The organism is Acholeplasma laidlawii, from assembly GCF_015709225.1.
Taxonomy (GTDB): Bacteria; Bacillota_I; Bacilli_A; order Acholeplasmatales; family Acholeplasmataceae; genus Acholeplasma; species Acholeplasma laidlawii_A.
Genome location: NZ_JADNRS010000053.1, coordinates 57,672 through 115,342, shown reverse-complemented (window position 1 = coordinate 115,342; position 57,671 = coordinate 57,672). Strand labels below are relative to the sequence as shown.

Genomic DNA, 57,671 nt, shown 5'->3' with positions numbered 1-57,671 from the left:
ATCACGACAGATACTTTTATTTAAATGATTATAATACATATATACCAGCTTACTTAACAGTAACAAAGATTAAAATGTGGGGCTATGTAGAATATAATAGTTTTGAAGAATTAATGACTTTTGCAGAAGCTAACCACTACAACGTCATCTATTTAAGTTTAGAATATGAAATATCAGATATCTCATTATTTATAGATACCTCGCCACAAACATATGTTATGTTTGAAACCTATGCAGAAGATGCGATTTATTATGATTTTACAACTCAAACCATTTATTCAAATAACTTTACCTTTACATTTAATGAAGTGTTTGTAGAATATAAGTCAGCTGAATTTAGTTTCCATGTACCAAGCGAACGTATCAATCAAATGGGTTTAGAAAGTTACTTAGATTATGAAACCTATAAGATCATTGCAGATATTATGATGTATGAAAGTATGATCTTTAATGAATTTGGGTTAGATGTTGTTAAAAATAACGGCTACTACCTAACATTTGAATTATCAGAAGGTGACTATAAAGTCTATATAGAAAGTGACTATAGATTATATACCAGCCCAGGTGGAGACTATAAAGTATTTCCAGTAGATGAAATCCCAACTATAGAAATAGAAACTACTGGTTACACCTACACAGTCACCAACAATCTAAACAGTTTAACTTACACAATTCAATCAACACATCCAAATATTAACCTTTATTCCCATCCTAATTATTACATTAAGACAATGACTATAAATGGTGCAACAGTAGAAGAACTACCAGAGGGTGATGCTGCCATTTATGTAGAATATGCATTAATAGATCCTGTAAATGTATGGGTATTTATCAATTTAACACTGTATGATGAGACCAATATACTTGATTACTTATACATCCAATATCTGTATATCCATGAAGTGAGTGGGTATGATGAAACAAAAAGCTTTTATATCAATGATTTAGGTATAGAAAACTTTGTTGTTACAACTGAGATTATTACATCTGAATTTGGTAGAGATGTTAGTGTCACGATTAGTGATATAGAAAATACTTGGACTGCAGAAAACACATTCATTTTCAATGAAAGATATTACTGAAAAGTTATTAAAATGTGATATACAAAGAATAATTAAATAACAAAAGAAGAAAAGACAGCCTATTATAAAGGTTGTCTTTTCTATTTGTGGTAACGGGTTTACACTACAATCACATTAAAATTAATAAGTAACCTAAAATAACTATTTTTTCAATATATTTTACTTATAAACGATTTCATCATGTGATATATGTAAGTCGTATAATGAAACTGAGCCATTAATTGTTAAATAAACGTTGTGAAAGTGAGCCACTAAAAACCAAGTCATATATGATATCTCAGGTTAAAAATAAAGCATGAGGTGGAAGAATTTATTGATTATTTTGAAGAAGGTGAATGGTTAGGACTACAAGAGAAATAATATATAGAATTGAACACTTAAATAGAATGTTATACTCAGATAAAGTGTTGTTTACAAGACAGTTATTCATGAATGCTATTAAGATCTTAAGGGAGAATAATATAGAATCAAATGATGAAAATGCATTAGCTTTAATTTAATTAGTTAAAGATAATGGTGAGGCTAGGGAGATAGAAAGGGCACTTAATTTATTAAAAAACAAACATTTTGATGAGAATGTTTCCTTATAATAGGTTTAATTATAATGATACTATTAAGATTCAGTATGTTATACTTTATGAATAACTGTAAAATGATTATGATATTGCTCTACTCATAAAAGATAGAATAACTATCGTATTTTTGTGTTTTTCGATTATTTGTAAACAATAAAGGATTAATTGGACGGCTCGTCATAACAACAAGAAATAGCATTAATACACTAGGTAAGACTTGAGGACACTAATTAACAAAACACTTTTGAATTATATATTGATTGTTTACTTAGACGTATTAAGGTAAAATATAATTATTCACATACTGAACAATTATTATGAATGGAGAAACATATAAATGAAAGTATTAGTATCAGGTGGTACAGGTTATATAGGATCACATACAGTAGTAGAACTCATAGCATTAGGACATGAGGTGATTATTGTAGATAATCTATATAATAGTCAAATAGATGTATTAGATAAAATTAAAACCATAACAAAAATTAATAACTTAAAGTTTTATGAAGCAGATTGTTCAAATATGGATGTCATGGATGACATATTTAATAAAGAAAAAGTAGATGCAGTGATCCACTTTGCAGGTTATAAAGCTGTAGGTGAATCTGTTTTGAAACCATTGATGTATTATCAAAATAATTTAAATACTACCATGACACTCGCATCACTATCAGAAAAGTATAAAGTGAAACACTTTATCTTTTCATCATCTGCTACTGTATATGGTGATCAAGTATCACCATTACATGAACTAATGGAGTTAAAGGAAACTACTAATCCATATGGTGAAACAAAGAAGATGAGTGAACGCATCTTAAAAGATTTTTCTCGTAATAACAAAGATATGAACATAACCTTACTTAGATACTTTAATCCTATTGGAGCACATAAGTCTGGTTTAATTGGTGAAAAGCCACAAGGCATACCAAATAACCTTATGCCTTATGTTACTCAAGTAGCAAAAGGTATAAGAGAAAAGTTATTTGTTTTTGGTAATGACTATGACACAGTTGATGGTACTGGTGTTAGAGACTATATCCATGTAGTTGATTTAGCTAAAGGACATATTGCTGCACTAATGAATGCTAAAAGTAATTTTAATATATATAATTTAGGTTCAGGTGTTGGTACAAGTGTTTTAGAACTGATTCATACCTTTGAAAGAATAAATGGTATTAAAATACCTTATGATATAGTAGAAAGAAGACCAGGGGATCTTGCTACTGTTTATGCAGATGCATCTAAAGCGAAAAGAGAACTTCATTGGGAAACTAAGTTAACTCTTGAAGATATGGTTAAAGATGCATGGGCATTTGAAAAGAATTTAAGATAAATCTAATTTACAATGGATACAAAAAATCATATGGGGATGTGATTAATTGATTAAATGGATAAGTATGAAAAACGAAATATTATTGAAATTAGACAACCTTTTGTAGGTTGTCTTTTTGATTGAGTCTATAAAATGGTCTAAAGGTGTTTATAAAGAACGGAATAATCTTAATAGTTGGTGAAAATATTTTAATAATGAAGTGCTTGTTAAAGGGTGATTTATAATATAAAATGTGATGAGGGTATATTTGAAATTATTGTAATGTTAAAAGATTTAGAAAATTAATTTTTTTCGGGTGAAAATAAAGTTATCTCTTGAATAATCATCTTACATGTGGAAATACTAGTTATAAATTTAGATTGCAATAATATTAAAATCTTTACCATCCTAAGATATTGTTCTAAAGTGCTTGAATAATTCATACAAATAGTATATAATAAAATTATTCAATAAACGAACAATAAGGGGAGATATTGTAGTGCACACCAAAAACTTTTTTAAACCCACGATACTTTATAAAGAGTACATGATTCTAAACTTAATTGAAAAAGATTCCAATATTACTCAAAGAGAAATCTCAACAGCAATTAACATTGCTGTTTCTATGGTTAATACATACATTGATATGTATGAAAAACAAGGTTTATTAGAAAAAGAACACATCTCAACTAAAACAGTAAGGTACCATATTACAAAAAAAGGTATTGAAAGAAGAAAACTTCTTAATATTTGGTATTTGGAATCATCCAATAAACTATATAATGAAGCAAAAGATAATATCAGTGTATTCTTGAATAAAATTATCGAAAAAAAGTGTAGTAGGCTGCTATTATATGGAGCTGGTGAAGTAGCAGAGATTATCCTAAAAAGTATGAATGATGATAATAAAATACCACTCAAGGTACTTGCAGTGGTAGATGATAATAAAAATAAAAGAAATCAGTTAATTATAAATACTCCAATCATAGATATAGAGGATATAGTTCGTTATGATCATGATGGCATATTAATATCAAGCTACACGCATAATGATGCTATATATCATAAGTTAATTAAATCTGGGTACCCAGAACACAAAATATTTCATTTTTTTGACAACAACTAATCTAAGGAAAAAACATATATGATATTTAGACTATTTAAAAGAATTTCAGATTTTGTATTATCATTATTAGGATTAATTATCCTCTCCCCTCTATTTTTATTATTAGTCATCATGATAAAACTAGATTCTAAAGGACCTATTTTGTTTAAACAAAAACGTGTAGGTAGACATAAAAAACACTTTAATATCTTAAAGTTTAGAACTATGCGCATAGATACACCTAAGGATACTCCTACACATTTACTGAAGAATCCAGAACAATGGATTACTAAAATGGGTAAATTCCTAAGAAAAACCAGCTTAGATGAATTACCACAAATCATAAATATCCTAAAAGGAGATATGTCCATTGTAGGACCAAGACCAGCTTTATGGAATCAATATGATCTCATTGAAGAAAGAGATAAGTATGGGGCAAATGATATTTATCCAGGTCTAACAGGTTATGCACAAATTAAAGGTAGAGATGAACTACCAATTGATCAAAAAGCAAAACTTGACGGATTTTACACTAAGAACATGGGTTTATGGTTAGACATCAAAGTCTTTTTTGGCACCATCGTTAGCGTTTTTAAATCAGATGGTGTTGTAGAAGGCGGCACAGGTTCAATTGATAAAAATAAGGATCAGAAATAAGGGGTAAAATGAAAAAAATACTTATTACAGGATCTAACAGCTATATAGGAACAAACGTTGAAAAATGGCTGTTAAGAGAACCGGAAAAATATATAGTAGAAACATTAGATATGAAAGATGAAAATTGGAATCAATTTGATTTTTCAGGTTTTGACGTTGTTTTTCATGTAGCAGGAATTGCTCATATAAAAGAAACCAAAAGGAATAAAGACTTATATTATAAAGTGAATCGGGACTTAGCCTATCAAGCAGCATTAAAAGCAAAAGAGTCTGGTGTAAAGCAGTTTATTTTTTTAAGTAGTATGAGCGTATATGGCATGGAAACAGGAATTATTACCAAAGATACAACAACCAATCCTAAAACAGCATACGGAAGATCAAAATTAGATGCTGAAAAACTTATTCAGGAAATAGAAACAAGTGAATTTAAGGTTGCTATTTTAAGACCACCAATGGTTTATGGTCCTGATTCACCTGGTAACTATCAAAGATTGTCTAAACTAGCATTAAAACTTCCGTTTTATCCAAAAATTAATAATCAAAGAAGCATGTTATACATAGATAATCTGTCTATTTATATAAAGCGCTATATAGATAGCAACGCACATGGAATTTTCTTTCCACAAAATAAAGAATATGTAAATACAACCGAATTGATAAGTTTAATAAGGAAATCTCACGGTAAAAAATGTAGAGAGACCAAACTATTCAATTGGATGATTTATCTATTAAAACCGATTGTCTTACAAATAAGTAAAATATTTGGAACATTGTATTATCAATATGATGAAGATAGTATTTGTCTAATAAACTTTCCAGATAGTATAGAAATGATTGAGAAGGAGAAATAATTTAATGCAATACTCAATTTTGATGTCTGTATATTATAAGGACGTACCAAGGTATTTCGATGAAAGTATACAAAGCATGCTTGATCAAACTTATAAAACAAATGATTTTGTGATAGTTTGTGATGGAGAACTCACTCCGGGACTAGAAGAAGTATTAGTTAAATATCAAGAAATACCCTATATTAATATTGTTAGATTAGAAGAAAACATTGGTCTAGGTAAAGCATTGAATCATGGTTTGAATTTTTGTAAAAATGATTTAGTTGCTAGAATGGATAGTGATGATATTTCAGTTCCAGATAGATGTGAAAGACAGCTAGCTATAATGAAGAATAAACCGGAAATATCTATTGTAGGAAGTCATGTTGAAGAATTTGTTGGAGAACCCTCAAAAGTGATTGCAATAAAAAAAGTTCCCCTTGGTCATGACGAAATAATGAAAATGGTAAAAAAAAGAAACCCATTCAATCATCCCACTGTAATGTTTAGGAAAAAAAACATTATAGAGGCTGGTAATTATTTGGATTGCAAATTAAATGAAGATTATTACCTTTGGATAAGAGTTTTGAAAAAAGGATATCTTACTGAAAATATTGATGCTAACCTCGTGAAAATGAGAGTTAATGACGACACATATATGCGTCGTGGGGGCTGGAAATATTTTAAAGAACAAAAAAAGATTTTCAAATATATGTATAAAGAAAAAATGATCAATTTTTTTCAATATGCATATCAAACCGGCGTAAGATTTATCATAAGAGTGATTGTACCAAATAAGATTAGAAAGAAAATTTATCTTAAATATTTAAGAGAAGAGGTTTAAGGATGAAGATACTTTATATCGTTTCGACACTGCAAAGATCGGGACCAATTAACGTTTTGTACAATATCACTAGAGATTTAGATGTAAATGACTATGTAATACTTACTCTATCTCCAGAAGAAAGTGAAAAAAGTATGAAAAGTGATTTTGAAAAGTTGGGTAGCCAAATTATAGCGTTAAATCTAACTAGAATGGTCAGAAAAAAGCAAGTTTTGAACAATATAAAAGAAGTTATTTCTAGTAATAATATAGAGATCATCCATTCACACGGTCTACGAGCGGATTATTATGCGAGTAAGATAAAAGAAGTGGCTCATTTTTCTACGATACATAACTATCCATATGAAGATTATCCTAAAATTTATGGTAAAGTTTTGGGAACTTTCATAGCACAAGCACACATGAAAATTATAAAGAGAATAAATTATCCAATAGCTTGTTCATACGCTATTCAAAAAAAATTCAAAAGAAAAAAAATTGAATTAGAAGTTGTTCAAAATGGTGTAGATACAAAGCGATTCTTTAGGGTCACGCCGGATATGAAAAGGCAAATTAGAGAAAAACTTAATTTACCAACAAATCATATAATTTTAATTAGCACAGGAATGCTTATAAAGAGAAAAAGGCCGATTGAACTTGTAAGAGGGTTTAATAAATTTTTACTAGAAAATCAAATAAATGACTGTACACTTATGGTCTTAGGTAGTGGAAACCTAGAAGAACAGGTTCAAAAAGAAATCAAAGAAAATGTTATTTTGCTTGGAAACAAAAAGGAAGTAGAGACATATTTGCAAGCCTCAGATATATTCATATCGAACTCCTCTTCTGAGGGATTACCAATGGCCGCTTTAGAGGCCTTAGTAACAGGATTATCTACTGTTTTAAGTGACATTGATTCACATAGAGAATTAAAACTAAAAAGTGATGAAATTTCGCTTTTTAAGAATGATATAGAAGACATGATGGAAAAAATTAAAATAGAATATTTTAAAATCAAAAATAATAAGCAATCTAGAGAGATTAATATGGATTTTAGCTCACAGATAATGAGTTCAAGTTATCTTCAAAAATACAAAATTAGTCAAAGGAGAGATAACTAATATGGATTTATTAGTCATTCTATTTGTATCGATTGTCCTTATAGCAACAGTTGTAAAGTATAGAATAAAAGGAGTATTATATCTGTCGGGTTTTATGTTACCTTTTAGAATGGTTCTCTTTAGTGTAAGTGATGTAGATTTTAGATTAAATGATATTTTTTATATTATCTTAATACTAACCTTTACGATAACTAGCATTAAAAATATAGATAAGATAAAAGTAAAGGGTATAAGTGTCATATTTGGGTTTTATTGTATCATGTTACTTAGTATTATATTTAATGTACATAGAATACAAATAAGCAGCGCTTTGATTAGCCTGTTTAGAACTTCTTTAGCTGTTTTTTCTGGATATTTTGTAGCTAAAAATTTAGATAAGGAAGAGAAAAAAAAATTTATTAAATATTGGGTTTTTTCATCAGTCGTCGTAGGAATTATAACAGTCGGAAGTTTTATGTTAAATCCGGAAAATCTAAAAAATATTTTTCAGATTTTCTCATTAAACGTTGCAGATTTTTATGCATTGAAGTTTACTAATAGTCTTTTCTTTGAAGACCCTAATAACTTTGCTGGGTACTTATTAATAAGTATATTCTTATTAATATATTATTTACAGGTTGTTAAGAAAAGAAAAAAAATTATTAGTATTTTACTAATAAGTTTGCTGTTGTTTACATTATTTTTAAGTTTATCTAGAAGCGCCTATATAGGTTTCTTAGTAGGTGCAATGGGCATATACATATTTATGACTAAGAAGGGTAAAATAGTTTCTCAAATAGCATTAATTAGTATCCCGTTTTTTGTATCAATAGCGGCAATTATCGTCTATGATAGACTGATACAAGATGTTTCCGCCTATAGTAGATTGGAGTTATGGGCTGTTGGAATCAAAATGAGTTTTAATAATCCAGTTTTTGGAGTCGGACTTTCTAACTCAACCAATCTATTTTATCAATATGCCCAAAATAATTTGATTATAAATAACCCTCACTTTCACAATTTATTTTTAAAAATAAGTGCTGAACTAGGAATTGTGGGATTATTTTGTTTTATGATCATGTTATGGAAAATATTTAAGCAAGTATTTATAAATTCTAAAAATCCTAAAAATATAATGATATTTGGAATGGCAGCCTTTTTGACACAATCTATTTTTGTAGAGTATTTTGAATCAAGACATTTCTGGTTGTTGTTAGTATTCTTGTACTATGAATTTAACACAAGGGGGGCAAGAAAATGAAGTTAATATCAATCTTAATGCCGGTATATAATGTTAAAGAATATATTGGCGAAGCAATAGAATCAATTCTAAATCAAACATATAAAAATTTTGAATTAATTATCATAGATGACGCCTCCAGTGATGGAACCACTTTAATGATAGAATCGTATGCAAAAAAAGATAGTAGAATTATTCATCTTAAAAATCAAAAAAACGAGAAAATAGTTAGTTCGTTAAATAAAGGATTAGATAGGGCCAAGGGGGATTATATTTGCCGGATGGATGGGGATGATATAAGTGAATTGGATAGACTTGAGAAAAAAATAGACTATATGGAAAGAAACCCAGAAATAGATATTTTGGGTTGTAGTGTGTATACAATCAATCAAAATGGGAAAGAACTTGGAAAAAACACATTATTAGAAGATTTTAAAACGATTAAAAAAACTATTAAATACTCTTCTCCAATCTTACACATATGGATGGCCAAGAAAGAAGTTTATGACACTGTTGGAAAATATAGAAACATTTCTTATGTTGAAGACTATGATTTTTTATTAAGATCAATTAAACATGGTTTCATCTTATCAAATCTTGAAGATTACTATGGGTATAGAGTTAGAATAAGAGAAGGCAATACACAATCAACGGCAGGTATTTATCAGAGAAAAGCCCATAGATACTGTTATGATTTATACTTGAAGGAAAAGACAGGTGAAGACTTGTTTTCAGAGTCTAAATTCAAAAAAGCGATAGAGTCTACAGAAAAAGAGATTAAAAAATACATGACCTCATCTGATTTTTTATTAAGAGCTATTGCAGAGAAAAATAAAATCAAGAAAATGTATTTACTTACAAGAGCCTACTGTAGTTCTTCAGAACAAAGAAAATATTTGAACAGAAGAATTTTGTATAGATTAAAAACGTAAAAGTTAGGAGAAAAAACGTGGAAGATATTAAAGTTTATGTTACAACTCACAAAGAAACAGACATAATTAATAAAAAAATAACCTCAATATATCAAAAATTATTTGTAGGTGCAGAAAATAAAATAATACCAGAAGGGTACTTATCAGATTCATTTCCGGGTGGAATTTCACATAAAAATAAGAATTATAGTGAACTAACAGGGCAATATTATATTTGGAAAAACGCTAATGCAAAAATTGTAGGGTTGATACACTATAGAAGAATTCTATCGAAGAGTAAAAGCAATTTTTTTTATAAGGCTCTTAATGAAAAGCAAATTAAAAAAGCGCTAAGCAAAGCAGATGTAATTGTACCTAAAAGAGAGAAAATGTTGAGACATACTGTAGAATCCTACTATTCTAAGGCTCACTACAAAAAAGATTATGAAATTATAAGAGAAATTATTTCAGAAAAACACCCAGACTATGTAGAAGCTTTTGAGAAGGTCTCTAATCAAAAACACTTGTTTTTAGCGAATATTTTAATTACAAAGAAAGAATATTTTGATCAATATAGTGAATGGTTATTTTCGGTTCTTTTTGAATTGGAAAAAAGAAGTGACATAACTTCATATGATTCTTATCAAGCAAGAATATACGGTTTTATCTCAGAAAGATTAATTAATGTTTGGATAGAAAAAAATAATCTTAAGGTCAAAGAATATAGAATGATCAATCTTGATCAAAATCAGTTGTTATTTAAGTTAAAAAAAGTTAGATATAAGATAATGGAGTTTTTTGAAAAATGAAAAAATATGATTATATAATAGTAGGTTCTGGTTTATATGGGGCTATATTTGCCTACGAGGCAAAAAAAAGAGGAAAGAACGTTTTAGTTCTTGAAAAAAGATCTCATATTGGTGGAAATCTATATACTAAAGAAGTTGAGGGCATCAATGTCCACGTATATGGAGCACATATTTTTCATACCTCGAATAAAAAGGTTTGGGATTATGTGAATCAGTTTACTGAGTTTAATAACTACATAAATTCTCCAATAGCTAATTATAAAGGCGAAATTTATAATTTACCTTTCAATATGAATACATTTAGTAAATTATGGGGAGTCATAACGCCTGAAGAAGCATATAAAAAGATTGAAGAACAAAGAAGCGGTATGTTCACAAAAGAACCCAAAAACCTTGAAGAACAAGCAATCAACTTGGTAGGAATTGATATTTATGAAAAACTTATAAAAGGTTATACTGAGAAACAATGGGGAAGAAAATGCACTGAATTACCGCCTTTTATTATAAAAAGATTACCGGTGAGATTTACCTATAATAATAATTACTTCAATGATAGATATCAAGGGATTCCAATTGGTGGATATACTCAAATATTTGATAAATTGCTAGATGGGATTGAAGTGAAATTAAATGTCGATTACTTTAGTCAAAAGGAATACTATGATGAAATGGCTGATAAGATTTTATACACAGGTCCATTAGATCAATTCTATAATTATAGTGAGGGAGTTTTAGAATATAGAAGTCTAAGATTTGAGCACGAGATAAAAGATATGAGTAATTTCCAAGGTAATGCCGTTGTAAATTATACAGATGCAGAAACACCTTACACAAGAATTTTAGAACATAAACACTTTGAAATGGTTGATACTAATAAGACAGTAGTTACTAAGGAATATTCTATAGATTGGACGCTGGGAATAGAACCATATTATCCAATCAATGATGAAGTAAATCAAATAATTTATGATAAGTATAAACAATTATCAGACAAAGAACCTAAGCACATCTTTGGTGGTAGACTAGCAGAATATAAATATTATGATATGCATATCATTGTAGAGCGAGTTTTAGAACTAGTGAGCAAAGAGTTTCCAAATGAGTAAGAGTATAACTAAAAATTACTTATATAATTTTTTATATCAATTACTTATTATAATTATTCCGGTAATACTCATTCCATATTTATCAAGAATACTGCTTCCAGAAGGATTAGGAGAGTATTCATATCATTATTCCATTGTTACCTACTTTTCTTATGCAGCGGTTTTAGGTGTTCAGTTGTATGCTACTAAGCTAATTTCTGAAAAAAGGGAAAGTGCCGAAGAAACCAAACAAGCTTTTGTTGAAGTTTTTCTTATTAAAGCAATAACGAGTTTAATATCAATTGCAGTATTTATAGCGATGTATCTTACCAAACTCATCCCCAACACTAATTTGATTTTAATTCAAAGTTTGGTGTTAATAGCTAACTTATTAGATATCACTTGGTATTTTACTGGAAGAGAAAACTTTAAGGCAATCGTAGTTAGAAACTTATTAATTAGAACTACCTCTTTTGCTATGATACTTATTTTTGTAAACAAACCGCAAGATATCTACATATATGCATTCATTATGATTGGAACTGAAATACTATCTCAAGTAATTATGTGGGCAGGTCTCATTAAGGAGAAAGTTTTATTTGTAAAAATAGAAAAAATAACACTCTTGAATATACAAAAACACTTCAAAGGGCTTGTGATATTATTTATTCCACAATTGATAACACTTTTCTATAATAATGCAACCATTACTATTTTAGGTATGGTATCAACAAAAACAGAAGTAGGATATTTTGATGTTGCCGCAAAAATAACTAATACATTACTTGTTTTAATAACAACTTTAGGATTGGTGGTTATGCCACAAATAAGTTATTTGATCGCCAATGATGAGAATGGAAAGGTAAATGAAATATTAACCAAATCTGTAAAAGCTATGTTATTTTTGGCTTATCCAATCACTCTTGGTTTTTTTGTTTTGACACCAATCACAATTCCATGGTTTTTGGGCGAGGCGTACGCTTCAGCGGTTTGGGTTTGTGGGATATATTCATTAAAAATCATATTTATAGCAGTAAGTAATATTATTGGGATACAATACTTGATCCCCAAAGGAAATAATGGGAAGTATATTTTGTCTGTCGCAGCAGGAGCAATTATCAATTTAGGTTTATTGTTTTTGACAGCACCTTACATTGGTGCTCTAGGGGCTGCTATTGCACTTGTGGTTGCAGAGTTTTTTGTTACAACGGTTCAAATCTTTGTAACAAGAAAAGAAATAAATTTTATTAATAAAATAAGAAGTACATATAAATCTTTTATTTCATCAGTTGTGATGAGTATTACTCTTTTCTTAATAATTAGTTTCTTTCCATTTGAATCTATACTATCTAGATTTAATAGTGCAAGTGAAGTATTTGTAGTGAATGGCCTGATTAACTTAGGAATAGTTTTTATTGGAGGTTGCATCTATCTTATAACCAATAAAATTCTTAAAAATGATATACAAAAATTAATTATTGAAAAAGGAAAAGATTTATTTGTAAGAAGTAGACATAAATAATGAACGAATAATGCTTACTTTTTTAGGTTTGATATTAGCACTAACACTTGTTGCATGTTCAGGCACAAACTCAAACGATGGAAGACAATACGATTATTTTTCAAAAGTATTGGAAGAATATGATAAAAAAATAGAAGCAATAGAAAAAGAAAATGTTACCAGTTCAAAACATTACTCACAAATTTAATGTAACAAATTATAATGCACCATAAGATAGAAATAGTTATCTTATCAGCAAATGATTTTATGGAATTGATATAATGTTGTTTAATTGTATTATAATAGGTTGAATGAAATATATTTTTAAATTACTGTATTAACTTAAGGTTGAAGTTATAAATAAATAAATAAAAGAAAGGTAAGCATACTCAATTTTTGATTTTTTGAGTGTGTAAGTATAGAAATGAAAAAAATTTTATCGACCTTTATGTCGATATTATTAGCACTTGTATTGATTTCTTGTGCAAATGCTGAAGAAATTGATTCATCTTTCGACGATATTAATGATCGAATTGATCTAATCGAAGAAAGTCTTGAAGAACAAAAGGAAGAATATGAGCAACAAATTAGTGAACTTTAAAATGAAATAAATGATTTAGAAACACTGGTTTTGGAATTGCGTGTTATCATCGATGCTCAAAAATCGAAATTCGAAGTTGATTTAGAACATCTTAAAGAAGAATATGATGCTAAACTTGTGGACCAAGAAGCACTATACGATGAATCTTTAGTAACTTTAGAATCATTATTCAATGCTAGTTTAGATGCGCAAAAAGAATTATACGACCAACTTATATCAAATCAAAAAGCTGAATATGAACAAGCACTAGCGGATGCTATAAGTCAATTTAATGAAGAACTAGCAATACAGACACACGATTTTGAAGTGGCATTAAGTAGACTTGAACAAAAACTTGCAGATTTAAATTCTAAACTTTACATATATGAATACTCAACATTTGTATTTAATCAAGTTGAAGATTCATTGATTGGTACATTAAGTTATGAACTCTCACTACCTAATTCAACAACATTAACAGTTGAAGGTATTAAATTTACATTAAGACATCCTTTGACAGGAAAAATAAGTACTGTTAATCCAATCATATCAGTAAACCAGTTTGAAGATATATCTGGTGAATTTGAATTAGAAGTTGAATTCCATGGATATTTTGAGATGACTATTGAATTAACTTACATTGATTCAATCGGAGATCAAGGAATTCTTACGTTTAAATTACCTGTAATGTATAAGGTGGATCAAGTTAATTTTGCATGGCTACATGCAACAATGCCTGTATTATTATTTGCATCAGACTTATTAAACAATAAATATCCAGGATATACTTATGTTGAAATTGAACGTGCTGCAACTTATGACTTTAATAAACTTCCTGAAAAGGCACTTAAATATCCATTAGCTGTATCAGCTTCTGGTGGCAATTATACACAAACACAAATCCCAAATTTTTACACTAATGTCACTCATGGTCAAAGCAATAAAATGATTGAATGGATGAAAGAATTATATTCAATTAATCCAAACACGAATTTCAAAATTTTAGGAGTAGATAATGATTTAACTGTTATTACTAGTTCAATTTTATCTGGTATTCCTTTTGAAAGATTATCATTTGTAATTTATACAGATGGTTCATTTACTACGTCAATGATTAATTCAAGTTTCTCTACACTAAGTCAATTTAATAGTCTATATACATTATTTGAAAACTGGTTAAATGGAAATGTAAGTGGTTCAAACATTTTAGCACATATGCAAAGTTATTATGTTTTAACTTCAACAAAACTTGATAATTTTGAATATGTTGTTAACTCAATATCTGGTTGGAATCTAGAACATGATCTAATGGAATTGATTAATGATGAATTAAATGTCCGCGTATTGTCAGTATCTGATGCGTTTGGTTCTTTAGAAACAATTGGTAAACTTGATGAATTAGAATACTTATTAAAGACACGTTGGGGTTCAGAACCTAATGAAAGTATGATGGCATACTTTACTGGTAATCCAGTAAAAAATTTATTAATTTTAGGTACATCACCTACAGGTGAAGTGAATGCTCAATTCGCTTCATTTGATAAACACCTAGAAAAGATCGTTGAACTTTATGGTGATGAATATAAGATTTTCTATAAGGGGCATCCACGTTATCCATCGGAACCTCAAAGAGTTCAATTGTTTGAAAATAACAATGTTATTGAATTACCAAACAGTATTCCTGTAGAGACATTGATGCTTTTATATGAAAATGTATATGTTGGAGGATACAATGGAACATCATTCCAATCATCATTAAAAGATCAAACAGTATTCTTGTTTGGTACTCAAGCATTAATTAAAGGTAATGCAACAATGAAGAATTTAATTGAAACTACAGATATATTTAGTAATACCGTCTATTTAACTGTTGATAGTAACGGTGAAGTTGTAGTTCAATAAAATATAGAATTTACTCAGGCCCTTTAAAATAGTTGGTGTAAAATCCAAATAAGGCTTTCCAAAAGCTAGTGTAAAAATACCTTCAATTAGTTGGTGTACACCCAAAAGGCGCTATTTTAGCGCCTTTTTTGTTATCGTAACCTAGTTTTGAATTGGGGACAAATTAAGAACATAAAGCCTCAAAAACACCTTAAAGAAATTCTTTTATTATCAATACCAATAATTTCTGTTCAAATGTATACACAATTTGATAGAACTATGGTTATGTTGTTATCTGATAATACAAATTCAGGATTATATGATCAATCATTAAAAATGGCTAAAATAATAAATCCATTTATAAGTAGTTTGTCAATTGCCATTCTACCTAGAATTGCAAATCTCTACTATAGTAATAACTCTCTTGAGATTAAACGGTTATTGAATAAATCATTAAGTTTTACAATAATCACTGGATTATTTTTATATGGGATGGTTATTCTTATATCTCCACAATTTGTATTATTGTTCTTTGGTGAATCATTTCCAAGTATAATTATAATGGTTCAACTGGCATCAATTCTCATAGTTTTAATCCCTATAGGTGGGGTATTTTCCAATCAGATTGCTTTACCTTTAAATAGAACAAGAGCATTTGTTTTACCTACAATAATAGGTGCATTATTAAATATTTTACTTGGGGTATTACTTATTCCGAAAAATGGTGCAATTGGTGCAATCTACTCTATAATAATGACTGAGTTTGTAGTTTGTAGTATTAGAATCTATATGGTAAAAGATTTTATAAGTATTAAAAAACACTTAATAGAGCATATTTATTTCATTACAATATATATAATTTTAGTTTTTGTAGGTAGTATTCTTAATGGAATATTAATATTTAGCACAATTGTGAATACAATTATATTGATAACTATGTATATATTCATGTATTTTATATTTATCATCTTTAATAAAAATCATAGAAATAAATTATTTAATTTTATTAGTAGGAGATAGGACAATATTAATAGTGAAAAATCAGAATTAATTAAAAACTTAGGAGGATTTACAAGTGAAAAGGGTAATGACATATGGTACTTTTGATTTGCTGCATTATGGGCATATAAATATTTTGCAAAGAGCTAAGAGTTTGGGTGACTACCTAATTGTTGGACTTTCTACAGGTGATTTTAATAATCTAAAGGGGAAAAAGTCATATTTTAATTATGAAAACAGAAAAAACTACTTGAATCTATAAGATACGTTGATCTTGTAATTCCTGAAGAAAATTGGGAACAAAAAATTGAAGATATTAAAAGGTATTCAATTGATATTTTTGTTATTGGTGATGACTGGAAAGGTAAGTTTGATTTTTTAAAGGATTATTGCGAAGTTGTATATTTGACAAGAACTCCAGAAATTTCAACTACTCAAATTAAGAAAGACCTAGATAATAAAAAGGGTGAATAATTTTTTCAATAATTGAAAATATGCTATAATAAACACTGACTAAACATCAGTGTTTTTCTTTAGGAGGAATCAATCATGTGTGGAATTGTAGGTTATATAGGATCATCAAATGCTAGAAATATCATCATTGAAGGATTGAAGAAATTAGAGTACCGTGGATATGATTCTGCAGGAATCACATTATATAATTTATCCTCAAATCTTTTTAACATTTATAAGGATATCGGTAGGGTTTCAACACTATCTAAAACAACGCACAACATACTTTCTAACATTGGTATAGGACATACAAGATGGGCAACCCATGGAAAAGTAAATGCAGTTAATGCACACCCTCACCAGTCCAGTTCAGGTCGTTTTATTATTGTCCACAATGGAGTAATTGAAAATTTTAAACAATTAAAAAATCAATACTTAAAAAATCACATCTTTATCAGTGAAACAGATACAGAAGTTATTGCTCACTTGATTGATAGTTTTTCAACCATCATGGATGTTGAAAAATCTATTGTTTCTACATTAAATTTACTTCAAGGGTCTTACGCTTTACTTAGTATTGATAACAAAGATCCAAATACTATCTATGCTGCTAAGAATAAACCACCTTTGATTATAGGGAAAGATGAAGAAGGAGTTACTATTACATCAGACATATTAGCACTCGCTGGATATGCTAAAACATATCATGTTTTAGCTGATAAAACATTTGTTGTTAGTAAGAAAGATTCCGTCAAATTATACGATTATGATTTAAATGAACTTCAAGTTCAATTCGATGAATTCAACTTTGATATTAAATCTTCTGAAAAAGGAATCTTTGAACATTTTATGTTGAAAGAAATTCATGAACAACCTACTGTGATTAGAAGAATCATGAAGAAATATATTCATGACTCTTCAATAAATATCAATCAATCTCTTTTAAATGATTTAAAGAAATCCAGTCGTATTTATATACTAGCAGCTGGAACATCCATGCATGCAGGTATTGTTGGCAAGAAAATAATTGAAGACTTAATTAAAAAACCAGTTGAGGCACATATTGCATCTGAGTTTGCTTATAACACACCACTTATTGATCCAAATGCTTTTTTCATACTGATATCACAAAGTGGTGAAATAGCTGATTTAAGAACATGCTTAACAAAACTAAAAAACAAGATTATAAAACATTAACCATAACTAACGTTATTACATCTACACTTGCAAGAGAGTCTCTTTATGCCTTAGAGATTTTTGCTGGTCCTGAGATTGCTGTTGCATCCACAAAAGCATATGTTGCTCAAATTGCGATGTTATTTATACTTGCATATGCTTTATCAGATAAAACAATTGATATACAATATGAACTATCAAAAACCGCACAAGCAATGGAAAATTTCCTATTAAGTGATAGCCATATCAGGGATTTAGTGGTAAAATATATAAACACGAAACATGCCCTCTACATTGGTAGAGGCATGGATTATGCAACATCATTAGAGGCTGCATTAAAACTGAAAGAGATATCATATATCCATACAGAAGGTTTAGCTGCAGGTGAACTAAAACATGGAACAATCGCATTAATAGAGGATAAAACCCCTGTTATTGCTATAATATCTCATGAATCGATTATTTTGAATACAAGAAGTAATTTAGAAGAAACAGTGTCTAGAGGCGCTATACCTATCGTTATTACATTAGAATCTCTCAAAAGTAAAGGGGATGATATTATCTTAGAAGATGTACATCCACTTTTAACACCGATTCTAACCATATTACCCGCACAACTTATAGCATATTATGCAGCTTATGAATTAGGATATGATATTGATAAACCAAGAAATCTCGCAAAGAGTGTTACTATAGAATAGGGGAATTTATATGAACAAAAAATATTTTGGAACCGATGGCATTAGAGGTACAGCATTTGAAAAATTAAATTCAAAACTAGCATTTAAATTAGGTCAAGCCATCGCTAAAAAGTTTAGTCCTAGTGAAATCATCATTGGTCAAGATACTAGACTATCTTCAAACATGCTTGCATATGGTGTTGCATATGGTGCAGCACTAGCTGGAGTAAATGTAAAAATAGCAGGTGTTGTTTCAACACCTATGGTTGCTTATTACTCTAAAGTGAAAGACATCATAGGAGTTATGATCACTGCATCTCATAATCCATATACTGATAATGGGATTAAGGTCATCAAATCAGGATATAAGATGCTTGATGAAGAAGAACTTAATTTAGAGACCTATATTGATGATAATGAGGTTTTATCTTCATCTAAACTGGGTGCAATTGAAATTACTCATGATGTAGAAGACATCTACTTGAAGGTTTATGAGGACTTACAAGTACCTAAAACATCCTTGAAAATTACTTATGATTCTGCAAATGGTGCTAACTATCTTATTTCTAAAAAAGTAATAGAATCTTTTGCATCACACACCTATCAAATAGGCAATACACCAGATGGCTTAAATATTAACCTAAATGTTGGATCAACTCATTTAGATGCTATTACAAATGCTGTTAAAAATAATGGGTCAGATATTGGACTATCTTTTGATGGTGATGGAGATCGTATACTAGTCATAGATAAAGATGGAATTACCTATGATGGAGACTATATAGTCTACATCATAGCTAAGTATTTAAAATCTAAAGGAAAACTAAAAAAAGATACAGTAGTCTTAACTCAAATGAGTAATCCTGGTATGCTTAAAGCATTTAAGTCTCTAGGTATCAAAGTACTTCAAACTCCAGTAGGAGATAAATATGTATCTGAAGAAATTATGAATCACGATTTAAGCATAGGTGGAGAAAATTCAGGACATATCATTATAAATGACCTGCTACCTTCAGGTGATGGGTTATTCGCAGGTGTTTATATCCTAAAGATTTTAGAAGAACATAAAACATCACTAAAAGATTATACAAAAGAAGTAGAAATGTATCCTCAAAAAATGGTCAACATCAAAAATGTTAACAAAGAAGTACTTAAACATCCCGAAATGATTAAATTAGTAGAAGAAGTTAGAAGAAATCTACCAGAAGATTCTTTATTATTAGTACGTCCTAGTGGCACAGAACCCTTAGTTCGTGTTACAATAAGTTGTCAAGATATCTTAGAACTTGATAAGTACATGGAACTACTTGTTACTAAGATACAAAATCTGGGGAGTTTAAATAAATGAAAAATTATGCTTTAGTACTTGCTGCCGGTAAAGGCACTCGTATGAAATCGGATATACCTAAAGTTGCTTTTCCAATACTAAGAAAACCAATGATTGAGTATATTGTAGAAAATATCGAAAAATCAAGTGTAGAAGAAATATACCTTGTATTAGGATATAAAAGAGAAGTGGTAGAAGGTATTGTTAAAGACCGTGCTAAGTATGTCTATCAAGAAGAACAACTAGGTACTGGCCATGCAGCCATGATGGCTGCACCAGTACTATCTAAACTAGATGGTAATACTTTTATTATGCCTGGTGATGTACCACTCATTTGGTATAAATCTATTGATAGAATGTTTGCTGTTCATGAAGACAATGGTAATGATTTTACAATCGTTACAGCCCATTATGATGATCCAGAAGGTTATGGACGTATTGTGCGTAATGAACAAGGTGTCATTCAACGTATTGTTGAAGAAAAAGATGCTAATGACTTTGAAAAAGAAATTAAAGAAGTCAATACTGGTATTTATATAGTTAATAACAAAAAGTTCTTTTCTTTATTAAAAAACTTAAATAACAACAACGCTAAAGGTGAGTACTATATCACTGATATGGTAGAGTTAATGAAAAAGGATTATAAGATAGGTTCATATATGATCAAAAATAACTCTTTAGCCATGGGTGTAAATGACTTATATGCAATCAGCAAAGCTGAGAAGTATTTAAGAGAATATATTAATAAAGATCATATGCTAAATGGGGTATCAATGATTAACCCAGAAACCATTACAATAGGACATAACGTCATTATTGAACCAGGTGTTACAATTAACCCAAATACTACAATTACTGGAGAGACAGTAATTAAAGCAGGAGCAATTGTAGGACCTAATACAGAAATACATAACTCACGTATTGATAGTCATGTAGTTGTCAGACACAGTCTTGTTTATGATAGTATCGTTAGAGAAGGAACAACAGTTGGTCCATTTGCTCACTTAAGAGATCATGCTGATATTGGTACACATAATAGAATCGGTAACTTCGTAGAGGTTAAAAAATCTAGTACAGGACACAACACCAAAGCAAGTCACCTAGCTTACATTGGTGATTCAGTCGTTGGTGAATCTGTTAACTTTGGTTGTGGTTCTGTTACAGTGAACTACGATGGTAAGTTAAAACATAAAACTGAAATAGGGGACAATGTCTTTATTGGATGCAATACAAACCTTATTGCACCAATAAAAATTGGAGACAATGTCTTTATTGCAGCTGGTTCAACAGTGACTAAGGACATTCCTAATAACGGGTTTGCTATTGCAAGAAGCCGTCAAGTCACTAAAGAAGACTACTCAAAATACTTGATAAAACCAAAAGAAAATAAAGAATAAATAATAGAATATATCCTCCAAAGTAATTTCACCTAGTAATAAGATTATACTTACTATTTATTGATTACTTTGGAGGTGTTTTATTTGCTAACCAGATAAAAATATTAAATAATTCGAGGAAACCAGATAATTGACTTTATTTAGAAAAAGAAAAAAGAATCAAAAGTTTAGCAAGGAACATCTAGTATATGATTCGAATGCTCCAATCATGAATACATATAAATACCCAATTGCAATGTATGCTACAAGACTAGTAACTTTAAAAAGGTGATAATAAGCTTATGAGAAGAATAAAGAAAATATTATTAATAACGCTTGTTACTATGACTATCATCTTTTCTGTGATAGTCATTGGATTAACTGTTGTATCCTTTAACGCATATAAACCACTAGATGAAATGTATGATGCTATAGAAACCCTTGATATAGCATCAGTTGAGATGAATGAGTATTATGATAGCTATAAGTTGAAAGTAACCAATCCTAAAGGCCAAATTGTCATTATCCCAGGTGGATTGGTATACACAGAAAGTTATTTATACTTGGCATATAACTTAGCTCTTGATGGATATAATGTTACGTTATCTAAAGCCTTATTTCATTTAGCTATATTAACGCCTAATTATGCTTCAAGATTCTTATCTAGTACACTTCCTAATATTATTATAGGTCATTCATTAGGTGGTACAGTTGGTGGTTTAATTACATCAAAATATCCTGATAAAGTGGATCACTTAATTTTACTAGCAAGTTATACAACAACTAAAATTGATAAAGCATCAACACTGCTTATACAAGCATCAAATGATGAAGTGATAAATAAAGATAAATTCGATGACAGTCTAGTTAATTACTCAAATTATCAAGTGTCTGAAATCAATGGTGGTAACCACGCAGGGTTTGGTTGGTATGGTAATCAAAAAGGTGATGGTACTGCAACTATTACAACTATAGATCAACAAAATCAGATTATTGATATTATCATTTTATATCTAAATTCATAAGAAACATTATAAAGTTTAAACTAAAAGATGATCAAGAATCTTTGATTAAATCCCTAACTGTAAATGACTACTATCAAGCTCCATTAGGTAATCGTGAGTCAAATTTCCTATAATAATATAAATCTAGGTTTATAAATAATTATCTGACTATAATAGAAGATGAAGGAGGGACTTATGGAAAACACGACAGAAGTAAAATTTAACAAATATTACCCCATACGTACTTCCATTAGTAAATATTAATAGATTATTTAAGGATAAAATTTAAGTCATAAACTTGTAGTAAAGATGCATCGATTTTGATGCATCTTTTATTATATCTTTTGGACAATATTAAGTCATAAATAAAGTAAAATGCTCCACAAGGCAAGATTCTCGCAAAACCACCACAATTAAATTATGTGAAACGTTTTCATAAGCAATAAATCCCACACATTTTATATACGGCCTATAATTCAATTGTCTTAAGCGAGATAACAAAGTTCAAAATAAGAAAGTCAGAGGTAATATCGATGAAAGTTGTTGTTATAGGTTGTACACACGCAGGTACAGCAGCAGTAAAATCAATGTTAAATAATAACAAAGATATTGAAGTAAATGTATATGAAAGAAATGATAATGTGTCCTTCTTATCATGTGGTATCGCCCTTTATGTTGGTGGTATTGTAAAAGATGTGAATGGATTATTTTATTCAAGTCCAGAAGAACTAAGACAATTAGGTGCTAATGTCTTTATGGAATATAATGTAGAAGCAATTGATTATGATAAAAAGACTGTAACAGTTAAAAATCTAACTACAAATGAAATCTCAGTAGATTCATTTGATAAGTTAGTATTATCCACAGGATCATGGCCTATTATCCCAAGAATCCCTGGTATTAGTTCAAGTAACGTATTACTATCTAAAAACTTTAATCAAGCAAATGAAATCATTGATCAAGCTAAACACGCTCAAAAAATTGTAGTAGTTGGTGCAGGTTATATTGGTGTTGAGCTTGCTGAAGCATTTGAACTCTTAGGTAAAGAAGTAGTCTTAATTGATGGTGAAGAACGTATTATGCCTAAATACTTAGATGAAGAGTTTACTAATCATGCACAAAAAGCATTTACTGATAATGGCGTTAAATTAGCATTAGGTGAAAAAGTAGATAGTTTTATAACATCAAATGATTTAGTAACACACATTAAAACTAATAAAGCTACATATGAAACAGATTTAGTTATTATGTGCATTGGTTTTAGACCAAATGACACTTTATACAAAGGTATACTAGAAACCACGCCAAATGGTGCTTTAATTACGAATGAATATATGCAAACATCAAACCCTGATGTGTTTGCATGTGGAGATAATGCAAACATTATCTATAATCCAACAGATGAAGTTAGATATATACCACTAGCTACGAATGCAGTACGCATGGGCACACTTGTTGGTTTAAATATTAAAGACCAACATGTACCTTATGTAGGTACACAAGGTACATCTGGTATTAAAATATATGATTTAAATATTTCATCCACCGGTTTAACTGAAGGGGTAGCAGAACAAGCAGGTATTGAATATGAAACAATTACTATCCATGATCATAATAGACCAGAGTTTATGCCAAGTTATGATGATGTATTATTAAAGTTAGTCTATGAAAAACATACTAAACGTTTACTTGGTGGTCAAATCTTATCTAAGTATGATTTAACTGCACAAATGAACATCTTAAGTTTAGCAATCCAAAACAAGATGACAATCGAGCAACTAGCATTTGCTGACTTTTTCTTCCAACCACATTACAGTAAACCCTGGAACCTACTAAATACAGCTGCACTCGCTGCAATCAATAAAAACTAAGTTAAATAAAAATGGAAATCGTCTAAAATAGCGATTTCCATTTTCTTTATTTAAGTTACTTAATTAAGTATTCTAATAGTTTTAAAGCCGCTTCTTGTGGCCCTTTTTGTTCATAACCATCAAGTGCTAACTTAGTATAAATTACACCTACTGGGATATTGTTGTCTTTTAACTTATTAAAGTAAGTAGAGATTAATTCTTTTGTCAGATCTTCATGTTGTACAGGTCCAAATGGATTAGCAAAGTAAGTAGAAGTCATACCAACTTCACTTGTAGTACCCTTAGCTTTTCTCTTTCCTTCTTCAAACACTTTAGCAGCATCATCTGATGCATCAAATATTTCTAAACCAGATTTTGTTTCATCATAGTTATTTGCATAAAGTAGTAAATCTACTTTATGCTCCTTCATTACAAATTCATAATCAGCAGCAGGAAGTACGACTCTGGCATTTGTCTTATTAGGGTTTAAAAATACCGCTCTATCAATTTGTTTGTAAGCATAGCCTTGGTCTAGGTCATCTAGTCTGACAAATGCCCCAATTTCAGTACCATAGCTTACTATCTTACCATCTTTAATATCAAAGGTACCCATGTCATCATAAATGATTTCAATAGAAGTGACTTTACCCTCTCCTACTACACGTAAGGATTCAATTGTTTCTGATTTACCAGCACCACTATCACCAATAATGACTACATGTTTTGTTTGACCACCTTTAAGTTGTAATCTAAACATAGCACCATGAATTGGTAATTTCTTTTCATGGATCATTTTAACGTTATGTAGTGTTAATAACATTTTCTTTACATAGCCAAAATAGTCATTTTTATCATCAATACTTACAAAACCAGCATAGATGTCATTTTCTTTATCGTGGTAATATGTACCATCGTAATTAGACTCATGTATACCATATACATAAATTAGATCAGGTTTTTTATCTTTATATGCCTCAAATGAGACCATTTCAAATAAAGAACCTAAGGTTACTGCATATTTCATAAACTTGTTATGAATATATGCGTAAGTTAAGAAAGGTCCTACTTTAATAGCAACTACTACATAATCATTCTTGTGTAGGTCAATATCTTTTAAGGGGTTATTAAAGACTTCTTTAAAAATGCCTGTTCTTGTATTGGATTTAGAATAAATCATTAAAGGTGGTGTAATTACAATACCAGTAACAAATCTATTATCAGTTAACTTTGTATATGGTGCATCATAAGTCCATGGGTTAGATACTAAGGAAAGATTCGCTTGTGTACCAGCAGGTAATTGGCGAAGTAAGTGGTAATTTCTATCTAATATTTTTTCAGTCACTGTACGATATAAATTAAGCACTAAATTAGAAAAACTTTCTGTTATATTAATTAAACGTTTATTCATCGACTTATCATCATCAAATCTTGTTCTAGATAAAAAGCCATAACGTTCAAACTTTCTCCAGTAGTTATAAAACTCTTCTGTAAATAAGAAGAAGTGGTATCTATTGAGTCTATGACTTAAAGCATCTAATCTTTGTACCACTTCTTCATAAGGCCAAACAAGTAGTGCTTTATAAATGGATATTAAATCACTTTGTTTGATTTTTAATATCCATTTAAAATCTGGATTTTCTAATTTCTTAGTGTGTTGTAGATAACGTCTTAAGACGAGTTGAAATGGTCTTGAACTTAAGATATCTGATTCTGAATTACACGGGATTCTGTTAAATTGTAATATAAAGGATGTTTCGTCTAATAAATAGTTTTTCATTTAGTGATACCTCCAATGATTGGTTACTATTTATTGTAAGTATAACATAATTAAGCACGAAATTAATTAAAAATATCTTAAATGCTATAATGGCATTAGTAAATTTATGTGAGGAGCACTTTATATGAAATTAACACATCAAGAGCTTAAAGGCTTACAACAAATGATAGAAAAGACATCATCTAAAGTCTTAAATACTTATAGTAAAGATAACCAGGTAAATAGTTTTAATCAAGATGTCATCTTTCTTGGAGACTCTATGATTGAGTTCTTTAATCTAAAAGGGTATTTGCCTACACTAAATGCACTTAATCGGGGTGTAGCTGGTGCTACTACAAAGTTTATACTAGATAACCTAGATGTTATCTTGGGTAACATAAACCCTAAATCCATATACATTTCTATTGGTTCAAATGATCTTGTCTTACTAGAATATAGCGTATCTAATACATTTGATAGTATTACTAAAGTACTAGAGGCGCTATCTTTTAGATTTCCAACCGCTAAATTATATTACTTATCTACAACACCTGTAGTAAGTACAGATCATCCACTATATAAAAAGATCTACATTGGTGGCAGAACCAATGGTGAATTAAAATCAATAAACTACAAAGTTATGAATTATGCGAAATCAAATGATATAACATATATACACCAATTTGATGATTTATTAGATAGCGAAAGCTACCTAAATACTAACTACACTTATGATGGTATACATCTTAACTCTAAGGGTTATGAAGTATACGCTAAGAATATACTAAATAATCTATAAACAAATAGTCAACAACCACAATTTTCTTATAAAAAGGCAATTGTGGTTGTTTTTTTTATATTTATTACCTAGTATTTACCTTTATTAAAGGATTTGGGACAGTTTTGTCATAGGATTACTTAAATATAGGTGTTACAATAATATCGTGGAAACCTAAATATAGGTTGTCCCATGGTAGTTTTTAACAAATTCTTACGATAAAAGGGTATAGGGGACATATAGCACTTAATAAGTAGGAAGTCGCTTCTTTTAAATAAAGAAGTAAAAAGAGGATATAGTATGCCACCTTAAAAATCGGGCCAACTTGGGAGAATCAAGTAGGTCAGGGGAGAGTTTTAAGGTGGTATACTATTTTTTTTATATTCATAAAAAAAACAAACATGATACAATATTCATATATCATCATGCTCAACACATCAAGAATACTATTTATTACACATATACTTTTATTAAAAAGAGGTTGTTTTCTTTTCTATAAAGGTTAGGGGGATATATGTTTGAAAGTATAGACGTTATGAAATCACTAGATTCTATTAGAGCCAATCACAAGATTAAGATACAAGATTTAGTTCAGGGTATAATGTCAAGAAAGACCTATACGAGATTATTAAATGATGAAGCAAGTATTTCTTTTTACGATTTAAATAAATTATTAGAAAAACTTTCCATACCTTTTTTAGAGTTTTCTCTTTATGTTGTAAATAGTGTTGAAAGTCAATTTCCAATGGAATCTAGTTTCTATTTAACTATCCTAAGAGAAGACTATCAAAAAGCATATGATGCGTTTTATCCGGGTGTTAAGGATAGGGAACTTAAAACTATATTTGGTGCTAAATCTGTACCTGCAACGATAGAACTTATGCTTTATAAATTAAACAAGCAATCTAAAGAAGTATCTTTAAGAAACTTGCATCAAAAGTTTAATTTAAAAAGTATACTAGAAAGCAGAATCATTGATGATGGTGTATCTGGTATACTTTATAGTTTTGTTTATTTAGTAGGAGATATTGAAAGAAGACAAATTGGAAACTTCATATATGAAGTTATATTTAATCCAAGTTTTAAACACTTTTACTCTTATACAGAAATATCTAAAACGATTATTCATATAGCAGGTATCTTATCATTTACCTTGCTTGATAGTTTAGATAATGAAGAATTAAATCGTTTAGAAAAAATAGTCATTGAAGCACTAGATTTTCAAACTAAATTTAGAGCGACAGTATTTGATCATAAAATATTTAGAATACTTTATCAATTCCAAAAAGAAAAGAATTTGAAAAATGACTTTATCATATTTAATTACATCAGTTCTTATTTAAGTGTACTTGAAAAGGGAGCTATTCCGCATAAGTTAGATATAACTAAAGAAGATGTGAATATCTTTAAAAATTACCTAAAAAAAGGTTTATATCAACAAAATACGATGTATGAAGGGATGCTTAAACATGGAAAAATATGGTAGTTATTACAGATTGTTAGATGAATTAAGGATTGCCAAAGGCTATACAATAGCTGAACTATGTGATGGTATCATTTCAGAAAGAACATATCTTAGACAAATTAAGAATGGAGCAAAAGTTAACTTTACTATCTTTTCAAAACTATTAGATAGATTAGATACACGTATGGGTCAATTCATGACCTATATGATTCACTTTGATAAGTCTGATACTGGTGTTAATAGATTTGCTATTAGAGTGCACATGTATCACTTTATGGATATTGGCCCTATTTATGAACATATCTTAAAATATAAGTCCGAAAACAAAATAGAAACACTCATGGTAGAAGCATTTAAATTAGAGTTTGAATACTTAATTAAAAAGATTACAAAAGAAGAATTTAAAATACACTACCAAGTGATTTTAGAATCACTTAAATCACTTGGTACAGAAAATTTAATTGTCCACTTAATCAAGTTTATCTATCATAGTTATTTTAGAGAAGAAAACACAATTGATCATAAAAAGTTTGGTCAAATGCTCATTGACTATAACTCCAATCTTTCATTGTTTTACTATATTATGTTAATGGATAAATATTTAAGTTTTATAACTCAACAATCAGAAATTGATTTTGATATTTATGAGAAAATACTAAAAACCCTTGAGGCATATTTTATTTACATGAATGTTAAAAACTATGAATTAACGATTCAAACATACCATGCATTTTTATATCATGTGAAACAAGACTATAAGATGAGAGACAAATACTTATATAAAGCAATAATGAACTCACTAGTGATTCACTCTGATTATGCACAACAGGCATATAAAGAATTGATCAATCAAGGATTTGGTTTAGATGTCAAAAAATTCTTACTCGATTATACAGAATATATTGAAGTTGAACTTATTGGTCATAACTAAGCTAAACCAGTTTAACTAAAAAAAACATGTCACACTATATTGTGGCATGTTTTTTCATGTAAATGTTATAATTAAAGTAATAGAACTGAATCCGATCATACTTTATAGTCAAAGGGGATGACATAAGTTTGAAAAATTTATTGATATTCATGTCAGTAGTAGGTATGTTAATGGTTGGTGGTTATCTTGTCTATCCAAAGGAACCTTTTTTCGAGTATGATGGATCTAAATATTATGCCTCAGATGTAATTGATATATATGAATCTAAAAATGGACTACTTATCACTATTCTAAAGTACACAGAAGATGGTGTTACTACCGAAGTATTTGTAATAGATAATGATGATGCGTATGTTAGATTAGCCTATACCAATATAGGTGTAATATTATCAATAACCAAGGGTAGTCTTCAGTATGAAGATATCCTGGAAATAGAGGATATTACAATAGATGCTTCACTTATTAAATATAAGGACCTTGCATATAACTATTTTGTCTATCAAAATACAATGTATGAAGATTATTCTTTTGTCCTATATGTTTTATTTAGTGGTTGTCTTTTGTTAGGTATGATCTATTTAAAAAGTTCTATCTCATTTTATCAAAAGGGATTTGGAGTATATGGGGTCGTAAATATGATACCTGCATCTATGTTAATCATTTCTTCTTTAGTCATGAACATAAACCTTATCATAGTAAAAATAACTTAAAAAGGTAGTGATTAGTTTATGAGAAATATCGCACTAGTTGGTGTCGGAAATATATCCAATAAATATCTTTCGGGATTAAGTAAATCAAGTTTTAACTTGGTGTGTTTAGTCGATATTAATACATCTCCTATAGGCATTAAATACTATAAGGACTATCCACTCTATAAAACGATTAAAGAGGCTACTTCACATCACAAATTAGATTATGTTTTAATCTCAACACCACCAAATACCCATGATGTACTGATTAAAGAAGCACTTGATCAAAATATTAATGTATTGGTTGAAAAGCTTATTTCAACCAATATAAATACTTACCAAGCACTTATTGATTTAGCAAGAAGGAAAGGATTGGTACTAGAAACGCTATATCACTGGCAATTTGGTGATGAAGTGCCTTTAGTTAAATCCTTAATTACAAAATCCATCAAAGAGATAGTTATTCATGGAGAAGACCCGTATTGTGATATGAATGGACATGTAAAAAGTAGCTATCTAAATTTAGGTGGTGCCTTAATCGATAGTCTACCTAATGTGCTAAGTTTTTTAAGCCTAATCATAAATATAAATCAGTTAGAGTTTAAAGGTAGAACAGATATTAAAGATAGTGTTTCAAAACAAATAGTCCAAACAAATTTAACCTATAATGTTGGGGATACTATCATAAAGATACATATCAATTGGTTAAGCCATAAAAACCATAAAGAAACAACCATCCTATTTGATGATGATACATCCATTTATATAAACCACTCGATACCACTTGTTAAAACAGAATCACTTACTATAAATTTAAGTAATGAAAATAGATTAGAAACACATTACTTAAATTTATTTGGTAGTTATGAAAGTAGAAAGCATCACGAATTACACATGCATCTTATTCACAAGTTCTTAATAGATCAAATCACATAAGGGGGAAAACGGATTTGAGCTTAAAAATAAAACATATGTTTAAAAGATTTGGACGTGCTATATCAAATATTTCTTTTAAACTCTATAGAAAAACATTTATGGCCAGTGGCACCAGAAATGTTATATTCATTGTTGTAGTATTTAGTATTGGTTTTGGTATATATAGCCACTTTTACTGGGAGGAAACCTATAATCAATTTATTGGTACTTTTGTAGGTCTTGCTACTGCAATCTTTATTGGTTCTTTAGCTCATCTTATATCATTAGCATTTGAAGACCGTAACAAGGTTACAGAAGACTTTCGTTTAATTGCTGATACCTACACTAACGAATCACTAAGGCAAAAAGTGAACTTTTTAGATGGAACAAGCATCAATTTTGCTTATAAGGGTGAACCGACCATAATAGAAAGTATCAAGGTAGTTGATAACAATAAAAAATTATATTTACCCACAGAGGTCATGAGTTCTAACTTTGTAAAACTCTTTAATGCACATAGAGGAAGTTACAAGAAAAATGTATATACAGTTAGAGTAGATGATGTCAAAGAAGATGGTAAAACGTTAACTGTATATACAAGTAGAAGTACGTATTTCAATCACTTAATATCTAACCGTGTCATGGATTTTCCGTTTGCTAAGTCATTAACCTTGAGAAGTTTATATGAACCGGGACCTGATATTACACCTCTAAAGACATCATTTTTCTCAAACCACTTAGGTATTATTGGAATTATTAAAACAACCGATAACTTTTATATACTCAACCAACGTTCTAAAACAGGATCAACCTCAAAAGACTTACTAGTATCACCAGTAGCATTTGGTTTAACAGCAGGTGTTAAAGAAGATGTAACACAAGAATATATCGAACAAAAAATACTGGATAAAACCAATGAACGCTTAAGATTATTTAAAGAGGATAAAGAAAATCATGTTACTAAGATTACCCATATTGGTTATGGTAGGGATGTTTATGAAGCAGGTAAGCCACACTTTTTCTACCTTATAGAAATCAATTTAGATAAAGATGATTACTTAAGACGCTTTTACAATAAGAACTGCACCAAACACATGATTGATTATAATAGTAAGGCGTTTGCAATAAAGCCAGATGAGTTTGGCTTTAAAAAGGGTTACTTCCATGTAAAACACCATAACATGAAACATAAAGTAAAAACGTATTTGATGAAGGCAGAAACAAATTTAATTATGAATCTAAAATGTTTAATTGATTTAGAGTTATTCAAATAATCACTTTATTTGACAATTAATTAATTTGAGTTAAAATAAAACTACCATAAAGAGAAGGTGAGAGACAAGCTCTATGACCCTTCAGCAACCTGCAAAACTAAGTAAGGTGCTAATGCTTGAATGATGGATACATAAGATACGACTTATCTAATGGACGCCATCATGTGATGGCGTCTTTCTTTTTGGTAGAAAGAAGTGTATATGAAAAATGATTTAAAGAATGAACTTCTAAAATATTTAGAAGGCATTAGAGTTAAGGGTAAGGAAGATAAAGACAATTATCCAGATTATATGATAAAAGATAAGGTAGAAAGGGATAAATTACTTATTAAACTACTTCAAAGTAGTCAAGATGTATTTATGTCAAAAAAATCTTTATTTGAGTATTTATCTAAAATAGATGATTATATTAGGGAACAAATTGACTTACTATATCCACCAATTACAGTGTATAATGATCTGATTGTAAGTGTATTTGAAAATCTAATTATTGCATCAGTAATTGATGATTATGAACTTTCTCATAGTTATCTAAAAGAGGCTAAAGAGTACATGTACTATATAAGAAAGCACTTTGCATTATATTTAGATACTAGTATATTTCCACTAGAATTATTTCGTGATCTCAAACCCATTTTAGAAGGAATAAATAAGTAAAAATAAAAGGATCAGCCTTAAATACGTTACGCTATTTAAGGCTGATCCTTTATTTAATCTAATGTGATAGAATCGATACTACGCTTTAATATACTAGAAGATCTTTTAAGTGATTTGAGTTCTTCATCATTTAAATTAAGTTTTACTACATGGTCTACCCCGTTTTCATTTAATACAGCTGGTAACCCTATATAGAGATTATCAATATCATATACATCATCGTTAAATACTGAAATCGGTAGAATTCTGTTTTCATTATTGAAAATAGCCTTTGTTATACGTACTAAAGCCATACCAATACCATAATATGTGGCTCTTTTTCTTTGGATAATTTCATATGCTGAATTTTTTACATCAAGGTAAATCTTATCTAAATCAGAGAATTTGATTTGTGCTGGCATGGAGTCTATAACATCTTTTAAAGGTTTAACACCAACAAAGGCATTTGACCAACAAACAAACTCAGAATCTCCGTGTTCACCTAAGATATATGCATGGATATTTCGAACATCAATGTTGATGTATTGAGATATCTCATAACGAAGTCTTGCAGTATCAAGAGAAGTACCACTACCAATCACTCTATTTGATGGTAATCCAGAGGATTTCCATACAATATAGGTTAAGATATCCACAGGGTTTGTTGCAACCAAAAAGATGCCGTTAAAGCGATGTTTCATAATCTCTTTTACAACAGACTGCATAATCTTAGCATTTCTGTTTAAAAGATCAATTCTTGTTTCTCCATCTTTTTGATTAACGCCTGCTGTAATAACAACTAATTTGGCATCCTTACAATCTTCATACGTACCAGAACGTATAAGCATTTTTCTTGGTGCGAAAGCTAGCCCATGGTTTAAATCCATTGCCTCACCTTCGGCTTTTCTTGAATCAATGTCTACTAATATAATTTCTTCTAAAGTTCCTTGGTTTAAAAGTGCATAAGCATAGCTCATGCCTACAAAACCAGTACCTACAATAACAACTCTATTTTTCATGAAATGCCTCCTATACACATAGTATATATTAAGAAGGTAAAAAACACGAAATCTATGCAATAAATAATAAAAGTAGCAAACCCAAATTCTTTGGGTTCACTACTTTATTAAAATAGATCGATTAATTTATATTTTTCTTTATAAATGATACTTCTAAATAGATAACCTATCATGAAGATAATACTTGCAACAAAACTAAACCCAAAGAGGTATATAGCTAAGAATGCTAGATGCGGTACCAGTGGTTCGATAACCATTAAGATAGGTAAATGAGAACCAAATCTTTCATTGATATAAAACATATTAAATGTTGCATCAATCCCTTGCATGTTAAATATAATATTCATTATCATTGCCAGTGTCATTAAAATAGCAAATACAGCACTGCCTTTTAAAAAGTACTTAATGGATAGTTTAAACTTTGTTATAAGTAAACTAAATCCTACAGCAGCCATGAGACCGTGGTGTACCATAGTTTGAATGTTTATACCAATTGTTTCAATAAAAACATCTGCAGGGTATAGCATGACTGCAATACCTGCAAAGGTACTATAAGTTGCTAGAAAGGATAATAAGTATTGATCAACTTTGTGATTTTTGTTTAGGCCATAGATGATAAATAAGTACATCGGTGTTGAACAAAACTGGAACGGAAATGCATACCATTGGTAAGCATTTGCTTGGTAGGTGAGAATGATTTGTTTATATATCTCTAATATTATCATCACAATTCCAAAAACAAGAAGGATACTTTTTAATTTTTTATCATCAGCTACTTTAAACTTTCGAGTCAGCATGATGATAACTAATAAAGTAATAATTAGTGATAAATAGTGAAACCAGCTTTTTGAAAAACTCTGATAGGCTTCTGGCCTCATCATGTCAGAGTTAAGTAAATCTAATAAGAACTTCATAATTAAATAATTCCTTTCAATGGCCACAAAAGCCATTACGCAAGACATATTATAAATTAATTTTTTTTGAAATCGATTACTATTAATAAAAAACATATTTATGGGTAGAAGTTGCATAAATTAAGTCTATTATATGTTTTTATAAGAATGAGATTTAGGGCGTATAATTACCAAAAATTGAGTAAAATTATCTATTTAAGGTTATAATAAATACGTTACTGTAAAGCCTACAGTTTTAATATTAGAAAGATGATTAAAAAATGAAAAAAATTTCACCATACATTATAATTGTTTTATCATTTCTATCTATTATATTCGTAGGTGGTATTTTACTTATACTACCTATTTCTAAGCAAGCACAAGGACATTTGAGTTTTGTAGATGCACTCTTTGTTTCAACATCTGCAGTGACTATTACCGGTTTATCACCGGTTACAGACTTATCAGTCTTACTTAGTCCGTTTGGAAAAGTGGTATTAGGCATACTTATCCAGATTGGTGGATTAAGTGTAATTACAATATCTGTATTTGTAATGTATTTAATTGGTGCTAAAATTGGTTTGTCAAACCGAATTTTGATTAAAGAAAGTTTTAACCAAACCAGTTTATCTGGTATGGTTAAATTAGTTAAAAAGATTATTGTATTTACACTTGTTATTGAAAGTATTGGCTTTATAGCAAACATGATTGTGTTTCTGCCTAAATATGAGGTAATGGATGCTATAGGTATTAGCTTATTCCATGCTGTGTCTAGTTTTAATAATGCGGGATTTGATATTTTAGGAGACTCAAATCTTCAAGGATATAATAGCCATGTGCTACTTAATTTAAGTACATCTATATTGATAATGCTTGGTGGTGTAGGCTTTATCGTATTAAATGATATATTAACTAAAAAGTCTTATAAGAAACTAATGATACACTCTAAGATCGTACTTAAAGTGAACATCGTCTTATGGAGTTTAGGGATTATTTTCTTTCTGCTCAGTAAAGTAGATGGTAAAAACTTAAATCTGTTAGAAGCGTTTTTCCTTAGTGTAACGGCTAGAACAGCAGGGTTTACAACAATTAATATAGGGGCAATATCTTCCTTAACTGCACTCGTATTAATGGTATTAATGTTTATTGGGGCTTCACCATCTTCTACGGGTGGTGGGATAAAAACAACAACGCTTTATACATTATTTAAAAGTACCACAAGCTATGCAAAAGGAAAAACTACAACTACATATAAACGTTTAATTACGGAAGAAACAAAAAGTAAAGCAAGTATATTACTTACTACAGCAATTATGATAGTTTTAGTTGCTACTTCACTTATATTGATGATAGAAGATATTGAATTAGAAAAAGCAATATTTGAAGTTATATCAGCATTTGCTAACGTTGGATTAACTATGAACTTAACACCTACTTTATCAAATGCTTCTAAAATAATATTAAGTATCGTAATGTTCATAGGTAGAGTTGGACCGATTACCATCATTAGCATATTTAATACCCATTGGTATAAAAAAGGTATGGATAGTATCGGTTATATAGAAGAAAAAATGATGATAGGATGATAAAATTATGAAAAAAATAATTGGCATTATTGGTTTAAGCCGATTTGGCTTAAACTTAGTAGATAGTTTTAGTAAACTTAATGTAGAACTTATTGCAATAGACAACAATAAAGACTCCGTTAAAAAAGCAAGTGAGATTATATCTAATGTGTTCGTGTGTGATTCCACAGATGAAGAAGCACTTAAAGCAAGTGGGATTTCTAATGTAGATCACGCGATTGTTGCTTTCGGGCAAAATGAAAGAAACAATTTAACTGCAAGTATTATTACAATCATTAAATTAAAAGAACTCGGTGTAAAACAAATAACAGCAAGAGCTGATGAGGAGGATTATGCCTCTATCTTAAAACTGGTTGGTGCAACCGATGTTGTAAGTCCGCTTGGTATTGCAAGTGAACGCGTAGCAAACCGCATTGCGCTTGGGAATGTAGTAGATTATTTTAACATCAAAAATGATTTTGATGTATTTGAAATAAATATACCAGAGGATTTTGAACCAACACCGATTACGGAACTAGACTTAAGAAGTATGTATGGTAGTAACATTTTACTTATTGAGCGTAATAATAAAATACTAGTCCCAAATAAAGACTCTGTCTTAAGACCAAAAGATGAAATATTTATTTTTGGTAGAAAAAAGGATTTACCTAAAGTTATTAGTATTTTTAATAAGTAATAAAGATATGTGCATCAGTCTAACTGATGCACTTTTAACTAAAATGTTATTGTATACAATAAGCATAACAAATGATAAATTAAGGAAACAAGAAAAATGAAGTATGATGTCATTATTATTGGTGGTGGACCAGCAGGACTTATGGCAGCCAACCAATTAGAAAAAGCAAAAATTAATTATGTACTACTAGAAAAGAATGAACAAGTTGGAAAAAAGGTATTGTTAACTGGTGGAAAACGTTGTAATGTAACCAATAATTTAAGTGTAAGAGATTTTATTGATACACTTACAATTCATAATAAGAAATTTATATATCCAGCATTAAAACAATTTGGGCCACTTGAAATTAGAGCCTTTTTTAAAGAAAATGGTTTAGAACTGATTTTAGAAAACAATTTTAAATATTTTCCTGAAACTGGAAAAAGTTCAAGTGTTTTAGATGCACTTACTCATACAATAAATAAAGATCGCATTAAATTTGGTCAATCAGTTAAAAAAATAGAATATGTAAACAACGACTATGAAATAACTACAAACCACACTGTATTTTATGCTAACTATGTAATTGTTGCAACCGGATCTAATAGTTATCCTCAAGTAGGTAGCAGTGGTGATGGACTTAAATTTGCTGAACATTTGGACATACCTTATAAAGCATTTACACCAGCTGAAACATCCATCTACTCTAAACAAGTTGTGGATGATTTTAAACTCTTACGTGGCACATCACTTACCCAAGTGCGTGTCGCGATTAAGAACACTAAAATAGCCTATGTAGGTGATCTATTATTTACCCATGTAGGTTTAAGTGGACCAGTTATTATGCATCTTTCGGAGTTTATTTATGAAGATATTGTGGAGAAAGGAAAATCTACTATAACCTTTGGGTTCATCAATAAAACTGAAGAAGAATTATATAACATCTTAATAGAAAACAAAAATAAATTATTACACAAGGTATTAGAAGACTATACAAGTAAAAGAATTGTTGAAGTCGTATTAGCACTAAAAAATATTGTCTCTATTAAAATTGCAGAAATGAAGAAGAAGGATTTAATGTATATTTGTAACTCATTTACTAAGTATGAGTTTGTTATTGATAGTGTAGAAGATAGGCAAAGAGCTTATGTCAATAAGGGTGGTATCGACTTAAAAGTATTAGATCCTAAATCCATGGAAGTTAAGACACACCCGAATTTATACTTTATAGGTGAAACAACAGACTTACATGGACCAATTGGTGGATATAATATCACTATTGCTCTATCAACCGGTTACCTTGCTTCGCATGATATTATAGATAAAATAAAACAGTGAAAAATATAGTAAATAGATATAATATTACTATAAAGAAAAAAATACTGACATAGTATAAAATATTTTGTGTAAATCATAAATGAATATCTTCATACAAAAGATGAAAGAGTATCATTTCTATTACTAGATACCCGTCTATATAAAATTGATAAATTTGATTCAAAGTTAATTAATAAAGGTTTAAAACGATAACAAGGAATTTTTTAACTTCCTTGTTATATTCATATAAAAATGATAAAATTAACTAGATATAGATATATATTTAAAGTATTTAAAAACACCAAAGGAAGTGACATCATTGTTTAAATTAAAATCGCCTTATAAACCAAGTGGAGACCAACCAGAAGCTATAGATAAATTAATATCTAATTTTAATGCTGGACAAAAAGAACAAATTCTTTTAGGTGCAACAGGAACAGGTAAAACTTTTACAATTGCTAATATTATTGAGAAGATGGGTAAGAAAACTTTAGTACTTGCTCATAATAAAACATTAGCTGGTCAACTTTATGGAGAATTAAAATCGCTATTTCCTGAAAATCGAGTAGAATACTTTATATCTTATTATGATTACTTTCAACCAGAAGCCTATGTGGTATCTAGTGATACCTACATAGAAAAGGATTCATCTATTAATGATGAAATTGATGAACTACGCCACTCGGCAGTGGCATCCTTACTTACTAGGGAAGATGTGATTGTTGTAGCATCTGTTTCTTGTATCTACGGTATTGGAGATCCTGATGACTATAAAAAGGCTACAATCTTTTTAAGGGTAGGCGAAGAATATGGTCGTAATAATCTATTAAACAAACTGATTGAATTAACTTATGAACGAAATGACATTGACTTTAAGCGTGGTAGCTTTAGAGTTAGAGGGGATGCTATTGAAATCATTTTAGCCAATGAAGCAAGCCAAGGTATTCGTGTTTCCTTCTTTGGTGATGAAATCGATGATATTATCTTATTTGATCCTCTAACCGGTATTTCAAAAGAAAGAACCACATTTGTAACGATATTTCCTGCAACACTCTTTATGGCTAATAAAGATAAAATGAAGGAAAGTATTCGTCGTATTAAAAATGAACTTGCTGATCAAATACATTTCTTCCAAGGTAATAATCAACTACTTGAAGCCCAAAGAATTGAAATGCGTACCAAATACGATATAGAAATGCTAGAAGAAATTGGATTTACATCAGGTATTGAAAACTACTCAAGGCATATTGCCTTACGTGAAGCAGGTGAAACACCTGCTACACTCATTGATTTTTTTGGAAATGACTACTTAATGGTGATTGATGAATCACACGTTACAATCCCTCAAGTAAGAGGTATGTACTTTGGTGATAGAAGTCGTAAAGAAAACTTAGTAAACTATGGATTTAGATTACCATCAGCTCTTGATAATAGACCGCTTCAATTTGATGAGTTCCAAGCACGCCAAGATAAAGTGATCTATTTATCAGCAACCCCTGGTCCATATGAGTTGGAAAGAAATCTACCAATTGTAGAACAAATTATTAGACCAACATACTTAATTGATCCTGAAATTACAATTAAACCTACTGTTGGTCAAATAGATGATTTGTATTTTGAAATTAAAAATAGAATTGAAAAAAATCAGCGCGTACTTGTTACAACCTTAACAATTAAGATGAGTGAAGACTTAACAAGACATTTTAAAGAGTTAGGTTTAAAAGTAGCATATCTACATAGTGAAGTGAAATCCTTAGAAAGAACATCCATCTTAAGAGCGCTTAGACTTGGTAAATATGATGTTTTAATTGGTATTAACCTCTTAAGAGAGGGGTTAGACCTACCTGAGGTAGGATTAGTTGCTATATTAGATGCTGATAAACAAGGTTTTTTACGTAGTGAGCGTTCCTTAATCCAGACCATTGGTAGAGCTGCTAGAAACATTGATGGGACAGTCATTATGTATGCAGATACTATTTCAGAATCTATGCAAAAAGCAATAGATGAAACCAACCGTCGTCGTAGCATTCAAATAAAGTATAATGAGATGCACCACGTTACACCAACTCAAGTAGTTAAAGACATTAGGGATGATATATCTATTAAAGGAGTTATCTCAGATAAAGACTTAGATAACTTGAAACTAGATAAGAAACAAAAAGAAAAAGAACTTAAACGCCTAGATACATTAATGCGTCAAGCAGCTAAAGACCTAGACTTTGAAAAAGCAATGGAAATAAGAGATTTAATATTTGAATTAAAGGTGGATAAATAAAATGAATAAAATAATAACACTTTTTGTAGTACTAACATCTGTATTTGCACTGGTTGCTTGTGGTAACCAAGATATGGGATGGGGAAATTATACCTATAACTACGCATACATAGAAATTAGTGATGGACTCTATGTAGAAGTAGAGATAGAGCGTTGGAAAGATTATGAAGATGGTATGATAGAAATCTATACAAAAGATCAAAACAATCTACTAACACATAGTCATAATGTCATCATGTCAAAAGAACGTATTACATATTTAAATATTCAAACACCATAAAATAAAAAGGACAATAAACATGAAAGCAATCAACTGGGATTTAAACGATTTATATAAAGGTTTTGATGAAACCTTCAAAAATGATTTAACTAAACTAGAAGCGTTAGTTCAATCTATGGCAAAGCATTTAACAAGTGAAGTTAAGGACGATGTTAAATACATTGAAGAAGCACTTAAATTTGATGAGAAAATCACTGTATTAGGTCGTACGATTGGAAGTTTTGCTTCCCTTACATCATCTACTGATGTATCTAATAATGAAGCACTAGGCTATTTATCTAAATTAAGTGAGATTTATAGAGGTCTAACAAAACCAAGTGTAGTCTTTAGTAGATATTTAACAACTCTAAATTTAGATGAACTAGCAACCAAATCTGAAATCATTAATAAATACTTATACAACCTAAAGAAAGACCAAGAAGGTGCTAAGCACTTACTAAGTGAAGCTGAAGAATCACTTTACTCAAAATTAAGTGAGTTAGGCTCACGTTCATGGAGTCAAATCCAAACACTTGCAACATCTAATATGATGATTGAAATTAATGGTGAAGAAAAAACTTTTTCAGATGTTAGAAATATGGCATATGATAACGATCAAAAATTACGTAAACTAGCGTATGAAAAAGAGCTAGAAGCATATGAAAAAGTAGATGACTTTGTTGCGCTTGCATTAACTAACATCAAGCGTGAAGTTAACACTATGAATGAATTGAGAGGTTATGAGTCTGCATTAGAAAAAACACTTGATCAATCCAATATGAAAAAAGAAACATTGGATGCAATGATTTCTGCAATGAAAGACTTTAGACCACAATTTGCTAACTACTTAAAAGCAAAAGCTAAGTACTTAGGACATAAAGGTAGTCTACCTTGGTATGATATGTTTGCTCCTGTAGGTAACTTAAACAAAACATATACCTATGATGAGGCTAAAGTATTAGTGTTTAATGCATTTACATCATTCTCACCAAAACTTGGTAACTTTGCACAAAAAACATTTGATAAAAATTGGATTGACGTATACCCTAAAAAGGGTAAACGTGGTGGTGCATTCTGTTCAAATCAACCTCAAATTGGTCAATCAAGAATATTGTTAAACTTTACTGGTGCACTAGATAATGTATCTACACTTGCTCATGAATTAGGACATGCTTATCACGGTGAAATTATTTCTGATAACGCACCACTTCACTGGAGTTACTCGATGCCTTTAGCAGAAACTGCATCAATTTTCTGTGAAGCAATTATGAATGATTACCTACTTTCAAGTGTGAAAGATGATAATGAAAAATTATCTATTTTAGAAATGGGCTTACAAGGAGATACACAAGTAATTATTGATATTCTTTCTCGTTTCCTATTTGAATCAAGAGTATTTGAAAGTGCAAACCGTCCAATTTCTAAACATGAAATGAAAACTTGGATGTTAGAGGCTCAAAAAGAAGCATATCAAGATGGCTTAGATCATCAAAACCTACATCCATATATGTGGTTAGTTAAAGGACACTATTATAGTGCAGGATTAAACTTCTATAACTTCCCTTATGCATTTGGGTTACTTTTTGGTAAAGGCTTATATGCACAATACTTAAAAGACAAACCAGCATTCATTAAAAACTATGATAAACTACTAAAATTAACAACAATGGCAGATGCAGAAGATGTAGCAGCATCTATGGGTATTGATATTACAGAAAAATCATTTTGGACAGATTCTCTTAAAATGATTGAAAAAAATATTGATCAAGTAATAAATTTGTTAAAAAAAGCATAGCTAGTGTGTTATAATAAGTTAACCAAATAAGAGCTAATTAAAAAGGGAGATTTTTTTATGGATTTAGAAAATAAAGAAAATCAGGAGTCCGGTCTAAGTTTAATGGATATTATATCTATTATTAAGTTAAACTGGATTATGATTACGTTTTTCACATTATTATTAGGTGTACTTACATTTGCTTATGTAAGTCGCTTTGTAGAAGATAGATATAAATCAACTTCTGAAATACTCGTTCAGGTACCTGTGTCTACTGAAAGAGTTGATTCTAATACTTTAATCAATTCACAAAGATTACTTGATACCGCAGCAGAATTTGCAAGAAGTCCTCATGTTGTAAGAAAACTAAGAACTGAAGAATATCGTAGTTTAATCACAAATGTAGAACATCAAAGTTTATTAAATTCGATGACAGATCGTGACATTATTAGGAATATATCAGTTGCTTCATCAAGTACATCTTTTATTATTAAATTTAGTTATAGCCATTCAAATGCTGATTTTACTCAAGTGATTACATCAATCTTAACTACAATTTTAATAGAAAATGATATTTTAATGTTTGAAGACTCATTCATTGAGTTATCACCAGCAAGTGATCCAGTTGATGATTCACCAAATAGAATTTTATATATCATTGTAGGTTTAATGGGTGGTGCAATTATTGGTATAGGCTTAGCATTTATAAAACACTTATTTAATAACTCATATATGACCAAAGAGCAACTTGAACAAGGTACTGGTATTCAAGTTATTGGTGTTATTCCAGAGTTTACTATTAAAGAGGGGAAGAAAAAATGAGAAGACGTAAATTATTCCAAAAAGAGCGTATTGCTGAATATGATCACTTAGTAACCTATGAATCACCTATGTCTTATACTGCTGAATCCTTTCAAAAGGCATTAGTGAATTTAGAGTATATCAACATTGATGGCAATTTTAAGGTCATTCAATTTACTTCGACACTAGCTGGTGCAGGTAAAACTACATTTATTTCAAACGTTGCCCATTTAATTGGAAAAAAAGGAAAAAAAGTCGTTGTTGTAGATTTAGATTTAAGAAAACCTAAAATTAATAGGGTTTTCAAAGCACCCAATGAAAATGGTGTAACAGACTACTTAACTGGTAAAATCGACTACAAAACATTAGTTAATTATTCTGAGAAGTTTAGTGTTCACTATATTGTTGCAGGTGAACGTACAACTGCGGTTGTAAACGTCTTAGAAGCACAAAAATTAAAGGACTTAATTGTTCGACTAAGAACAGAATTTGATTACGTTTTACTAGATTCACCTCCAACAATGGCAGTTTCTGATGCCTTATATATTTCAAGATTAGCAGACGGTGTATTATTTGTGGTTGCTCAAAACGAGACGAAACGTACAGTTATTAACGAAGCTATCCAAACTCTAAAACAAAACAAGGTGAATATTATAGGGATAGCATTTACACAAGTAGATGTTAAAAATAGTGATATATTATCTTATACATATGGCTATGGTGATGGATATAATTCATCACTAGATGATGATATTGACAAGGAAAAATCATAAGTATATGATGGACATACATACACACATTTTACCTGGTGTAGATGATGGTGTACAAACATATGAAGAGGCACTTGCAGTATTAAATCATCAACTACAAAGTGGTGTAAATAAGGTAGTTATTACTCCACATGTACATAATAGTAGCCAAAAAGTTTCGTCAAAAGCATATGTCAAACTATTTTATGATTTGAAAAAACGTATTGAAGTAGATTTACCAGAAATGACGCTCTACTTAGGATATGAAGTTAAATTTAATCAAGAAAAATCTAAAGAGTATCATAACTTTGTTTTTCAAGGTTTCAAAGAAAAATATCTATTAATAGAATTTTCTGTTCGAAATAAAGAACCTATTCAGGATATTGTTTACAACTTAGTTGCCAAAGGATTTACGCCAATCATAGCGCACATTGAACGTTACTTATATCTAGATATGTTTGATGTAGAACGTATAAGATCACTAGGGGCAATCATTCAAGTTAATAGTGGCGCAATCTTAGGTTTAGATGGAAAACAATTTAAAAAACAAGCTCAAAAATACTTCAAAAAAGGTTTTGTGGATATCATCGCTAGTGATTGTCATAATCTAGAACGTAGAAAACCCAATTTGATGGAAGCTTTAAAAAAAGCACCGAAAGATTTTAAAATGAAAGTATTAGAGGTATAAAAATGTCGAAATTTATAATTTTAACAGACTCTACAACGGATTTACCTGAACATATCGCACAAGAACTCAAATTACATGTAATGCCACTAAAATTTAATTTAGATGGTAAAGAGTACATGAACTACTTAGACAATAGAGCACTTGATCCTACAGAGTTTTTTGAAAAACTTAAAAATGGAGCAAAACCAACAACTTCCCAGGTAAACCCTGAAGAGTATGTTGAAACATTAACACCTATCTTAAAGTCAGGACAAGATGTTTTAATTCTAGCATTCTCATCCGCATTATCAGGTACATTTAATAGCGCAAGAATTGCTGCAGAAGAACTAAGAGAGACATTTAAAGATAGAAAAATTATGTTACTTGATACTAAAGCAGCTTCATTAGGTGAAGGATTAATTGTCTATTTAACTGCCAAAGAGGCAATGGATAAAAAACTAACCATTGAAGAAACTTATGAATTTGCAAGTAAGTTAGCACCTACGGTTGCTCATTGGTTTACAGTAGATGATATATCTCATTTAGTACGTGGTGGTCGTGTTTCAAAAGTTGCAGGTTTTATTGCAACGGTTGCAAACATTAAACCTATCCTACACGTTTCAGATGAAGGTAAACTCATCTCACGTCACAAAGCAATTGGACGTAAACGAGCAGTTAAAGGTTTATTTGAGGAAATGCAAAAAACCGCTAAACCTGGTAAGCAAACAGTATTTATCTCTCATGCAAATGCACTTGAAGATGCAAATAAATTAGCTGAAATGATTAAAGAACATTTTGATGTTGAGTTCCTTTTAATTAATACATTAGGTCCAGTTATTGGTGCTCATGCAGGACATGGTACACTTGCACTGTTCTTTATAGGTCAAAATAGATGAGGTCAGATAGAGATTATACGATTGCACTCTTAATTGATGCAGATAATATCTCACCAATTTATTTAGATATTATTATAAATGAATCTAACAAGCATGGAAAAATTACCAATGCCCGAGTTTACGGGGATTGGAGTCAAGAAAGATTAAAAACATGGCGTAGTAAGGCTGAAAAATTCAGCCTTACCTTCGTCCAACAATATGCAAACCTATCAAATAAAGGTAATGCCACAGACTTTACGTTAGTTATTGATGCTATGGATCTTCTCTATTCTAATAAGGTGAATGCATTTTGTATCGTCTCAAGTGATTCTGACTTTACAAAATTAATTATTAGATTAAAAGAAGATAATATGTATCTCATTGGTATGGGTGAGTCAAAAACTCCAGAAGTATTAGTTAATTCTTATGAACGTTTTTACTACATCGACCAAATTCTAGAAGCACTAGAACCTAAAAAAGAACGTAAAGATAAAAATGGTAACTCTTTAATCCCTAAAAAGGAAACAATTATCAAAGAAGTTAAAAAAATTATTGAAGACAACTTAGAAGATGATGGTTGGGCATACTGGAGTATAGTTGCTGACCAACTAAGAAAGAAGAGCCCCGGTTTTGACCCGGTAAACTATGGTTCCAAATTAAAAGCCCTAAATTTCTTTAAAACCTTCAAAGATTTTGAAGTGAAAAATGAAGATAAGGTAGCTTATATTCGAATCAAACAATAATTGGCTCTATAAAATAGATGGTGTAAAACCCAAATAGTGCTATCAAAAAGACGCAGAAATTGCGTCTTTTCTTTTGTCATAACCACTTTTTATTTACTTATTGGTAATCGGAACATCCTTATTAATTGAGGCCCTATAACTAATATGGAGGATAACCTCCATGTTTGTTATTGCTAGCCTCTAACCTCCATATTAGTTATATACCTCTCATTAAAGTAAAAACAGACTAGGTAGTGAATGTCTCCCATTCTTACCTAGTCGGTTTTTTCTAAAATACTTTAGTTTCTTCTCGAATGTTTTGAATAAAGATTTGAATATCACGTCTTAAATCTCTTTCGATACTATAATGGTTTTGATTTTGAGTTTTAAAAATAACTCTTAGTTTTAAATTATGTAACTGTGAATCTACGACACCTTGGAAACTTGGAAGTTCTGTGATGACCTCATACTTTGTGTAGCTTGCAAGTAAATCATTAAATGAATCACTCGTAAAGTGCTTTAAATCAAACTGTGCAGATACAAAAAACTCTACTACACCAACAGAATCTTTACCGGAAAAATTAGTCAGTGACTTAATATCACCATTATTCACTAATCTCAATTCATTTTTCCAATTTAAGATTTTTGTACGTCTGATTCCTACTTCTTGAACAGTACCTGAAAAGGTACCAACTTCAACAAAATCTCCTACATTCATCGCACCTTCAAATATTATAAAGAATCCAGCTATCATGTCTTTAATAAGTTCTTGTGCACCAAAACCAACAGCAAAACCTAAGATACCAGCACTGGCTAAAATAGGGGCTAAATCAAGGCCGAATTCTTTTAATACCATCATGGCCATAACAAACCAGAACATGTACTTAATAAGGGCTAAAATGAGTGCAGTCACTGTACGTTGACGGCGCACCATATGTCTTTCTTTTGCTTTAAGTCTGGAAATGAAGATTTTAATTGCAATGTGAAAAATTGAACCAATTAATACCCAACCAATAATTGCAGCAGTAGTTACAATTAAGCCGATTAAAACAGGATCCATATTATAGCCTGTAAGCCAAGAAGTTAAAAATGATTTTAAATTATCCATAAAAAAATACCTCACTTGTTAATAATATAACATATTTGAGGTATTTTTTAAAGTGTTAAAATGCAGGTGTTGCTGCCCAACCATAATTTGTTTCTAACCAAGTTCTTACTTTATCTGATGTAAGAATATCGATAAATGTTTGAATCTTAGGATCGTTTAAATTATCCCTTCTAGTAACAAAACTAATGGCGTAGGTTTTTGTCAAATCATTTAGAGTCTCATAAGCTAAAACCTCACTATCATCCATCAGTTGATTGTTTGTATCTCTTGCATAGGTTGGATACATAATTGCTAATTTAGAACCATCTGAGTGGTATGCACTAGATGTTGTACCAAGCGATCTTGTTTCAAATACAAGTGACTTAGGGTTTGTTTCAATATCTGTTAATGTAGCAGTAACATCAATACCTTCCTTTAAAGTAATCAATCCTAAACTTTCTAGTAAGATTAAAGCTCTAGGTAGATTGACTTCATCCTCAGGTATATAAATTGTTGTACCATTTGGAATATCACCTATAGTATCATAAACACCTGAATATAAAGCGAAGTAGGAATGGTATATGGGCTGTGCAATCACAAGTTCTGCATCATTCGCCTTGTTAAAAAATTCCATAAAGTATTGGTGTTGCACCATATTCCCAGCAATTTCACCGTTATTTAGTGGTGTGTTTAATACGTTGTAGTCCATTTGAACTTGTTCAATTTTAATGCCCTGTTCTAATAAATCCGCTTCAATTAAATCGAGTAACTCAGGCATTGGATAAAAGTTTACACCAATTTTTAATACATCATCACCGGATGTACAAGCAGTTAATAAGCCTAATAGTATAGTTGTCGTTATAAGTAATAATTTTTTCATGTTAATGACCTCTTTTCTTTTTGTTTAAATAATTTGCAAGTATATTACCAAGTAGTTGAACTACTTGGACGATTAAAATCATAATTATGGTTGAAGCCCACATTAAGGTTTTACCCACAGGTGAATAATATCCTATTTGAATAGCGGTATAGCCTAATCCTCCACCACCGATAATGTAAACCACAGAAGAATAAGCGAGTAGACTTACGATAAATGAAGTAAGTGCTAAGATAATGGATGATCTTGCCTCTACAAAGATAAACTCTTTGAATAACTGATATTTAGATGCACCCATTGTGTGTGCAATATCAAATATCATAGGGTTCATATCAATAATCGCTTGTTCAATTAATCTAGATAAGGTAGCTATGCCAATCAAACTTAAGGCCATAATGGATGGTATAAAACCAATACTTGTACCAAATAGATCAAACGATGTAGGTATGATGATGACCATGAGTAGGACAAAGGGAATTGAACGTATGACACTTACCAAGATAGAAAGTACTGATACAATGGACTTAAACTTATGAAATACTTTCTTTTCATAAAGTGCAAACAGCATACCAAGTAAACTTCCAATTGGTAAAGATATCAGTGTACTAACGAGTAATAGGTTAAATGTTTCAAGTGTGGCATCTATGAGTTTTAGTTGATCAGGTTGACTTATAAACATCATCATAGTACATCACCCCATATGGCATCATATGTCGTAGTTAGCGTACTTAATTTAGCTATTTTTCCAATATGCTTTATCTTATTATCATGAAGCATCATTACACGGTCACATAGATACTTGATGGATTGTATTTGGTGAGAGACAAATACAATCGTAGGTTTAAAGGTCTCATGGAGTTTTCTTATAAGTTTTAAAATATCGTAAGCAGTTTCTTCATCAAGTGCAGAAGTGGGTTCATCTAAGAATAACAACTTAGGATCAGTAATTAATGCTCTAGCAATACTTATACGCTGTGCCTCACCACCAGATAAGGTAATCGGGTAATCTAATGCTTTAGAATCTAATCCAACAAAGGCCAACATCTCTTTAGCCTTTTTATAACGAGTTAACTTATCAACACCACGTAACTTTAAAGGCAAACTTACATTGTCTAAAATATTTAGGTTATAAAGTAAGGAAAAGTTTTGATAAATAAATGAAGTATCTTGTAAAAGTTTTACCTTCTCTTTATGTGTTAATGTTTTAACATCTTTATCCATTAATATATATGTACCGGTATCATACATCATCGATAAAGAAAGTATTTTTAATAATGTGGATTTACCAACGCCGCTTTTTCCAATAATACCAAATATCTCACCATCTTGTATTTCTAGTGAAATATCATCTAGTGCACAAACATTGCTTTTTTTTGTCTTAAATGATTTACTTATATGTTCTAACTTAATCATATATATCATTATCCTTTTTGAATTCTTGTATATTATATATATAGTCAACTTATTTTACTAACTTCTTGCAATAAAAACGAAATAATCGTAAGATAGACTATAGAGATGCATTTAATAGCAAAATATAAATAAGGAATCACGAAAAAAATGATAAATAATATAAAAATATCAAATTTTAAAGCAATCAAGGATGAGATTTCACTAAAGTTTGATGAAGGTCTTATCTTTAACATGTTATTTGGCAAAGTAGGTTCTGGTAAATCACTTGTGTTTGAAGCTATCAAACAGTTTAAAGAAGTATTTTTATATGGCATGCGCTCAATTGAACGTATACCTAATGAAATAAAGAGTACTTATACTTTTGAGTTCATGATAGATAATCAAATCATTCATTATCATACAACACTTAATTATGATAAAAGTGAAATTATCTATGAATCATTAGAACAAGTCACTAAGACATCTAAATATATCTATTTCATTAGAGATGGATATGACATAACAATAGGCGATAAATTAGAAAAGATTTTTACACCATTTGATTTTGATCGATTTAAAACCTATCTATATGATTTGAGATTTGATAGACGTGAGTTTATCTTAAATCATCTAAGATTAAAGGACTTTTCTGAAAGTAAGGGTGCCTTAATACTATCCAAGCTTGCTGACTACATCCAAAAGTTAAAGTTCTTAAAACCTAATGACCATATCAATTTCTACACAGATATGGATGAGAGTCATTATGTTAGTGTATTAAAATTAGTACAGTCTGCACTACCTCATATACATTCACTTCAATATAAAGAGATATCATTAGATGATTTAAGGTACCGTTTAAATAGACATCGCTATGATCATCTACTTGATGAGTTCAGAAATCATGTCACGAAGTTTAATACATCAAACTTCTTTGTTGAAGTATATAATGAGTTTTACAAATTAAGTGGTAGAAATTTAAATGAATTATCTATACATGCTATTGATGTATATTATGATGATGGACATATACTTAACTTTAGCGACCTATCCAAAGGTGAAAAAGCAATTCTTGTATTAAGTATGATGATTTCAAATGCTAAGATAAATGACTATATCTTTATAGATGATGTGACAAGTCATATCGATCATACATTATTTACGTTGCTGTTAAAAAAAGTGCGACCTATCTTGAACCTAAAACATATAAGACTAAACTGTACAACACACGATATGTTGTTGTTTGATAGTAGTCACTTTGATTTTAAAGAAATGATTTATGTTGCAAAGGACCAGTTCATTCAACTAAATTATTTAAATTCTCTAGGTATAAGAAAAGATAAGAAGTTACTTAATCTATATTTGGAAGGTTATTTTAATAAGTTATAAATATAAAGGCACCTTGATTAGGTGCCTTTATCTATACTAACTATTTAGAATATCATTGATTTTTTGTAGTTCATCTTCAGTAAAACTCATGTTGTCTAGTGCAGCTAAGTTTTCTTCTAATTGTTTTGGCTTGGATGTAGAAATTAAAGTTGAAGTCATCCTTTCATCTCTTAAGGTCCAAACAAGTGCCATTTGAGCAATTGTTTGACCGCGTTTGGATGCGATTAAGTCGAGTTTCTTTAACTTTTCTACAACTTCAGGTGTGACATCTTTTTCTTTAAACCAAAGTGCATCTGGATTTTTAGCACGTGAATCACTTGGGATACCGGTAATGTACTTATTAGTAAGTAAGCCTTGTTGAAGTGCTGAGTAACATATAACACCACCACCTAATTTAGACTGAGTTTCTAATAAATTATCTTTTTCAAGCCAACGATTTAACATTGAGTAACTTGGTTGGGTAATTACATATGGAACGTTTAGCTCATCAAGTATCTTGTGAGCGTTTTTTAGTTGTTCTGCATTATAGTTGGATAAACCTATATATAAGGCTTTACCACTTAAAACAATGTCTCTTAATGCAATCATTGTTTCTCTTAAACTTGTTTGACTATCATATCTATGATGGTAGAAGATATCTACATAAGGAATACCTAATCTATTAAGTGATTGATCAAGAGAAGACATTAAATACTTTCTTGAACCACCATCTTGATAAGGACCATCGTGCATTCTAAAACCTGCTTTAGTAGAAATGATAATTTCATCTCTATAAGCTATAAGACTGTCTTTTAATATACGACCCATAACAGTCTCTGCATGTCCCAGAGGTGGACCATAATTATTTGCAAGATCAAAGTGTGTTATACCATGATCAAATGCTTTTAATATCATTGCTTTGGATGTTTCATAATCATTATGCTCACCAAAGTTATACCACATACCAAAAGATAGCACAGGTAACACTAAACCACTGTTACCTAATCTACGATACTTCATCTTTTGGTATCTATCTGGGTTTGCTACATACATAAAATAAAACCTCCTTTTATTTTTGTACTTCCTTTATAATGTTGAACATGACTTCAACAGCTTTTTCCATTTGGTTAATACTTGCAAACTCTAAACGACCATGGAAGTGATATGCACCCGTACCAAGGTTAGGACAAATAAGTCCTCCATAAGTTAATCTAGCACCATCTGTACCCCCACGAATAGCTTCAAATTTAGGCGTTAAGCCTGCAGCTTTTGTGGCTTTTACTGCATAATCAATCACGTACATGTGATCTTTTATGATTTCATACATATTTAGGTACGATTCTTTAATGTTTAATACAACAGCTTCATAACCATACTTTTCATTCATATAGTTTTTGATAACTTCAAAAGTTTTTTGTTGTTCTAAAAACTTAGTCATGTGGTGATTTCTAATAATATAGTGAGCAAAAGCTTCTTCAACTTGACCAACTACATTGGATAAGTGATTAAAGCCTTCGTAACCTTCAGTAATTGCTGGATCTAAAAACTTAGGTAACATACTATGGAACTCCATTTGTAGGTGAAGTGCGTTAATCATTTTATTTTTAGCACTACCAGGGTGTATAGAGTTACCAATGAATGTAACATCTGCACTTGCAGCATTAAAGTTTTCATATTCAATACCACCAACTTCACTGCCATCTAAAGTATATGCAAAGTCTGCTTTAAACCAGTCATAGTCAAATCTGTCGGCACCTTGTCCAATTTCTTCATCAGGTGTGAAACAAATATAGATATCACCATGTTTGATTGTTTTATCATCAGCTATTCTATGGAGTAGCTCCATAATTTCTGCAACCCCTGCTTTATCATCAGCGCCTAACAAAGTGTTTCCATCAGTAACGATAATATCTTCACCAATAACCTTTTTTAAAGAAGGATATTTATCTGGATGCATTTGAAATGTATCATTTAGTTTAATTAAAGAACCATCATAGTTTTTAATAATTCTAGGATTTACACCTTTACCTGGTGCATCTGGAGAAGTATCCACGTGTGCAATAAAACCAATACTTGGTACTTTCTTATCGACATTAGAATCAATTTTAGCGTAAACGTAACCGTCTTTATCTAATCTCGCATCAAAACCCATCGCTAATATTTCTTCAACTAACAGTTTAGACAAATCAAGTTGTTTTAAAGTAGAAGGGAAAGTTGTAGAATTTGGATCTGATTGTGTATCTATTTTTACATAACGTATAAATCTTTCTTGTAATCTTTTCATATATATACCTCACTTATATATATTATACAAAAATAAACTCAAATATTCAAAAAATTAACGTCCAAATTAATATTTTTAATTTTTTTAATCAAAAGTGTTGACAATATTAATTGTAAATAATAAAATTAATGTGTAAATTAAAAATATTAAGAAAAATACTTTAAAAATGAAATAAATTAAAACATTAAATAAAGTTTACAACCAAAAACTGAGTGTAGAAGAAGCTTATCAATTACTTTTTAATCCAAAAGTTAAATTAAAAAGAACACACTTCATTAAATTAAAGTTTCGTTTTAGAAAACACCCAATCTTCACAGGCATATTTTCCATATTTACAATACTTCCAATACCTGCTGGAATCATTAAGTTCTTTATCAAAAGGCAGTCCGTGGATAATGACTTTATAACAAACAAAGATTTAATCAAACTTATCACATCAAAGCACGTCTACATTGAAGTAGATTCAGAAGATGCTTATATAAAAATAAAAACACTTTAAGAAAAGAGGAATTATAAATGTCAAATAAACATAACGTGATTACAATTTGCCCCGTATGTAATAAAGATTTACATATTACACATTTAGCGTGTGATCATTGTCACACAGAAATAAAGGGTGAATTTAGTTTTTCAAAGTTTAACTATATTAATAAAGAAACGCTTTACTTTATTGAAGTATTTGTTAAAAACAGAGGTAACATCAAAGCTGTAGAAAAAGAGATGAACATTAGCTACCCTACAGTTAAAAAGTACTTAGATGAAGCAATCACATCACTTGGTTACAGTGTAGATGAAGATGACGAAGAACCTGTAAGGGTTAAGGTTCAACCAGTTAAAATTGATGAAGTATATATTAAAAACAAACAACAAGAAATCTTAAATAAAATTAAGACTGGTGAAATCAAAGTTGAAGAAGCGATTAAAATCATTAAAAAGGTTAAAGGAGAAACCGAATAATGGATAACTTAAAAGAAGAAAGACTTCAAATATTAGAATTATTAAGATCAGGTATTATCACACCAGATGAAGCAGAAAATTTATTATCTGCACTCATGGATAAACCAGAACAAGAACTTATCACTGTACCAAATGAGAAGAAGCAATCATTTAGAATGTTGAAAATCATAGTAGATACAGCAGATGGCGAAAAGGTTAGAATCAATATTCCAGTTGAGTTTGCAAAGCTTCTTAAAAACGGCAAGTTTGGTAATGCGAAACTAGATGATTATGAAATCGATTTAGATTCTATTCTTATGATGGTGAATCAAGGTGTATTAGGTGAGATACTAACCGTTGATACAGAAGACGGCGATAAGGTTAGAATTATTGTTGAGTAAGCGTATAAACTATCCGGTTCATTAAAATCGGATAGTTTATATTTGTAACCCTCAATATAAACATTCTTATAAAATAAGGATGGATACATAAGAAAAATTAAAACAGATAACTATTACGAACAAAAGCAAGTTTTAAATTCAAATAATTACTACATTTTTGATAGAATAGTTTAGAGGTATAAAACAAGATGATATTATTAAAACATTTTAGACATTATTATATTAAATATGGATGGTCATTTCTACTAGGTATTCTATTACTTATAGGTTTAGATTACTTTCAACTAGAAATACCTAGAATATTTAATCAAGTCATTACAGGTGTAGAAGAAGGCACTGTAACACACGTAAGTGATATTACAGACCTTATTTACTATCTCATAGGGATTGTATTATTTATGACTGTAGGGCGTTATTTATGGCGTGTGCTACTTTTTGGTAATGGTAGAAAAGTAGAAACAGATATTAGATTACACATGTTTGAACACGCAGTCAAGTTATCCCAAAACTTCTATTCTAACCAAAAAATTGGTGGGTTAATGAGTTATTTTATTAATGACTTAAACTCTGTTAAAGAATTATATGGTTTTGGACTATTAATGCTAATAGATGGTATATTTTTAGGTGCGATGGTCTTAATTAGAATGTTTAGCTTAAACTTAGTGATGACCCTTTATGCAGGTGTACCGATACTACTTATGGGTATCTTAGTATATTTCTTAAATAGAAAGATGCAAACTAAATTTAAAATACGCCAAGAATCTTTTGAACAAATGAGCGACTTTACTCAAGAATCCTTTACCGGTATACAAGTCATTAAAGCTTATGTAAGAGAAGCGAAAGAAGCACTAACGTTTGATCAAAAATCAAAAAAACTTTATGATACAACGATGACGCATGTGAAGTACTCGATTGTAGTAAATATTATTATTGATGTGATGATTACACTAGTGATATTATCTGTAATTGTATATGGTTCGGTATTAATTGCTCAAAACGATTTAAAATCAGGTGATTTAACAGAATATATTAGTTACTTCTTTACACTTTTATGGCCGGTATTCGCATTATCTTGGTTTATGATGGTTAACGGGCAAGCTCAAGCATCTGCTAAAAGAATTTATGAATTCTTAGAATCAAAACCGGATGTTGTTGATAAACCAGGTGTATTAGAAGCAGTTCAACTTGATGGTCATATTAAAGTGGAAAACTTAAACTTTAATTATCCAGATAGTGAAGAATATGTATTAAAAGATATGAACTTTGAAATCAAGGCTGGTGAAATGGTCGGTATCTTAGGTAAAACAGGATCTGGTAAATCTACCTTAGTAGAATTACTACTTCATGTATATCAACCAAAACCACATATGATTAGTTATAGTGGACATGATATGACAGATATCTCTATTAAGGCATTAAGAGATCATATTGGTTACGTGCCACAAGATAACTTCTTATATTCAGATACCATTAGAAATAACATAGGTTTTTCATTTAAAGATCAAATTGATGAAGACTGGTTACATGAAGTATCTAAACTATCTGATATCTATGAAAACGTCATGACCTTTAAAGAACAATATGACACGATTTTAGGTGAACGTGGAACAACAGTTTCAGGTGGTCAAAAACAACGTATTTCTATTGCAAGAGCACTCGCAAAGGATCCTACAATTTTAATACTTGATGATTCCGTATCTGCAGTAGATACTAAAACAGAAGAAGCGATTATATCTAACTTAAGAAAAATTAGAAAAGGTCGAACAACTTTAATGATTGCACACCGTATTTCAACCGTTAAAAATCTAGATAAGATTATCTTAATTGAAGCAGGTAGAATCATTGGATTAGGTACCCATAAAGAATTACTAAAAACGAATACTACGTATCAAGAAATGGTGAAACTGCAAACATTAGAAGCATTAGTGGAAGAAGGTGAACAACATGCGTGATTTTCAAGACAACCATGCCGCACATGCTGATAAAACATTAATCAAAAGGTTATTAAAATATTTAAAACCACATAGAGGCGAGTTCATTGGTGCATTCTTTATGATGTTTATTACGATATTTACAAACCTTGTCTTACCACTAGCAACTGGTTGGTCGATTGACTATATGACAAGAACAGATGTGACAAATGATCAAAAGATGCTCGCTTTAGCAGTCGCTACACTCATTGGATTAGTCATCTTAATGATTAGTGTGGTTGTTGGATTCTTCCAACAACGCATCTTACAAGAAATCGGTCAAGATGTGACACACGTTATGAGAAAAGAAGTATTTGAACACATAGAAAACTTATCAATTGGTCAAATCAATTTATTACCAGTAGGCAAATTAGTAACGCGTGCAACAAATGACCCAGGTAACATTTCTGATATGTTTACAAACACGATTGTTAACCTCTTAAGAAATGTACTGATGATGATCGTTATTGCAGTTGTACTTTTAATACTAAATTGGCAAATGGCACTCCTAACTTTCTTAACTCTACCACTTATCTTATTAGCAAGTTCTATCTTTAGAAAGTACTCAAGAACAGCATATAGAAATGTTCGTACAAACATTTCAGAACTCAATGGCTATTTATCCGAAAACTTAAGTGGTATGAAAATTACTCAAATATTTAACCAAGAAGAAAAGAAGGTCCAAAACTTTAAAGTACTCAATGACAAGTTGAAGAAAAGTTATTATAGAGAAATCAACACCTTTGGTATATATAGACCAATTATTTGGTTAATCTCCATGATAGCTACAATCCTTACAGTATACTTTGGTGTAACAACCGTCATTGATGGTGCCTTAAGTGTTGGGTTATTTATTTCATTTTATATTTATGTTGGACAGTTCTTCGAACCTATCCAACAAATATCTGAACAATTTAATGCACTTCAAAATGGTTTTAGTTCAGCAGAAAAGATATTTGATGTCTTA

Annotated in this window: 53 protein-coding genes, 2 pseudogenes and 1 riboswitch (2 of these 56 cut by a window edge); of the genes and pseudogenes, 46 read left to right on the top strand and 9 right to left on the bottom strand. The window is 30.1% G+C overall.

Annotated features, from left to right (window positions below):
• The 23 genes and pseudogenes from IY230_RS06255 to IY230_RS06145 all read left to right on the top strand — a co-directional run.
• Positions 1-1,082 carry the end of an InlB B-repeat-containing protein gene (locus IY230_RS06255; protein WP_196370759.1) on the top strand. Its footprint begins 4,657 nt before the window's first position, so 1,082 of the gene's 5,739 nt are visible here — the last part of the coding sequence; its start codon lies off the left edge, out of view; the stop codon is at positions 1,080-1,082.
• A gap of 335 nt (positions 1,083-1,417) precedes the next feature.
• Positions 1,418-1,582, top strand: a complete 165-nt coding sequence (locus IY230_RS06250) for a hypothetical protein (protein WP_196370757.1) — start codon at positions 1,418-1,420, stop codon at positions 1,580-1,582.
• A gap of 412 nt (positions 1,583-1,994) precedes the next feature.
• Complete coding sequence (galE, locus tag IY230_RS06245; RefSeq protein WP_196370755.1) at positions 1,995-2,990, top strand: UDP-glucose 4-epimerase GalE; 996 nt, start codon at positions 1,995-1,997, stop codon at positions 2,988-2,990.
• 478 nt (positions 2,991-3,468) lie between these two features.
• Positions 3,469-4,095, top strand: coding sequence for a winged helix-turn-helix transcriptional regulator (locus IY230_RS06240; RefSeq protein WP_196370753.1), 627 nt, complete (start codon positions 3,469-3,471; stop codon positions 4,093-4,095).
• A 21-nt stretch (positions 4,096-4,116) separates the two neighbouring features.
• Positions 4,117-4,731, top strand: a complete 615-nt coding sequence (locus tag IY230_RS06235) for a sugar transferase (protein WP_374978446.1) — start codon at positions 4,117-4,119, stop codon at positions 4,729-4,731.
• Between the two features lie 8 nt (positions 4,732-4,739).
• Positions 4,740-5,582: an NAD-dependent epimerase/dehydratase family protein gene (locus tag IY230_RS06230; RefSeq protein WP_196370751.1), complete on the top strand. Its 843-nt coding sequence runs from the start codon at positions 4,740-4,742 to the stop codon at positions 5,580-5,582.
• Positions 5,583-5,586: 4 nt separating this feature from the next.
• Entirely contained in the window at positions 5,587-6,405 is an 819-nt protein-coding gene (locus IY230_RS06225; RefSeq protein ID WP_196370750.1) for a glycosyltransferase, read from the top strand.
• A 2-nt stretch (positions 6,406-6,407) separates the two neighbouring features.
• Positions 6,408-7,505: a glycosyltransferase family 4 protein gene (locus IY230_RS06220; protein WP_196370749.1), complete on the top strand. Its 1,098-nt coding sequence runs from the start codon at positions 6,408-6,410 to the stop codon at positions 7,503-7,505.
• Position 7,506: 1 nt separating this feature from the next.
• A complete protein-coding gene (locus IY230_RS06215; protein WP_196370748.1) occupies positions 7,507-8,745 on the top strand; it encodes an O-antigen ligase family protein in 1,239 nt (412 codons plus the stop codon).
• Positions 8,742-9,656 (top strand): glycosyltransferase family 2 protein, encoded by a 915-nt coding sequence (locus IY230_RS06210; protein ID WP_196370747.1) that lies wholly within the window; start codon positions 8,742-8,744, stop codon positions 9,654-9,656. Before IY230_RS06215 ends, IY230_RS06210 begins: the two co-directional genes overlap by 4 nt.
• A gap of 17 nt (positions 9,657-9,673) precedes the next feature.
• Positions 9,674-10,444 carry a DUF4422 domain-containing protein gene (locus tag IY230_RS06205; protein WP_045749034.1) on the top strand — a complete coding sequence of 257 codons (771 nt, stop codon included), beginning with the start codon at positions 9,674-9,676 and terminating at the stop codon, positions 10,442-10,444.
• A complete protein-coding gene (glf, locus tag IY230_RS06200; protein ID WP_196370745.1) occupies positions 10,441-11,550 on the top strand; it encodes a UDP-galactopyranose mutase in 1,110 nt (369 codons plus the stop codon). Before IY230_RS06205 ends, glf begins: the two co-directional genes overlap by 4 nt.
• Positions 11,543-13,051, top strand: a complete 1,509-nt coding sequence (locus IY230_RS06195) for an oligosaccharide flippase family protein (RefSeq protein WP_196370743.1) — start codon at positions 11,543-11,545, stop codon at positions 13,049-13,051. The genes glf and IY230_RS06195 overlap by 8 nt, the downstream gene beginning before the upstream one ends.
• A gap of 10 nt (positions 13,052-13,061) precedes the next feature.
• Complete coding sequence (locus IY230_RS06190; protein ID WP_196370738.1) at positions 13,062-13,238, top strand: hypothetical protein; 177 nt, start codon at positions 13,062-13,064, stop codon at positions 13,236-13,238.
• A gap of 240 nt (positions 13,239-13,478) precedes the next feature.
• Entirely contained in the window at positions 13,479-13,631 is a 153-nt protein-coding gene (locus IY230_RS06185) for a hypothetical protein (protein WP_196370736.1), read from the top strand.
• Between the two features lie 30 nt (positions 13,632-13,661).
• Positions 13,662-15,512: a hypothetical protein gene (locus IY230_RS06180; RefSeq protein WP_196370734.1), complete on the top strand. Its 1,851-nt coding sequence runs from the start codon at positions 13,662-13,664 to the stop codon at positions 15,510-15,512.
• Between the two features lie 147 nt (positions 15,513-15,659).
• On the top strand, positions 15,660-16,511 hold the full coding sequence (locus IY230_RS06175) for a polysaccharide biosynthesis C-terminal domain-containing protein (protein ID WP_196370732.1): 852 nt from the start codon (positions 15,660-15,662) through the stop codon (positions 16,509-16,511).
• 55 nt (positions 16,512-16,566) lie between these two features.
• Positions 16,567-16,964, top strand: a pseudogene (gene tagD / locus IY230_RS06170) (glycerol-3-phosphate cytidylyltransferase).
• A gap of 75 nt (positions 16,965-17,039) precedes the next feature.
• Positions 17,040-18,820: pseudogene (gene glmS / locus IY230_RS06795) on the top strand (glutamine--fructose-6-phosphate transaminase (isomerizing)).
• Positions 18,821-18,830: 10 nt separating this feature from the next.
• Positions 18,831-20,147 carry a phosphoglucosamine mutase gene (locus IY230_RS06160; RefSeq protein ID WP_196370730.1) on the top strand — a complete coding sequence of 439 codons (1,317 nt, stop codon included), beginning with the start codon at positions 18,831-18,833 and terminating at the stop codon, positions 20,145-20,147.
• Positions 20,144-21,523 carry a bifunctional UDP-N-acetylglucosamine diphosphorylase/glucosamine-1-phosphate N-acetyltransferase GlmU gene (gene glmU, locus IY230_RS06155; protein ID WP_196370728.1) on the top strand — a complete coding sequence of 460 codons (1,380 nt, stop codon included), beginning with the start codon at positions 20,144-20,146 and terminating at the stop codon, positions 21,521-21,523. Before IY230_RS06160 ends, glmU begins: the two co-directional genes overlap by 4 nt.
• A 281-nt stretch (positions 21,524-21,804) precedes the next feature.
• Positions 21,805-22,527 (top strand): alpha/beta fold hydrolase, encoded by a 723-nt coding sequence (locus tag IY230_RS06150; protein WP_196370726.1) that lies wholly within the window; start codon positions 21,805-21,807, stop codon positions 22,525-22,527.
• Between the two features lie 512 nt (positions 22,528-23,039).
• Positions 23,040-24,377, top strand: a complete 1,338-nt coding sequence (locus IY230_RS06145) for an FAD-dependent oxidoreductase (RefSeq protein WP_196370725.1) — start codon at positions 23,040-23,042, stop codon at positions 24,375-24,377.
• 55 nt (positions 24,378-24,432) lie between these two features.
• On the opposite strand, the gene IY230_RS06140 is transcribed toward IY230_RS06145, so the two are convergent.
• A complete protein-coding gene (locus tag IY230_RS06140) occupies positions 24,433-26,133 on the bottom strand; it encodes a phosphoenolpyruvate carboxykinase (RefSeq protein WP_196370724.1) in 1,701 nt (566 codons plus the stop codon).
• A gap of 124 nt (positions 26,134-26,257) precedes the next feature.
• On the opposite strand from IY230_RS06140, the gene IY230_RS06135 reads away from it, so the two are divergent.
• The 7 genes from IY230_RS06135 to IY230_RS06105 all read left to right on the top strand — a co-directional run bounded on the left by IY230_RS06135 (position 26,258) and on the right by IY230_RS06105 (position 32,821).
• Entirely contained in the window at positions 26,258-26,911 is a 654-nt protein-coding gene (locus IY230_RS06135; protein WP_196370723.1) for a GDSL-type esterase/lipase family protein, read from the top strand.
• Between the two features lie 493 nt (positions 26,912-27,404).
• On the top strand, positions 27,405-28,376 hold the full coding sequence (locus IY230_RS06130) for a hypothetical protein (RefSeq protein WP_196370722.1): 972 nt from the start codon (positions 27,405-27,407) through the stop codon (positions 28,374-28,376).
• Positions 28,360-29,286 (top strand): hypothetical protein, encoded by a 927-nt coding sequence (locus IY230_RS06125; RefSeq protein ID WP_196370721.1) that lies wholly within the window; start codon positions 28,360-28,362, stop codon positions 29,284-29,286. Before IY230_RS06130 ends, IY230_RS06125 begins: the two co-directional genes overlap by 17 nt.
• Before the next feature lie 128 nt (positions 29,287-29,414).
• Positions 29,415-29,996: a hypothetical protein gene (locus tag IY230_RS06120; protein ID WP_196370720.1), complete on the top strand. Its 582-nt coding sequence runs from the start codon at positions 29,415-29,417 to the stop codon at positions 29,994-29,996.
• An 18-nt stretch (positions 29,997-30,014) separates the two neighbouring features.
• Positions 30,015-30,911: a Gfo/Idh/MocA family protein gene (locus tag IY230_RS06115; RefSeq protein WP_196370718.1), complete on the top strand. Its 897-nt coding sequence runs from the start codon at positions 30,015-30,017 to the stop codon at positions 30,909-30,911.
• A 14-nt stretch (positions 30,912-30,925) separates the two neighbouring features.
• Positions 30,926-32,164, top strand: a complete 1,239-nt coding sequence (locus IY230_RS06110) for a hypothetical protein (protein ID WP_196370716.1) — start codon at positions 30,926-30,928, stop codon at positions 32,162-32,164.
• Positions 32,165-32,205: 41 nt separating this feature from the next.
• Positions 32,206-32,294, top strand: a riboswitch (SAM riboswitch).
• A gap of 71 nt (positions 32,295-32,365) precedes the next feature.
• A complete protein-coding gene (locus IY230_RS06105) occupies positions 32,366-32,821 on the top strand; it encodes a hypothetical protein (protein ID WP_196370714.1) in 456 nt (151 codons plus the stop codon).
• A gap of 53 nt (positions 32,822-32,874) precedes the next feature.
• Here the strand turns inward: IY230_RS06105 and IY230_RS06100 are convergent, their stop codons facing one another.
• A complete protein-coding gene (locus IY230_RS06100; protein WP_196370712.1) occupies positions 32,875-33,819 on the bottom strand; it encodes an L-lactate dehydrogenase in 945 nt (314 codons plus the stop codon).
• A gap of 107 nt (positions 33,820-33,926) precedes the next feature.
• A complete protein-coding gene (locus tag IY230_RS06095) occupies positions 33,927-34,733 on the bottom strand; it encodes a YwaF family protein (RefSeq protein WP_196370710.1) in 807 nt (268 codons plus the stop codon).
• A 260-nt stretch (positions 34,734-34,993) separates the two neighbouring features.
• Between IY230_RS06095 and IY230_RS06090 the strand changes: the two genes are divergently transcribed.
• The 11 genes from IY230_RS06090 to IY230_RS06040 all read left to right on the top strand — a co-directional run bounded on the left by IY230_RS06090 (position 34,994) and on the right by IY230_RS06040 (position 46,413).
• On the top strand, positions 34,994-36,298 hold the full coding sequence (locus IY230_RS06090; RefSeq protein ID WP_196370708.1) for a TrkH family potassium uptake protein: 1,305 nt from the start codon (positions 34,994-34,996) through the stop codon (positions 36,296-36,298).
• 7 nt (positions 36,299-36,305) lie between these two features.
• Positions 36,306-36,974 (top strand): potassium channel family protein, encoded by a 669-nt coding sequence (locus IY230_RS06085; protein WP_196370706.1) that lies wholly within the window; start codon positions 36,306-36,308, stop codon positions 36,972-36,974.
• Between the two features lie 96 nt (positions 36,975-37,070).
• Positions 37,071-38,291 carry a BaiN/RdsA family NAD(P)/FAD-dependent oxidoreductase gene (locus IY230_RS06080; protein WP_196370704.1) on the top strand — a complete coding sequence of 407 codons (1,221 nt, stop codon included), beginning with the start codon at positions 37,071-37,073 and terminating at the stop codon, positions 38,289-38,291.
• 289 nt (positions 38,292-38,580) lie between these two features.
• Positions 38,581-40,545, top strand: a complete 1,965-nt coding sequence (uvrB, locus tag IY230_RS06075; RefSeq protein WP_196370701.1) for an excinuclease ABC subunit UvrB — start codon at positions 38,581-38,583, stop codon at positions 40,543-40,545.
• Between the two features lies 1 nt (position 40,546).
• Entirely contained in the window at positions 40,547-40,825 is a 279-nt protein-coding gene (locus IY230_RS06070; protein WP_196370699.1) for a hypothetical protein, read from the top strand.
• A gap of 19 nt (positions 40,826-40,844) precedes the next feature.
• A complete protein-coding gene (locus IY230_RS06065; RefSeq protein ID WP_196370697.1) occupies positions 40,845-42,599 on the top strand; it encodes a M3 family oligoendopeptidase in 1,755 nt (584 codons plus the stop codon).
• Between the two features lie 57 nt (positions 42,600-42,656).
• A complete protein-coding gene (locus tag IY230_RS06060) occupies positions 42,657-43,400 on the top strand; it encodes a YveK family protein (protein ID WP_196370695.1) in 744 nt (247 codons plus the stop codon).
• The gene (locus tag IY230_RS06055; RefSeq protein ID WP_196370693.1) at positions 43,397-44,152 is read left to right on the top strand and encodes a CpsD/CapB family tyrosine-protein kinase; all 756 of its coding nucleotides are present in this window, start codon (positions 43,397-43,399) and stop codon (positions 44,150-44,152) included. Before IY230_RS06060 ends, IY230_RS06055 begins: the two co-directional genes overlap by 4 nt.
• 4 nt (positions 44,153-44,156) lie before the next feature.
• Positions 44,157-44,816, top strand: a complete 660-nt coding sequence (locus IY230_RS06050) for a tyrosine-protein phosphatase (protein ID WP_196370691.1) — start codon at positions 44,157-44,159, stop codon at positions 44,814-44,816.
• Positions 44,817-44,818: 2 nt separating this feature from the next.
• The gene (locus tag IY230_RS06045; protein ID WP_196370689.1) at positions 44,819-45,691 is read left to right on the top strand and encodes a DegV family protein; all 873 of its coding nucleotides are present in this window, start codon (positions 44,819-44,821) and stop codon (positions 45,689-45,691) included.
• Positions 45,688-46,413, top strand: a complete 726-nt coding sequence (locus tag IY230_RS06040; RefSeq protein WP_196370687.1) for an NYN domain-containing protein — start codon at positions 45,688-45,690, stop codon at positions 46,411-46,413. Before IY230_RS06045 ends, IY230_RS06040 begins: the two co-directional genes overlap by 4 nt.
• 268 nt (positions 46,414-46,681) lie before the next feature.
• Here IY230_RS06040 and IY230_RS06035 read toward each other — a convergent pair whose 3' ends face one another.
• From IY230_RS06035 to IY230_RS06020, 4 genes are read right to left on the bottom strand one after another with little or no spacing between them, the layout of a single operon-like run.
• A complete protein-coding gene (locus IY230_RS06035) occupies positions 46,682-47,500 on the bottom strand; it encodes a mechanosensitive ion channel family protein (RefSeq protein ID WP_196370684.1) in 819 nt (272 codons plus the stop codon).
• Positions 47,501-47,555: 55 nt separating this feature from the next.
• On the bottom strand, positions 47,556-48,359 hold the full coding sequence (locus IY230_RS06030) for a MetQ/NlpA family ABC transporter substrate-binding protein (RefSeq protein ID WP_196370682.1): 804 nt from the start codon (positions 48,357-48,359) through the stop codon (positions 47,556-47,558).
• A gap of 1 nt (position 48,360) precedes the next feature.
• Positions 48,361-49,041, bottom strand: coding sequence for an ABC transporter permease subunit (locus IY230_RS06025; protein WP_196370680.1), 681 nt, complete (start codon positions 49,039-49,041; stop codon positions 48,361-48,363).
• Complete coding sequence (locus tag IY230_RS06020) at positions 49,038-49,769, bottom strand: ATP-binding cassette domain-containing protein (protein WP_196370678.1); 732 nt, start codon at positions 49,767-49,769, stop codon at positions 49,038-49,040. Before IY230_RS06020 ends, IY230_RS06025 begins: the two co-directional genes overlap by 4 nt.
• A 147-nt stretch (positions 49,770-49,916) precedes the next feature.
• On the opposite strand from IY230_RS06020, the gene IY230_RS06015 reads away from it, so the two are divergent.
• Entirely contained in the window at positions 49,917-51,134 is a 1,218-nt protein-coding gene (locus tag IY230_RS06015; RefSeq protein WP_196370677.1) for an ATP-binding protein, read from the top strand.
• Positions 51,135-51,170: 36 nt separating this feature from the next.
• Here the strand turns inward: IY230_RS06015 and IY230_RS06010 are convergent, their stop codons facing one another.
• Together IY230_RS06010 and pepT are read right to left on the bottom strand one after the other, a co-directional pair.
• A complete protein-coding gene (locus IY230_RS06010) occupies positions 51,171-52,166 on the bottom strand; it encodes an aldo/keto reductase (RefSeq protein WP_196370675.1) in 996 nt (331 codons plus the stop codon).
• Positions 52,167-52,182: 16 nt separating this feature from the next.
• Positions 52,183-53,397, bottom strand: coding sequence for a peptidase T (gene pepT / locus IY230_RS06005; protein ID WP_196370673.1), 1,215 nt, complete (start codon positions 53,395-53,397; stop codon positions 52,183-52,185).
• Between the two features lie 516 nt (positions 53,398-53,913).
• Here pepT and IY230_RS06000 point away from each other — a divergent pair.
• The 4 genes from IY230_RS06000 to IY230_RS05985 form a co-directional block, all read left to right on the top strand.
• Positions 53,914-54,354: a DUF2089 domain-containing protein gene (locus IY230_RS06000; protein ID WP_196370671.1), complete on the top strand. Its 441-nt coding sequence runs from the start codon at positions 53,914-53,916 to the stop codon at positions 54,352-54,354.
• Positions 54,354-54,734, top strand: coding sequence for an SHOCT-like domain-containing protein (locus IY230_RS05995; RefSeq protein ID WP_196370669.1), 381 nt, complete (start codon positions 54,354-54,356; stop codon positions 54,732-54,734). The genes IY230_RS06000 and IY230_RS05995 overlap by 1 nt, the downstream gene beginning before the upstream one ends.
• Before the next feature lie 188 nt (positions 54,735-54,922).
• On the top strand, positions 54,923-56,686 hold the full coding sequence (locus tag IY230_RS05990; RefSeq protein ID WP_196370667.1) for an ABC transporter ATP-binding protein: 1,764 nt from the start codon (positions 54,923-54,925) through the stop codon (positions 56,684-56,686).
• Positions 56,679-57,671, top strand: the 5' portion of a protein-coding gene (locus tag IY230_RS05985) for an ABC transporter ATP-binding protein (RefSeq protein WP_196370665.1). The gene runs 804 nt beyond the window's last position; the window shows 993 of its 1,797 coding nt (coding positions 1-993); it begins with the start codon at positions 56,679-56,681; the stop codon falls past the right edge of the window. Before IY230_RS05990 ends, IY230_RS05985 begins: the two co-directional genes overlap by 8 nt.

Excerpts from the sequence above, each read along its gene's own strand:
- IY230_RS06250 (WP_196370757.1), top strand. The coding sequence starts at position 1,418 with ATGGTTAGGACTACAAGAGAAATAATATATAGAATTGAACACTTAAAT.
- galE (WP_196370755.1), top strand. The coding sequence starts at position 1,995 with ATGAAAGTATTAGTATCAGGTGGTACAGGTTATATAGGATCACATACA.
- IY230_RS06230 (WP_196370751.1), top strand. The coding sequence starts at position 4,740 with ATGAAAAAAATACTTATTACAGGATCTAACAGCTATATAGGAACAAAC.
- IY230_RS06225 (WP_196370750.1), top strand. The coding sequence starts at position 5,587 with ATGCAATACTCAATTTTGATGTCTGTATATTATAAGGACGTACCAAGG.
- IY230_RS06220 (WP_196370749.1), top strand. The coding sequence starts at position 6,408 with ATGAAGATACTTTATATCGTTTCGACACTGCAAAGATCGGGACCAATT.
- IY230_RS06215 (WP_196370748.1), top strand. The coding sequence starts at position 7,507 with ATGGATTTATTAGTCATTCTATTTGTATCGATTGTCCTTATAGCAACA.
- IY230_RS06210 (WP_196370747.1), top strand. The coding sequence starts at position 8,742 with ATGAAGTTAATATCAATCTTAATGCCGGTATATAATGTTAAAGAATAT.
- glf (WP_196370745.1), top strand. The coding sequence starts at position 10,441 with ATGAAAAAATATGATTATATAATAGTAGGTTCTGGTTTATATGGGGCT.
- IY230_RS06195 (WP_196370743.1), top strand. The coding sequence starts at position 11,543 with ATGAGTAAGAGTATAACTAAAAATTACTTATATAATTTTTTATATCAA.
- IY230_RS06190 (WP_196370738.1), top strand. The coding sequence starts at position 13,062 with ATGCTTACTTTTTTAGGTTTGATATTAGCACTAACACTTGTTGCATGT.
- IY230_RS06185 (WP_196370736.1), top strand. The coding sequence starts at position 13,479 with ATGTCGATATTATTAGCACTTGTATTGATTTCTTGTGCAAATGCTGAA.
- IY230_RS06160 (WP_196370730.1), top strand. The coding sequence starts at position 18,831 with ATGAACAAAAAATATTTTGGAACCGATGGCATTAGAGGTACAGCATTT.
- glmU (WP_196370728.1), top strand. The coding sequence starts at position 20,144 with ATGAAAAATTATGCTTTAGTACTTGCTGCCGGTAAAGGCACTCGTATG.
- IY230_RS06150 (WP_196370726.1), top strand. The coding sequence starts at position 21,805 with ATGAGAAGAATAAAGAAAATATTATTAATAACGCTTGTTACTATGACT.
- IY230_RS06145 (WP_196370725.1), top strand. The coding sequence starts at position 23,040 with ATGAAAGTTGTTGTTATAGGTTGTACACACGCAGGTACAGCAGCAGTA.
- IY230_RS06140 (WP_196370724.1), bottom strand. The coding sequence starts at position 26,133 with ATGAAAAACTATTTATTAGACGAAACATCCTTTATATTACAATTTAAC.
- IY230_RS06135 (WP_196370723.1), top strand. The coding sequence starts at position 26,258 with ATGAAATTAACACATCAAGAGCTTAAAGGCTTACAACAAATGATAGAA.
- IY230_RS06130 (WP_196370722.1), top strand. The coding sequence starts at position 27,405 with ATGTTTGAAAGTATAGACGTTATGAAATCACTAGATTCTATTAGAGCC.
- IY230_RS06125 (WP_196370721.1), top strand. The coding sequence starts at position 28,360 with ATGGAAAAATATGGTAGTTATTACAGATTGTTAGATGAATTAAGGATT.
- IY230_RS06115 (WP_196370718.1), top strand. The coding sequence starts at position 30,015 with ATGAGAAATATCGCACTAGTTGGTGTCGGAAATATATCCAATAAATAT.
- IY230_RS06105 (WP_196370714.1), top strand. The coding sequence starts at position 32,366 with ATGAAAAATGATTTAAAGAATGAACTTCTAAAATATTTAGAAGGCATT.
- IY230_RS06100 (WP_196370712.1), bottom strand. The coding sequence starts at position 33,819 with ATGAAAAATAGAGTTGTTATTGTAGGTACTGGTTTTGTAGGCATGAGC.
- IY230_RS06095 (WP_196370710.1), bottom strand. The coding sequence starts at position 34,733 with ATGAAGTTCTTATTAGATTTACTTAACTCTGACATGATGAGGCCAGAA.
- IY230_RS06090 (WP_196370708.1), top strand. The coding sequence starts at position 34,994 with ATGAAAAAAATTTCACCATACATTATAATTGTTTTATCATTTCTATCT.
- IY230_RS06085 (WP_196370706.1), top strand. The coding sequence starts at position 36,306 with ATGAAAAAAATAATTGGCATTATTGGTTTAAGCCGATTTGGCTTAAAC.
- IY230_RS06080 (WP_196370704.1), top strand. The coding sequence starts at position 37,071 with ATGAAGTATGATGTCATTATTATTGGTGGTGGACCAGCAGGACTTATG.
- IY230_RS06070 (WP_196370699.1), top strand. The coding sequence starts at position 40,547 with ATGAATAAAATAATAACACTTTTTGTAGTACTAACATCTGTATTTGCA.
- IY230_RS06065 (WP_196370697.1), top strand. The coding sequence starts at position 40,845 with ATGAAAGCAATCAACTGGGATTTAAACGATTTATATAAAGGTTTTGAT.
- IY230_RS06060 (WP_196370695.1), top strand. The coding sequence starts at position 42,657 with ATGGATTTAGAAAATAAAGAAAATCAGGAGTCCGGTCTAAGTTTAATG.
- IY230_RS06055 (WP_196370693.1), top strand. The coding sequence starts at position 43,397 with ATGAGAAGACGTAAATTATTCCAAAAAGAGCGTATTGCTGAATATGAT.
- IY230_RS06050 (WP_196370691.1), top strand. The coding sequence starts at position 44,157 with ATGATGGACATACATACACACATTTTACCTGGTGTAGATGATGGTGTA.
- IY230_RS06045 (WP_196370689.1), top strand. The coding sequence starts at position 44,819 with ATGTCGAAATTTATAATTTTAACAGACTCTACAACGGATTTACCTGAA.
- IY230_RS06040 (WP_196370687.1), top strand. The coding sequence starts at position 45,688 with ATGAGGTCAGATAGAGATTATACGATTGCACTCTTAATTGATGCAGAT.
- IY230_RS06035 (WP_196370684.1), bottom strand. The coding sequence starts at position 47,500 with ATGGATAATTTAAAATCATTTTTAACTTCTTGGCTTACAGGCTATAAT.
- IY230_RS06030 (WP_196370682.1), bottom strand. The coding sequence starts at position 48,359 with ATGAAAAAATTATTACTTATAACGACAACTATACTATTAGGCTTATTA.
- IY230_RS06025 (WP_196370680.1), bottom strand. The coding sequence starts at position 49,041 with ATGATGATGTTTATAAGTCAACCTGATCAACTAAAACTCATAGATGCC.
- IY230_RS06020 (WP_196370678.1), bottom strand. The coding sequence starts at position 49,769 with ATGATTAAGTTAGAACATATAAGTAAATCATTTAAGACAAAAAAAAGC.
- IY230_RS06015 (WP_196370677.1), top strand. The coding sequence starts at position 49,917 with ATGATAAATAATATAAAAATATCAAATTTTAAAGCAATCAAGGATGAG.
- IY230_RS06010 (WP_196370675.1), bottom strand. The coding sequence starts at position 52,166 with ATGTATGTAGCAAACCCAGATAGATACCAAAAGATGAAGTATCGTAGA.
- pepT (WP_196370673.1), bottom strand. The coding sequence starts at position 53,397 with ATGAAAAGATTACAAGAAAGATTTATACGTTATGTAAAAATAGATACA.
- IY230_RS06000 (WP_196370671.1), top strand. The coding sequence starts at position 53,914 with ATGTCAAATAAACATAACGTGATTACAATTTGCCCCGTATGTAATAAA.
- IY230_RS05995 (WP_196370669.1), top strand. The coding sequence starts at position 54,354 with ATGGATAACTTAAAAGAAGAAAGACTTCAAATATTAGAATTATTAAGA.
- IY230_RS05990 (WP_196370667.1), top strand. The coding sequence starts at position 54,923 with ATGATATTATTAAAACATTTTAGACATTATTATATTAAATATGGATGG.